This window comes from Streptomyces sp. NPDC005485 (genome assembly GCF_040606085.1).
Taxonomy (GTDB): domain Bacteria; phylum Actinomycetota; class Actinomycetes; order Streptomycetales; family Streptomycetaceae; genus Streptomyces.
Map to the genome: position 1 here is coordinate 1 of NZ_JBEXDZ010000021.1, position 55,378 is coordinate 55,378.

Genomic DNA, 55,378 nt, shown 5'->3' on the forward strand with positions numbered 1-55,378 from the left:
AGGAGCGTCGATACGGCTTGCCAGCAGCTTGCTGGCGCTCCTGCCTCGTTGTCCTCGCTGCGTGAGAGGCTGCCCGGCGACACCAGCTGCGGCCTCAGGACACCGAGACCGGCCCTGAGTACCGCAGGTCTCAGCGCACGACCGTTCGCGCGATCGTCGCTTGGCCGCCGACCCTGATTCGGTGCTCCAGGCCGTCGTGGTGAACGGTTGCTGTGATGGTCGACGGGCAGCCGAGGTGGTCGCCCATATCGACGATGAGGCGGTCCGTACCGGATCCGGCCGCGTGCGCGGCCAGGCAGGCGGTGCTGTTGGCGTTGGCGATGTCCTCGGGGACTCCGATCGATGGTGCGAACATCCGGGCTGCCGCCCGGCCGTGCCGGTCCGGGAGCGAGTAGGCGTAGCAGCCCAGCAGCCCGTGGCGGTCGCAGGCTGCGCGCAGCAGGGTGAAGTCCGGGGTGAGTTCGGCCAGCACGGCGCGGGACCGGACGGGCAGCAGAAGCCTCGGCCGCCCGTTCGACGCCACGCAGGCGTCCCCGGCGACTGCGTCCTCGGGCAGTCCGAGGCCGTGTGCGATCGCTTCCAGTTCGGGCCCTTGGGCGTCGCTCAGGCTGACCGGGCCTGGATCGAACGATGCTGTCAGGCTGTCACCGTTTCGGGTGACCCGGCCGTCGAAGCTGCGGTGGGTCGTCCGCAGGACGGCGCGGTAGTCGTCGCCGCCTTCACGTTCGGCGAGCAGCGCGAGGGCGGCGACGGTGCCGTGGCCGCAGGCGGGCAGTTCGCCTGCGGGGGTGAAGAACCGGAGGGTGTACGACGGATGGGCGCGCTCGGTTCCGGTCGCGCGGAGGAAGACGGCGTGCGACGTTCCCAACTCCGTGGGAATACGGCATCGTTCCTCGTCGGTCAACGGCGCGTCGTCCAGAACGGCGGTCGCGCTGCCACCCCTGCGCTGTCGTTGGCACGCGTCGACGATCGCTACCTCGGGCATGGCACCGGGCCGGTGGTCAGCAGCATCGTCAGGTCGAGTGCGGGAGCGCTGTGTGTCAACGCTCCGACCGAGATGAGGTCGACGCCCGTTTCGGCGATGGCGCGGACACTGTCCAGGCGGACGGTACCCGAGGCCTCCAGCAGGATCCGGGGAGAGTCGGCTCGTTCGGCCCGGATCTTCACCACCTGCTCGATGTCGGCCAACGGCATGTTGTCGAGCATGATCCAGCGGGCCCCGGCATCGAGCGCCTCAGCAGCTTCTGCCACGGACTGCACTTCGACATCGACCTCCACCGTCTGCCCGGTGCGCGCCATCCCGCGGCGGATCGCCTCCATCGCTGCGGTCACCCCGCCCGCCGCGGCGATGTGGTTCTCCTTGAGCAGGACCATCGCCGCAAGGTCGAGCCGGTGGTTGCGGCCACCACCGACGGCCACCGCGTACTTGTCGAGGGCACGCAGGCCCGGTGCCGTCTTGCGGGTGTCCAGAATGCGGGTCTCGGTCTCGGCCACGGCCTGGACGTAGCGGTCGGTCAGTGTCGCGATGCCGCACAGGCGCTGCAGGAAGTTCAGCGCCGTGCGCTCGCCGGTGATCAGGCTGCGCGCCGGACCGGACAGGCGTAACAGGACGTCGCCGTCGGTCAGCCGGGCGCCGTCGGCGACGCTCGCCTCGATCTCGACCTCGGGATCGACCTGCGCGAAGACCTCGGCGACCGCGGGGAGGCCGGCGGCAATGCCGCTCTGCCGGGTGCGGACTTCGGCCGTGGCCGCCAGGTCTTCGGGGACACTCCACGCGGTGGTGATGTCGTTCCCCGAGGCGTCCTCGGCCAAAGCGGCGGCGACGGCGGTTCGTCCCGCAGTCGAGGGAAACTGTGTCGTGGCCATCTGGTCTCCATCTCCGAGTGGGCGTTGAGCCTGGCGGTCATCACCACTGACGCGGCTGCGGCGCAGGTAGTGCTCCCTGGCGGTGATCGTGGGATTCCGCAGCGCACGGTGCGGGGCGACGCGGGTGGGTGGTTGCCACGACGGTCCCCCTTCGTTTCGTTTTCCGAAGCGATCGCCGATGGTAGCGTTTCGGAATCCGAAGCATCAACCTTGGAGGCTGGACTCCACGTCATGCCAACCCCAAAACCCGGCAAGCCAGTTCGTGGTTCGGTCACCGGTCGCCCCCTCATGGCCGCACTCGACCTGTTCGGACGGCGGTGGAGCCTGCGCATCCTTTGGGAGCTGCGCGAGGGCCCCCTTGGGTTCCGCCCCCTGCAGAAGCAGTGCGACGACATGTCCTCCAGCGTGATGCGACAGCGCCTGACCGAACTGCTGGATGCCCACGTGGTTCACCAACTACCCGACAGCCGGTACGAGCTCACTCCACTGGGGCGGGATGCCTGCCTCGCACTCGGCCCCCTCGTCCAGTGGTCGGAGCGCTGGGCGGCGATGCTCGACCCGCAAGCCGAGTGAGGTGATGGGCGTCGCCGTGCAGAGTGAGTACGCGGGCGCCGGTCAGCTCGCCCGGTCGGGTGCTGGGCACGCTCGATGACATGTGTTCACAACGGCGCTGCAACTTCCGGAAGCCTGCCGGGGTTTGGCTCGGTTCCCGCAGGATGCGCAGCGTCCAGCGCCGCCCGAGCAGATCGAGTCCAGCCATGACCCGGCGCCCTGAATCGGACCCGCGTACCGGTGAGCCCGGCCGAGGCGTTCTGGCTTCCTTGCCCACTCCTTGCGCTTCGGGTTTCGAAGCATCATAGTGATTCGAAAACCGAAGCAGGAGGTGTCCATGCCCCGCGCCCATCGACCAGCCACTGCGCCGATGGATGCCTCCCGGCGTGACACACGAGCCGCTCACGTGAGCCCTTTGCGACTTCACGCCGAGCCGGCCAGATGTAGAGCGAGGACGGCTTGGGCGGGACATGTTCACGACTTCATCCAGACAGGGGTGCCTGGTGAACTGAGCGATTGGCGCGAGTTGTAGGCAGGGCTCCATCGCCAACTGAGACATCGCCTTATCTCAACAGCACACCACAATCAGCCAGTCCCGCGAACCGCCCTCGGAAATGCCCGGTGATCCGTCGCCGGGGTCGACCCGAGCATCAATCTGAGTGTCGACTCGAAGGCTGGCACGCTTGTCCGAACACACAGGAGGTTTCCATGGCCAAGGGCTACTGGGTCAGCGTCTACCGCACCATTTCCGACCCCGAGAAGCTGGCCGCCTACAACAAGCTGGCCGGTCTGGCCGTCCGGGCCGGGGGCGGGCGGACGCTCGCCCGCGGCGGTCGGGTCGTCGCCCACGACGCCGGAATCGCCGAGCGCACCGTCCTGGTCGAGTTCGACACCTTTGAACAGGCGGTCGCGGCACGCGAGAGCGCGGCATACCAGGAGGCCCTGTCCGTCCTTTCCGACGGCGTCGAGCGCGACTTCCGCATCATCGAAGGCGTCGACTGACCGGCGCACTGACGTTCAGGCCGGCCTGGCGGCCCCGCCGGCCTCGCCGGCAGAACTCAGGACATCAGGCTGAGCAGGGAGGCCAGGGCTGCACCAGTGCGTACATTGACGGCGCGTTGGGGCACCTGTGCGCCCGCGGCGACCACGCGGGCGCCGCGCCATCATGCGGGCTGGGTGGTGATGGTGCACAGGCGCTTGGTGGCCCGGGTCAGCGCCACGTACAGGTCCCTCTCCCCGCCGGGGTGGGCCGTGATGATCTCCTCGGGGTTCAGGACGACGACCCCGTCGAACTCGAGGCCACGTGCTTCGGACGCGGGCACGATGCGTGCGTGGTCGCCGATGCCGTGAGCCGTCAACTGGCTCACCCGGGTGTCCGCGCAGATCACTCCGAGGAGTTCGTCCGGCTGCGCGGTGCTCTGGGCGCGCAGTTCCTCCACGACGGCGGTGACCAACCCGTCCCCATGTGTGGTCACGGTGCGCGGGCTCTCACCGCTGCGCAGTGACCGTGTGGGCCGCTGGTCCGGAGCGATCCGCGCGAGTAGGTCCCGGACGCTCTCCAGGATCTCCTGCGTGGTGCGGTAACTGACCGTCAGGTCGTGCAGTCTGAACCGCGTCCCGACATGCGGGCTCAGGGCTTCCTTCCAGTCGCGTGCCGTCGTGGCCGAGCCCGACTGGGCGAAGTCACCCACCAGCGTCATCGCCCTCGCCGGGCAGCGGCGGACGATCATCCGCCACTGCATAGCGGTCAGTTCCTGCGCCTCGTCGACGACGACGTGCCCGTACGTCCGCTCGGGCGGGCCGTCGACCAGGCTCGCCGCCTCGTCCAGCAACGGCACGTCCGCATCGGTCCAGGGGGCGTCCGGGGCGCGCAGGAGAAGGGACCGCTCCTGCGGGGTCAGGGTCGGCAGGCGCTCGGCCAGGGCGTCGGCATCCGTCAGCAGCGCCTTCACGAGGTCGCCGGGTACCAGCCTCGGCCACAGCGCCTCGACCGCCCGGTCGACACCGGCGTCGTCGAGGAGATCGGCCCCGATGGCGTCCAGGTCCAGCTCGTGGGCCGGACCCGGGTCGGCGGCGCCCTCGGCACGGAGCTGGGCGACGCCCGTGAACCGGTCGAGGTTCAGGCCCGTCATCTGCTCGGCATCGGCGTCGATCTGCTCCAGGAGGTCGCCCATGTCCCGTTGCATCGCGTCGGTGACGGCGTCGACCAGGAGTTCCTTGAACGCCTGGCGCGCGGGGTTGTGGCCGGACGCGGCCGCCAGGGCGGCGGCGCGTGCAGTGGCGACCTCCTTCTCGGACAGGTGGACCAGTTCCTGCCCGACCCGGACAGCGAAGTCACCGGCGGGGGCCTGGTGTTCTCGCAGCAGGCCGGCCAAGGCGTCGGCGAGGTCCAGGCCGCCCTTGAGGCGCGCTGCGTCGAACGCGTCCACCGAGTCCGGGGACACTCCGGCCAGTTCCTGACAGGTCGCCAGATCGACGTCGTTCTCCCCGAGCGAGGGAAGGACCTGGGCGATGTAGTCGAGGAAACGGGCGTTGGGGCCCACCACGAGGACGCCTTCCTCCGCGGCGCGCGGAAACGCGTACAGGACGTAGGCCGCCCGGTGCAGGGCCACCACCGTCTTGCCGGTGCCCGGCCCGCCCTGCACCACGGTCACCCCGCGGTGGGCGGAGCGGACGATCTCGTCCTGCTCGGCCTGCAGCGTCGCGACGGCCGCGTGCATCCTGCCCGTACGCCGTGCCGACAGAGCCTCGGTCAACGGGCCGTCCCCCACGACGTCTTCGTCGGTCGGGGCGGTCCCGTCGAGCAGTTCGTCGCTCACCGAGACGACCGTGCGCTCCTCGAGGCGCAGGTGCCGGCGCCGTCGCAGATCCATCGGGTGGACCGGTGTCGCCTCGTAGAAGGGCCGCGCCGCGTTCGCGCGCCAGTCCACGAGCAGCGGCAGTTCGTTCTCCTCCGTGTGCAGTCCGATCCGCCCGATGCGCAGGGCCGTGCCGTCCGTCCAGTCGATGCGCCCGAAGACCAGCCCCCTCTCGGCGCCTTCCAGCCGGCCGATCTCCTTGGTCAGACGGTCGGCGGCGATCTCTCTTTCGTACGCCTCGCCGGCGCCGTCCGCCGGGGCCTTCAGCACACTCGCCCGGTTCGCTTGCGCCTCGGAAAGTCGCTCGGTGAGCAGCTCATACAATGAGGACACGTAACCTTGCTCCGATTCAACCGCACGCACGGTGGAATCATTTATGTCTGACAACAAGGGACTCCTTCGATTCGAGCCGCACCTTACGGCCAAAGTTCCCGAAAGGTAAGTCTTGACTTACCTGTTGTGTCTATGTCCTTGCGGCTGACCGCACTTGGTGTCACGCATTCCATCGTTGCCCTTGAATTCCGGTTGATACTTTCCCGTGCACTGGAGAAGCGGTGAATCCACGGGAAAGCTTCGTGGTCGCGTCACAGGCCGGGACGGGGCTGGCCTGCATTCCAAATTCGGATACCGGCGGCCGCCGTGAGCCGGTTGTGTCACGCGGCGAGTTGGGTGATGTTCGCGCCGCCGTGTGCGGCCCGGATGCCGGACCTCAACGACTCGACATGCTGACTTGACTCTTCCGCAGGCACCCCGACGCCGAGTTCGTCCGGGGAACCGGACGCCACGGTGGGAGGCGCCTCCCCGTAGGGCCGCCAGAAGGCGTCGCTGCTGGTGCGAGGCGGATCGGCGGGGACGAACATGGAGCAGCAGTACGCCGGTTCGGAGATCTCGGAGGGAGTGGCTGCGGGAATCCTCTGTTCAGGGATGGCGCATTCCTCAAACTTGACTAGTTGGCCCGGGAATCGCCGAGGGTACAGCACCGCACCCCGTGGACGGCGGCGGGCCGGCTGTGAGCCGGCACACGTCGGAAGGGGGTGGGCTCAGCCCCCCGATGGTGCGGGGCAAGCCCCCGCAGGTACACGGGTGGTAGCGCCATGGTCGCCGAAGGTCAACGGTCCGTACGTTGCATCTGGTCGGCCAGTCCGTCAGGCGTCGGCCGGCCCGTTCCTCAAGAGACCGGAGACCCTCCATGCCCCAGACCGCCGCAGCCGTCGCGGAACTCCCTCAAGGGGCCCCCGTAGCGCAGCCCCAGGGAAGCGAGTTCACGCCCCTGCTGCGTACCGTCAAGGACCGGGGTCTTCTCGGCCGCCGCCATGGCTGGTACGCGCTCACGATCGCGGTGAACACGCTGGCCCTCGCCGGTCTCGTGACGGGCATCGTCCTCATCGGCAACTCCTGGTGGGCTTTGCTCCTGGCCCCTCTGCTCGCGGTGTTCTCGGCCCGGACGGCCTTCATAGGCCACGACGCGGGTCACTCCCAGATCACCGGAAACAGGTCCGCCGGCCGTCTGATCGGCCTGGTCCACGGCAATCTCCTGCTCGGAATGAGCTTCGCCTGGTGGAACGAGAAGCACACACGTCACCACGCGAACCCCAACCACATCGACAAAGATCCCGACGTCCTCGCCGACGTCCTGGTCTTCACCAGCGGGCAGGCCAGTGATCGGGTCGGCTTCCGGCGCTGGCTCACCCGCCACCAGGCCTGGCTCTTCTTCCCGCTCACCCTCCTCGAAGGCATCGCCCTGAAGGTCCACGGCTTCCAGGACCTGCGACGGCAGACGCCGCGGGAGCGGGCGGTGGAGGCTCTGCTCCTGGTGACCCATGTCGTCGCCTACGTCACCCTGCTGCTCACCTCCATGTCCCTGGGCAAGGCCCTCGCCTTCGCAGCCGTCCACCAGGCGCTCTTCGGTCTGCACCTGGGCCTGGCCTTCGCGCCCAACCACAAGGGCATGGAGATGCCCGACCCGAGCGGCGAACGCTGGGGTCACCTGCGCCGCCAGGTGCTCACCTCGCGCAACATCCGTGGCGCCGTCCTGACCGACTGGTTCCTCGGCGGCCTCAACTACCAGATCGAGCACCACCTGTTCCCGAGCATGCCCCGTCCGCATCTGCGGCTGGCGCAGCCCCTGGTGCGGGCCCACTGCGCGGAATTGGGTATCCCTTATGCGGAGACCGGGCTCGTCGACTCCTACCGGCAGGCCCTGGGCCACATGCACGAGGTGGGTGAGCCGCTCAGGACCCGGTAGCGGGGCACACTCTCAGGGATGACTAGGGGGCGCGCCTCAGGGACGTATCAGGGTCGCGATCCGGAACCGTGGAAGGCGCGGACCCGTTCTTCGGACAGAGAGCGGCAGCAGCCGCGAAGGAGGCGACGCATATGTCGATGAACGCGAAGATCGCCGCAGGAGGTGTGGCGGTCGGGCTCATCCTGTTGTTCTGGCTGCCCTGGTGGGCCTCCCTTCTGATCGTGCTGGGAGTCCCGGCGGCCGCGTACCTGACACTGGACCCCTCGCAGCGGCGCAGGCTGCGCCGTGTCACGCGCAAAGAGCTCGGCCGTTGACGCACTACTGACCCGTTGTGCCCGTGCCCACCGTGCACGAGTCGACCACGTCACCGCTCGCGGGCCTGCCGACGGCATGGTCCGCGGGCGGTCGGCTGCCGCGCTCCACCCAGGCGGTGAGCACGTCGAACGCCGACCGGTAGCAGGGCAGGATCGGCCGCAGCCGCTCCGGATATGTGTCGTACAGCCCGTCGACGTGCGTGCCGCCCACGACCGTGTAGGAGCGGTGCAGCCGCCCCCGGCCGCTCGCGTCGATCATCCGCGCGTACACATCGGAGTCAGCCGCCTTGGGCAGCAGCGCGTCCTGGTCGCCGTGCAGGGTGATCAGCGGCCTGCCGATCCGTCCGGTGAGGGCCACGCGGGCCACGGCCCGGTGGACGGACGCGGGGCGTGATGCGTAGTCGTACGCCGCGTCGGAGGCGCACGGAGCCAGGATCTGCTCGGTCGTGGACCCGGCGGACACACCGGGGCAGCCGGGATCGTAGGACGGGTCGAATTCGGCCCGGTAGATCTTCTGTGTGACGCCCCAGTAGGCCCTCTCGTGGTACGGCCACAGGAACTCCGAGCCCCGCGCGAAGCCCACCGCGTACATGTCCTCGTCCCCCGCCCGGCCGAGTGTTCGGGCCACCGTCGTGGGCAGCGAGGTGAGCAGGTTAGGGCCTTCCCGGGTCCACAGCGCGCCCTCCCAGTCCAGACCGCCGTCGTACAGCTCCGGATGGTTCTCCAACTGCCACCGTGTCAGATAACCCCCGTTGGAGATGCCCGTCATGTACGTCCGCCGTGGTGCGTGTCCGTAGCGCTGTGCGACCGCCCGCCCGGCGGCGCGGGTGAGTTGGGTGGTCCGGCTGTTCCACTCGGCGACCGCGTCCCCGGGCCGGATTCCGTCGCGGTAGAAGTCGGGCCCGCTGTTACCCTTGTCGGTGGCTGCGTAGGCGTATCCCTGAGCCAGCGCCTGGTCCGAGATCGCCGCGTCGGTGGCGTACTGCTTGCGCGTGCCCGGGGCGCCCGTGACGACCAGGCCACCGTTCCAGCGGTCCGGGAGCCGGATCACGAACTGCGCGTCGTGCCGCCAGCCGTGCGTCGCGTTGAAGTGCGAGCTGTCCGGGAAGTACCCGTCGATCTGCGTTCCGGGCACCCCTGACGGATGACGCGTGCCCTGCGCCGTCAACCCCGCCTGGTCGGCCATGTCCGTGTACGGCGTCCCGGCGAGCGCGGACGTGGTCAAGTCCCCCAGACAAGCGCTCTGCTGGAACGCGGCGCCGGGCACGTGCACCCGCTGCTGCCCCGCGCAGTGCCCGCCCCCGGCCGGCGTGGCCCAGGCCGGAGCCGGTCCTGGAACGGCCAACGCAACCAGGGCGAGAGCGATGAGGGGCATACCTCGGGACACACGCATGACCGGCCTCCATGACAGGGCGTGAAGCGACCAGGGGAGTGAGAGCGGTCTCATGGTCGGATGGCGCCCAGCGGTCGGCCATGTCTTGGGACCACATGGGACGGCGGCAGCGCATGGGGGTTCAAGACAGCCGGGACTGCGATGACGGACATGATGTCCAGTCAGGCCGAGCGCCGCCACGACGATCGCCGACGGTCGAAGACGAGGCGCCTCGGACGCACGGCACTGCCTGTCGCGACACAGAGCATGCGGACCACGAAATCCCTCCGCAGGCCCTCCCGGCCCGCACCACTGGCCGGGGCGCACCACTGGCCGGGGCGCACCACTGGCCGGGGCGCACCATGGGAATCGCACGTGGTGCGGTCCGTCAGCTGGGCCGTACCGCCATCTTGTCGAGAGCCTCCAGGAGGCCGGGCAGCTCCGCCCCACGGCCCACGGGCAGGACCTCGCCCGGTTCCTCGTCGAGGAGCACGAACGCGATGTCGTCCGTCCTGGCCACCATGGACCAGCCGGGACCGTCGGCGCGCAGCGTCCGGGCGTCGCCGGTGGCGAAGGACGAGCGGACGCGGCCCAGGGGCGGTGGCGTGTCCACGTACGAACGCGCCTCGGCGAGCACCCGACGGACGCCGCTGGGGGATCCGCCCCGGCCCTCGCCATCCTCCGCTTCGCTCCGGTCGCTCTCCTCGGCGGAGGCCTCATCCTGCCCCGATACGGCGAAGTCGCCGTCGTCGATCTGTTCCCGCCAGACCGCCCACTGGAGTGCGATCTCGTCGGCGCCGAGGCGCCGTTGAGCGGGCCCCCACGAGGCGGTGTCGGGCGGACACAGCGGCGGCCGCTCGGTGAGCTCGGGCGCCGGATCGTGCGGGGCGGGCACTCCCGGCGCCGCGACGGCGACCGCCAACGGCCAGCCGGGCAACGCGGCGACGACCGTGCGCTCGTCGGGCGACAGGTCGTACTCCATGCCGCAGTCCCACGACGCGATGGCGACCGCGACCAGGGAGACGTCGTCGATCACGACCGTCCACCGCGCACCGTCGCTGTCCTGGCCGATCACGAGACCGTACCCGTCGGCCAGGGGTGCCAGACCCAGCGCCGCACACGCCTCGGGGTAGTCGTCCCCCAGTACGCTGGGGAACTTCGCAGGCGTCAGCAGCACAGCTGTCAGCACATACAGCGCATCGTCGTCCACGGTGGCGACGGCGTCATCGTCCGTCCCGGCCATCCCTGCCTCCCCTTCGCTTCATCCGTCGGCGCACCCTAATGCGACCGGAAGCCGGTTGTCACCAGCCGCCCGTACACGCGGAGCTGCAGTTATCCGGCTGGACAGGGGCGAATCGGCCGCCCGAGCCCGCGCCGGTCACGCGGCGGGCAGTCCGAGCAGCGTACGGGCCACCGCGTGAGGCGACTCATCGCGCTCCCGGGCCAGGGCGATCACCGCCCGGCAGGCCAGTTCGTTCACTCCGAACGACAGTGCCTCCGGCGACACCCACGCCGCGGCCTCGTCGATCTGATCCTGGTCGTCCTCCGCGCACGCGGACACATAGGCCGCGGCCGCCTCGAACACGTTGTGCGTACGCTTCTCCGGCCGTCGCTTCACAGGCCGCTGCGCATCCTGACCCTCGGCCGTTTCCGTGCGCCACATCTTGCGGAGTCTGTCGAACATGCCGGACATCGGGCCACCTTCCCCCTGTGCGACGGTCATCGCTGATCGTTCATCTGCTGCTACTCAACGTAGAGTTGAAGCTTCCACCGCAGAAGGGGGACGGCCCGGTGAAGCGCTACGAGCGGCTCGCACAGATCCGGCGACTGGATCCGGAAAAGGACGCTTCGGAGATCTACCGGCTCAGCGCCGCGTACGAATTCCCCTGGGACTTCACCCGGGCTCTGGAACTGGCGCTCTACCGCACCTACGCCGTCCCCAGCATCGGCCGCCTGCTCGCCGAGACGACGGAACTCACCGAGCGGACACAGAAGCGCTACGACGACACGGCCCTGCTCCTGGACACCGTCGTCGAGCACGGCTTCGACGCCGGCCAGGGCCGCACCGCGATTTGCCGCATCAATCAGATGCACCGCAGCTACGACATCAGCAATGAAGACATGCGTTACGTGCTCTGCACCTTCGTGGTGATGCCAAAGCGGTGGATCGACGCCTACGGGTGGCGCAGGTTGTCACGGCACGAGACCGTCGCCTCCACCGTGCACTACCGCACCCTGGGGCGGCACATGGGCATCAAGGACATCCCGGAGGCCTACGAGGAGTTCGAGGCCTGTCTCGACGCCTACGAAGAGGCCCATTTCGGATGGGACGAAGCCGCGCGCCGCGTCTCCGACGCCACGCTGGACCTGATGGCCTCCTGGTATCCGCGCCCGCTCGCACCCTTGCTGCGCGCCTCGACCCTCGCCCTGCTCGACGAGCCGCTCCTCAGCGCTTTCCGGTACGAGCCGCCGGGTGCCGCCACGCGCGCGCTGGTCCGGCGGTCGGTACGCGCCCGCGGCCGCCTGGTGCGCCTGCTGCCACCGCGGCGGGCCCCGCACTTCGCCCGGCAGAACCGGGAGATCAAGGGCTACCCGGACGGCTATGGCATCGCCGAGCTGGGCACCCGTCCGGTGCCCGGAGTACGGGGCTGCCCCTCAACGGCCCGCGTCGAGTGAGTCGATCGTGTCGCGCAGCCAGGCCAGTTCGGCCCGGCTCGTGGCCCGAGCGATGGTGAGGACGCCGCGCCGGAACGGATCGTCCAGCTCCTCCGCGCTCAGCGGTTCGTCGCCGTCGTAGAAGAAGCTCGCGGGCTCCTCCAGGAAGGCGAGCCTGCGCCGCAACACCGCGGCCTGGGCCGCCGGATCGTCCAGGTACCGCAGGAACGCGAGCACCGTGAACCAGCGGTTCTCGTCGGTGATGTCCCGCTGCACCGGCTGCGCCAGCCGGCGGCGCAGCTCCTGCCGGCCCTCCTCGGTGAGTGTCAGGACGTGCCGCGGAGCGGCCACGGCGCCTGGCTGCGTCGCCCGCGCCAGCAGATCCGCCTTCTCCAGCCGCTTGATCGCGGGATACAGCGTGCTCTCGGCGACGGGCTTCACGTGCCCCGTCAGCGCCGTGATGCGTTTGCGCAGCTCATAGCCGTGCAGTGGGGCGTCGAACAGGAAACCGAGGATGGTCAGCTCCAGCATGCCTCCATTCTGCCGCACTCGCGTTGTACATCCCTCCAGTCATATTCCTGTTCCGTAATACATCGGCGCCGATGTATTGTCTTCGGAGACGACAAGCGACGCGGAGTCACAGGGGAGAGCGCGATGAAGCAGGCCGAGTTCGACGGCAGGGGCAGTCTGATCCGCTGGACGGAGACGGAGGGCGCGGAACCCGCGCGGGTGTACGTGCACGGACTGGGCGCGGCCTCGACGGTCTACAACGCGCACATCGCGGCCCGGCCCGAACTGGCGGGTCGGCGCACCCTGTTCGTCGACCTGCCGGGGCACGGCATCAGCGACCGACCCGCGGACTTCGGCTACACGCTGGAGGATCACGCCGACGCCCTGGCGGCCGCGCTGGACGCAGCCCGCGCCACCCGGGCGGAACTCGTCGCGCACAGCATGGGCGGCGCCGTCGCGATCGTGCTCGCCCACCGGCGCCCCGACCTCGTCTCGCGCCTGGTCCTCGTCGAGGCGAACCTCGACCCGTACCCTCCGACCACCGCGGGCAGCAGCGGCATCGCCTCGTACGAGGAGGACGACTACGTCGAAAACGGCGGCCACGCGCGCGTGCTGGAAAAGGTCGGCCCCTCCTGGGCGGCCACCATGCGGCTCGCCGACCCGCGCGCCCTGTACCGCACGGCGGCCGGGCTCAGGCGAGGCACCACACCCACGATGCGCCACATGCTCCAGAAGTCCGCGGCGGACCGCGTCTACCTCCAGGGCGCGTTGACCGGCGAACTCCCCGGCAAGGAGGGCCTGGAGGAGGCCGGTGTACGAGTGGTGACGGTGCCTGCCGCGGGCCACAACATCATGTTCGACAACCCCGACGCCTTCGTGGCAGAGGTGGCCGGCAGGGGCTGAAGCCCCAGCCCCCGCGGTGAGTCGTCAGCTCCGGCGCACGGCGAGCGCGAGGAAGCGGGCGTCCTCGTCGACGTACGACGTCATGTCCCAGCCGGAGCCGGCCAGGAGAGGCCCGAGCCGGTCCTGCGCGCGCAGGTCGTCCGGGGTGATGCGGCGGCCCTGGCGTGCGGCGAGCGCCGCCCGGCCGATCGGATGGAACAGCGCCAGAGTGCCGCCGGGTCGCACGACCCGGGCCAACTCCCGCAGGTTCTCCACGGGATCGGGCAGATGCGAGACGAGGCCGGCGCCGAACACGGCGTCGAGCGACCCGGTGCGCAACGGCAGCCCGGCGACATCGGCGAGCAGCAGTCGCCCGTCGCGATCCCGTCCCGCCCGTACGGCGGCCTCCAGCATGGCCGGGGTCAGATCGGCCCCGATGACGACCCCGGAAGGGCCTACGGCGGCACGCAGCGGCGGCAGGGCGCGTCCGGTGCCGCAGCCCGCGTCGAGGACGCGGTCGCCCTTCCGCAGGCCGAGTTCGGCGACCGCGGCCGCATAGGCCGGTCCGTCGTCGGGGAAACGGGTGTCCCAGTCGGCCGCCCGCGCGGCGAAGAACTCCTGGACGTGTGTGTGGTCGTCGCTCATGTTCCGCATGATCCCTCACCGACACGAAGGACGACGCTGCGCGCATGTTCGAGCGGGACGCGATCGTTCAGGTGCATGTCTGCGTCATATTGCAATACCTTTCGAAATGCGCCCCCTCTGCGCGCCCCTGCCCCCGCTAGCGTCCCTGAGCCATGGGACACCTGGACCACGCAGCCTTCGGCTGGCTGACCCCCGCGCTGTCGTACGTCATGGCCTGCATAGGCGCCGCCCTGGGGCTGCGCTGCACCGTCCGTGCGCTCGGCACCACGGGGCGCTCGCGCCGCAACTGGCTTCTCACCGCCGCCTCCGCGATCGGCACGGGCATCTGGACGATGCACTTCGTGGCGATGCTGGGCTTCAGTGTCACCGGCACGGAAATGCGCTACAACGTGCCGCTGACCATCCTCAGCCTCATCGTCGCCATGGTCGTCGTGGGCGCCGGCGTCTTCGCTGTCGGCTACGGCCGAGACCGGGGTCGCGCGCTGTTCCTCGGCGGACTGACCACCGGGCTCGGTGTCGCGAGCATGCACTACCTGGGAATGGCCGCGCTGCGGCTGCACGGCGCCGTGCACTACGACCCGATGCTCGTCGGACTCTCCGTCGTGATCGCCGTGGTTGCTGCCACCGCGGCCCTGTGGGCGGCGCTCAACATCAAGTCGCCCGTGGCGGTCGCCGTCGCCTCCCTCGTCATGGGAGGGGCGGTGAGCAGCATGCACTACACCGGGATGATGGCGGTGAGCGTGAGCGTCAGCCCCTCCGGCGGGGCCCTGCCCGGGGCCACGGCGATGCAGTTCATCTTCCCCCTCGCCGTGGGCCTCGGCTCCTATCTCTTCCTGACATCGGCGTTCGTCGCGCTGTCCCCGACGGCCGGAGAACGCGAGGCATCCGCATCGGCCCAGCGGCCGGTCCAGAGCGTCGCCCGCTAGCCACGGGGCCGGAGCCGCGACGGCTCGCAAGGACGCCCGAACCACCCTGAGCGAGGAGGCCATGCGTACACCCCGTAGGACCCCCACAGGCAGCGCCGAGGCGCCGCCCCAGCCACCGGCGCGGGGCCGCCGCGCCCATGCCGGCCCTCCCGCCGACGAGCGCACCGACCCCGACGACTTCCCTGCCGGACCGGCGCCCGAAACGCTCGCCCGCGCGGAACGGTGGCGGGTGCGCCCCCGCACCGTGCGCGCCAAGATCGTCTGTCTGCTGATGGTGCCGGTCGTCTCCCTGCTCGCTCTTTGGGCCTACGCCACCGTGACCACCGCTCAGGACGTCGCACGGCTGCGCCAGTTGCAGCGTGTGGACGAGACCGTACGGGCCCCGGTCGACGACGCCGTCGCCGCGCTCCAGAAGGAACGCGAGGCCGCCGTCCGCTACGCCACCGACCCCGCCGCCGAGCAGCAGAGCGACCTCAGGAAGCTGGCAGGACACACCGATCGCTCGGTGGCCAAGCTGCGCCTCGATGACGGCAGCACCGTCGCCGACGGCGCCGACCTGCCGACCGGTGTCGCCGGGCGCCTCGACGCCTTCGTCACCGGCGCCGAAAAGCTGCCGACCCTGCGCGCCGCCGTGCTGGAGCGTCGTGTCGGATGGGACGAGGCGTACGGGCAGTACACCAGGACGATCGCGACGGCGTTCTCCGTGGGGGGCGCGCTCACCGGCATCCAGGACGCCGATCTCGGCTCCGACGCACGCGTGCTGCTCGAATTCTCCCGGGCGGGGGAGACGCTCGCCCAGGAGGACGCGGTGCTGTCCGGCGCCCGGCTCGCCGGAAGCCTGGACGGGGAACGGCTGCGGCTGTTCACCGGCGCCGTCGACACGCGCCGCACTCTGACCGATGCCGCAGTAACGGATCTGCGCGGTCCCGAACGCACCGCCTGGCACGACCTCGTGGAGGGGAGCGCGTACGCCCATGTGCGCGCCGCCGAGGACAAGGTGCTCGTGTCGCGGCCCGGCGGCAAGGCGATCGACGCCGCGCCGGAAGCCGACTGGAACACCGCCCACGCGCGCGTGCAGGACGACATGCGAACGATCGCTGCGGACGCGGGCCGTGGCGTCGCGGACCGGGCCGACCCGTTCTCGCGCGGACTGCTCACACCCGCCGGTGCCGCCGTTCTCTTCGGCCTGGCCGCCGTCGCCGCGTCGTTGGTGATCTCCGTACGCATCGGACGCGGTCTCGTCGTGGAGTTGGTGAGCCTGCGCAACGGCGCTCTGGAGATCGCCCGGCGCAAACTCCCGGAAGCCATGCGCAAGCTGCGTGCGGGAGAGGAGATCGACGTCCGTGCGGAGGCTCCGCCCGGGCCGCCCGCGGAGGACGAGACCGGACAGGTCGCGGAGGCCTTGGGCACCGTGCACCGCGCCGCGCTGCGCGCCGCCGTCGAACGCGCGGAACTCGCCAGCGGAATCTCCGGCGTCTTCGTCAATCTCGCCCGGCGCAGTCAGGTCCTCGTACACCGCCAACTGAGCCTGCTCGACAGCATGGAGCGCAGGTCCGACGACCCGAACGAGCTGAGCGACCTGTTCCGGCTCGACCACCTCACCACGAGGATGCGGCGCCACGCGGAGAGCCTGATCATCCTCTCCGGAGCCGCCCCCGGCCGGGCCTGGCGCATGCCGGTCTCCCTGACGAACGTGGTCCGTGCCGCCGTGTCCGAAGTCGAGGACTACGCGCGCGTGGAGGTACGACAGCTCTCCGAGGCATCCGTGGCCGGCGCCGCCGTCGCCGACCTCACGCACCTTCTCGCCGAGATCGTCGAGAACGCGGCACAGTTCTCGCCGCCGCACACCCGAGTACGCATCGTCGGAGAACCGGTCGGCAACGGGTATGCCGTCGAAGTCGAGGACCGCGGACTCGGCATGGGGACGGAAACACTCGCCGAGGCCAACCGCCGCATCGAACAGTCCGAGGCGCTCGACCTGTTCGACAGCGACCGGCTCGGTCTCTTCGTGGTCAGCAGGCTCGCCGCACGCCACGGCATCAAGGTGCACCTGAGGACGTCGCCCTACGGCGGGACGACGGCAGTCGTCCTGCTGCCCACGGCACTCCTGCACGGCGGCGCGGTGGAACGTTCCCCCAAGCGGGCCGACACCGAACGGCCCGCGGAACGCGAGTACGCGCGCGTGGCGGCCGCCCAGGAGCAGGAATCGCTCCAGGCGCTGACCGAACGGCCCGCACTGGCGGTACCCCTGCAGTCCGCCGTCAAGGCCTCGGCCAACGGTTCATCCGACACTCCGCCACCCGGAGTCACCACCCTGCGTCTGCACAGGCAGACGGAGGAACCCGAGGAACCTGAGGAATCCGAGGAATCCGACGACCTCCCGCGGCGCGTACGGCAGGCGCATCTCGCACCTCAGCTGCGCGAACAGCTCCCCGAGAAGCACACGGACACCTCGGCTTCCCGTAACGACGACGAGCGCACCCCGGAAGTCGTACGGGACCGCATGGCGGCCTACCGCGACGGCTGGACGCGCGGCGGCGGCAGGATCCCCGGCCGCGGCGCCACCCCTGACTCCGAACCGGGCAGCGACAGCAGCGAAGGAGACCTCGCATGATCCAGGACCCGAGTATGAGGGCCGCCCAGCGGTCCGGCGAACTCGACTGGCTGCTGGACGACTTGGTACTGCGCGTCGCCGAAGTCCGGCACGCCGTGGTGTTGTCCAACGACGGACTCGCGGTGGGCGCGTCCAGCGACCTGCGGCGCGAGGACGCGGAGCACCTTGCCGCGGTCGCCTCCGGCTTCCACAGTCTCGCCAAGGGCGCCGGCCGCCACTTCGGCGCCGGGGGCGTGCGCCAGACGATGGTGGAGATGGACGACGGCTTCCTCTTCGTGGCGGCCGCGGGCGACGGCTCCTGCCTCGCCCTGCTCACCGCCGTCACGGCCGACATCGGACTGGTGGCGTACGAGATGGCACGGCTGGTCAAGCGCGTCGGAGAACACCTCTACACGCCGCCGCGCGTCGCAGCGCAGCCGCCCGCCGCCGGATGACCGAGGACGGTCGGTGCAGATGACCGAGGACAGGCCCGGCGCCCTGGAGCAGCCGGGCAGCCAGTGGTACGACAACGAGGCCGGACCTCTCGTCCGCCCCTACGCCATGACGGGCGGCCGCACCAAACCCGGTCCCACCGGGGTGCGGTTCGACCTGATAGCCCTTGTCACGCTCGACACGGGCGCGCCAGGCGTCGACGACGACACCTCGTTGGGTCCGGAACACCGGGCCCTCATCGAACTCTGCCGCATCGAGACGCAGTCCGTGGCCGAACTCGCCGCGGGAGCGGACCTGCCGGTGGGGGTCGTACGAGTGCTCCTGGGCGACCTTCTGGAACTGGGCTGTGTGACTGTCAGCCGCCCGGTGCCGCCCGCGCAACTGCCCGACGAACGGATCCTCCGCGAGGTCATCGCGGGATTGAGGGCGCTGTAGATGAACCACGTTGTCGCGGCCTGTGCCGACTTGCGCATACATTCGGGCACCGAACAGGCGAGAGTCGGTCACAACGGCCAAATAGCGGTCCAATCCCCCGCAGAGGAGTCGCAGTTGTCATGATGCAGACTCCGCACAGATGTACCGACGTCGAGCGTTGCCGGCACTCCCGAGAGAAGTGATCGATGGTCTCCGAGAACTCCGACGCCTCGGACGGCGAGATGACCGCCCTGGCGTTGAAGATACTGGTCGCCGGCGGATTCGGCGTGGGCAAGACCACCCTGGTGGGCGCGGTCAGTGAGATCAGGCCACTGCGTACCGAGGAACTGCTGAGCGAGGCGGGCCAGTCGGTCGACGACACCGACGGCGTGGACCAGAAGGTCACGACGACCGTCGCCATGGACTTCGGACGCATCACCATCAGGTCCGGACTCTCGCTCTACCTGTTCGGCACACCCGGCCAGGACCGGTTCTGGTTCCTGTGGGACGAGTTGTCGCAGGGTGCCCTCGGAGCCGTCGTCCTCGCGGACACCCGGCGCCTGGAGGACTGCTTCCCCGCGGTGGACTACTTCGAGCACCGGCACATCCCGTTCGTCGTGGCCGTCAACTGCTTCTCGGGTGCCCGCACTTACGGCGCCCAGGACGTCTCCCGCGCGCTCGACCTGGATCGGGGCACGCCCGTGGTGCTCTGTGACGCCCGTGACCGCGACTCCGGGAAGGAGGTGCTGATCCGGCTCGTCGAGTACGCCGGGCGGGTGCACACCGCCCGGCTGCTCGACTCCGTGGGTTGAGGGCCGACCGAGCCAAATGTCAGTCGGCTACGGCCGCCTGGGCCAGGACCTTCTCTATCCGTATGCGTACGAGGAGTTCGCCGGGTACGCCGTTGCGCTTCCCGAACTCCTCGGCACGGTCCTCGCCCATGTACCGCGCGCCGATCCGCGCGGCCCAGTGCCGCAAATCGGCGAGATCCTCCGAGAGTTCGGCCCGCCCCTGCAGCACAACGAAGTCGAACGGCGGCCGGTCGTCGTCCACGCACAGGGCGACGCGGCCGTCACGGGCGAGATTTCGCCCCTTCACGCTCTCCTGCGCGGTGTTGAAGACCACGTCGTCGCCGTCCAACAGGAACCAGATCGGCGTCACATGGGGACTCCCGTCCGCCCGGACGGTCGACAGCTTTCCGGTGCGGGTGCCGTGCGAGACGAACGCCCGCCATTGCTCATCGGTCATCTTATGTGCCATGCCGCTCATCCTCCTTGCTCGGACGGCAGCTGTGGGGAAGGCTGGCTGGTCGAATCCTCCGGCCAGGGAGGACGAGTGAACGGGGAGAGCGGACTATGGCACAGAACTCAGGACTTGGCTGGCTGCTGGACGACCTGACCGAACGGGTCGAGCACGTACGACACGCGCTGGTGCTGTCCAACGACGGGCTGGTGACGGGCGCCAGCACGGGACTTCGACGCGAGGACGCAGAGCATCTCGCGGCCGTCTCGTCCGGTCTGCACAGTCTGGCCAAGGGCTCGGGCCGTCACTTCGGCGCGGGCCAGGTACGCCAGACCATGATCGAGTTCGATGACGCGGTCCTCTTCGTCACCGCGGCCGGCGCGGGAAGCTGTCTGTGCGTCCTCAGCGCCGCGGAGGCCGACATCGGCCAGGTCGCCTACGAGATGACCCTGTTGGTCAACCGCGTCGGCGAGCACTTGGCCGTGGACGCCCGGCAACCCGACCGGACCTCCACCATAGACATCTGACCTGCACAAACGCCGCCCCCTTCGAAGTTATCCACAGGCTCGGCGCGAGGTTGGCGATTCCGGCTACGGTTTTTCCCGAAGCAAGCGCAAGCAGGCGCGAGCAACTCGCTCCACGGGGGAGAACCACCATGTCCGGCAACACCATCACGCAATCAAGCACGTCCACCGCCGTCCCGGTCGCATCCGGGGCGCAGCGACCGAGCCTCGCCCTCAGCAGCGCCGCGCGTGAACTCGAGCTGCGGCGGGGCGAGTTCGACCTCGCCGTCCAGCTCGGACGCATCCGGACCGTTCCCGACGACGGGGGAGGAGGACGCCGCGTCACTCGCCCGGAGATCGACCGGGTGCGCTCGGAGGCCGGCTTTCCGACGGCTCTGCGCGAGCGCGTCAAGGTCGTCGGTACGACGGAGGGCGCGACCCTCATGGACGTGACGGCCACCAGGTTCACACGCCTGGCGCGCCTGGGTCTGATCGTGCCGGTGAAGTTCTATCTGAACCGCTACCGGGCGGTGGTCTGGCTGTATCTGGCCGAGGAACTGCAGCAGTTCGCGGCCGACGAGCAGCATGCCGGGCTCCTGAGCGGACGCACACCCGAGGATCTCCGCGACCAGCTGGCAGCGGGCCTGGACCTGCGTCCGCGCAACTGGCGAGGGCGGCACAGGGGATTCCTGCTGCGGCAGACGGAGGATCCCTGGGCTCGTGCCGCCGTTCTGGCATCGCTGCTCGATCCGGTCCAGGTGGCGGAGATCGTCAAGGACCCGTACGAGCGCGCCCATCTGAACCGATTCCGGCCCCCGCTCGCCTCCCACGGGGCGCCGGACTCCGCCGCCGCACACCTCGCCTCGCGGATCATGACGGCGGACGACCCCGACGAGATCGGCTGGCTCAGGGCGGATCTGGGGCACGCCGTCGAGGAGGCCCGGGAGATCCGGCCCGCTCCCCGACCCACGCCCAAGCCCTCACCGCGGGCCGCCGCGCACCGACCGCCTCGGCCCGAGGAAGCACCGTCCCCCGGCGAGCGATCACAACGCTCGCGAGGTCTGCTCGGGTGGCTGCGCCGCAGAAACCACTGACCGGTCAAGGCCCCGAGCGCGCGAACAGCCCTTCCACGGACGGCCGGACACTGAGCTACAGAGCTCTGAAGAGGCCCTCCTGGACGACCGAGACGAGGAGGCGTCCTTGCAGGTCGTAGATCCGCCCACGGGCAAGCCCGCGTCCGCCCGTCGCGATCGGTGACTCCTGGTCGTACAGGAACCACTCATCCGCGCGAAACGGCCGGTGGAACCACATGGCGTGATCGAGCGAGGCCATGTCGAAGCCGCGCGGGCCCCACAGCGGCTCGACGGGGATCCGCACCGCGTCCAGGAGGGTCATGTCGCTGGCGTAGGTGAGGGCGCAGGTGTGCACGAGCGGATCGTCGCCCAGCGGGCCGACGGCGCGCATCCACACCGCACTGCGCGGCTCGGCGTCCTTGACCTCCTCCGGAGTCCAGCGCAGCCGGTCCACATAGCGGATGTCGAAGGGCTGACGCCGCGCCATGCGCTCCAACGTCTCGGGGAGCGCGCCCAGATGCTTCTTGATCTCCTGCGTCACCGTCGGCAGCGACTCCGGATCCGGGACCTCGCGAGCGGGCGGCAGCTGATGCTCGAAGCTCCCTTCCTCAGGCTTGTGAAAGGAGGCGGTCAGATTGAAGATCGTGCGACCCTGCTGCACGGCGGTGACACGCCGGGTGGTGAACGACCGCCCGTCCCGCACCCGTTCGACCTGGTACACGATGGGCACGCCCGGCCGTCCCGGGCGCAGGAAGTACGCGTGCAGCGAGTGCACAGGACGGTCGCCCTCCGTGGTGCGCCCGGCGGCGACCAGGGCCTGGCCCGCCACCTGGCCACCGAAGACGCGCTGCAAGGACTCCTGCGAGCTGCGGCCACGGAAGATGTTGACCTCGATCTGCTCCAGGTCGAGTAGATCGACGAGTCTCTCGACTGGGTTCGTCATGGATGGGATTCTCCTGTGCTCACAGCTGACCGACGTCGGTGACCCGGATGACCGCACGGCCCTCCGTGTCGGAGGCGGAGAGGTCGACCTCCGCGCTGATGCCCCAGTCGTGATCACCATTCGGGTCTGCGAAGGTCTGCCGGACGCGCCAAAGGCTGTGCTGCGGCTCCTCGGTGATCAGCAGCAGCTTGGGGCCGCGCGCGTCGGGACCCGTGCCGAGGTCCTCGTACTCGTCCCAGTACTTGTCCATCGCCTCACCCCAGGCGTCCGCGTCCCACCCGGACTCGGCGTCCATCTCGCCCAGCTCGTTGACGTGGTCGAGAGCGGCCAGCTCGACGCGGCGGAACATGGCGTTGCGGACCAGGACGCGGAAGGCGCGGGCGTTGGAGGTGACCGGCTTGACCTGGTCGGCCTTCTCCTGGGCCTCCTCGGCCGTCATCACTTCGGGGTTGGCGAGCTGCTCCCACTCGTCCAGGAGGCTGGAGTCGACCTGGCGCACCATCTCGCCCAGCCAGGCGATGAGGTCCTCCAGGTCCTCGGACTTGAGGTGGTCCGGGACGGTGTGGTCGAGGGTCTTGTAGGCACCGGCGAGGTAGCGCAGCACGATGCCCTCGGTGCGCGCGAGTTCGTAGTAGGAGACGAACTCCGTGAACGACATGGCACGTTCGTACATGTCACGGATGACGGACTTCGGGGAGAGCGGGTGATCGCCCACCCACGGGTGGCTCTTGCGGTAGGTGTTGTACGCGTGGAAGAGCAGCTCTTCCAACGGCTTGGGGTACGACACGTCCTGGAGGCGCTCCATGCGCTCCTCGTACTCGACGCCGTCCGCCTTCATCGCCGCCACTGCCTCGCCGCGCGCCTTGTTCTGCTGGGCCGCCAGGATCTGGCGCGGATCGTCCAGCGTGGACTCGACGACGGACACCATGTCCAGCGCGTACGAGGGGGATTCGGGGTCGAGCAGATCGAAGGAGGCGAGCGCGAAGGTGGACAGCGGCTGATTGAGCGCGAAGTCCTGCTGCAGGTCGACGGTGAGGCGCACGATGCGTCCGCTCGCGTCCGGCTCGTCGAGCTTCTCGACGATGCCGCCGTCGAGGAGCGAGCGGTAGATCGCGATCGCCCGCCGGATGTGCCGCAGTTGCTGCTTGCGCGGCTCGTGATTGTCCTCCAGCAGATGCCGCATCGCGTCGAACGCGTTGCCGGGCCGGGCGATCACGGAGAGCAGCATCGTGTGCGTCACCCGGAAACGCGACGTGAGAGGTTCCGGGTCGGAGGCGATGAGCTTCTCGAAGGTGTTGTCCGTCCAGCCGACGAAACCCTCGGGAGCCTTCTTGCGCACCACCTTGCGACGTTTCTTCGCGTCGTCGCCCGCTTTGGCGAGCGCCTTCTCGTTCTCGATGACGTGCTCGGGTGCCTGCGCCACCACAAAGCCCGCCGTGTCGAAGCCGGCGCGCCCGGCCCGGCCCGCGATCTGGTGGAACTCCCGCGCACGCAGTGTCCGCACCCGGGTGCCGTCGTACTTCGTCAGCGCCGTGAACAGCACGGTGCGGATGGGTACGTTGACGCCGACACCGAGGGTGTCCGTACCGCAGATGACCTTCAGCAGGCCGGCCTGGGCCAACTTCTCCACCAGGCGGCGGTACTTGGGCAGCATGCCCGCGTGGTGCACCCCGATGCCGTGCCGCACGTAACGGGACAGATTGCGGCCGAACTTGGTGGTGAAGCGGAAGTTGCCGATCAGCTCGGCGATCTGGTCCTTCTCCTCCCGCGTGCACATGTTGATGCTCATCAGCGCCTGCGCCCGCTCCACGGCCTGCGCCTGGGTGAAGTGCACGATATACACCGGAGCCTGCCTGGTGGCCAGGAGCTCGGTGAGCGTCTCCGTCAGCGGGGTCAGCACGTATTCGTAGGACAGGGGCACAGGACGGGTCGCCGAGCGGACCACCGCGGTCGGGCGGCCGGTGCGCCTGGTGAGATCCTTCTCGAACATCGCGACGTCGCCGAGCGTCGCCGACATCAGGATGAACTGCGCCTGCGGCAGTTCCAGGATCGGGATCTGCCAGGCCCAGCCGCGGTCGCCCTCCGCGTAGAAGTGGAACTCGTCCATCACGACCTGGCCGACGTCGGCCTGCTTGCCGTCGCGGAGCGCGATGGAGGCCAGTACTTCAGCCGTGCAGCAGATGACGGGCGCGTCGGCGTTCACGGAGGCGTCGCCGGTGAGCATGCCGACGTTCTCGGTGCCGAAGATCTTGCACAGCTCGAAGAACTTCTCGGAGACGAGCGCCTTGATCGGAGCCGTGTAGAAGGTGACCTCGTCGCGCGCGAGTGCCGCGAAGTGCGCAGCCGCGGCGATCATGCTCTTGCCCGAGCCGGTGGGCGTGGACACGATCACGTTTGCGCCCGAAACCACCTCGATCAACGCCTCCTCCTGGTGTGGATAGAGGGTGAGACCGCGTTCCCCGGCCCACGACTCGAAGGCTTCGTAGAGGGCGTCGGGGTCTGCGGTCTGCGGCAGCTGATCGATAAGGGTCACGCACCCATCTTGCCTGCCATCGCACTCGATGGGGGAATCGGATGCTCGCCCGAAGATCACGAACGCTACGCTGTGGCGCCGACGAAGCGTCAGCGTGCGCGGGCAACTGGACAGCGGGACAAGAGGAATAGGGCGGGGTACGGCGATGATGGGACCAGCACACTCACTGTCGGGGGCCGCGGCCTGGCTCGGCGTCGGCGCGGCGGCTGCGGCCGCCGGCCACACGATGCCCTGGCCGGTACTCCTGGTCGGCGCGCTGATCTGCGCGGGTGCGGCGCTCGCCCCCGATCTGGACCACAAGGCGGCCACCATCTCGCGGGCCTTCGGGCCCCTCTCACGGGGCCTGTGCGAGATCGTCGACAAGCTGTCGTACGCCGTCTACAAATCGACGCGCAAGCAGGGCGACCCGCGCCGCTCCGGAGGGCACCGCACACTGACGCACACCTGGCTGTGGGCTGTGCTGCTCGGTGCGGGCTGCTCGGCGGCCGCGATCACGGGCGGCCGCTGGGCTGTCCTGGCCATTCTCTTCGTACACATGGTGCTCGCTATCGAGGGTCTGCTGTGGCGAGCCGCCCGTGGCTCCAGCAGCGACGTCCTGGTCTGGCTGCTGGCCGCGACGAGCGCCTGGATTCTCGCCGGGGTGCTGGACAAGCCGGGCAACGGCGCAGACTGGCTGTTCACGGCGCCCGGTCAGGAGTACCTGTGGCTCGGGCTGCCGATTGTCCTGGGCGCGCTGGTGCACGACATCGGGGACGCGCTGACAGTGTCCGGCTGCCCGATCCTGTGGCCGATCCCGGTCGGCCGCAAGCGCTGGTATCCGATCGGCCCGCCCAAGGGCATGCGGTTCCGGGCAGGCAGCTGGGTCGAGCTCAAGGTGCTGATGCCGGTGTTCATGCTGCTCGGCGGAGTGGGCTGCGCGGCGGCGCTCAACTTCATCTGAGGGCCCGGCGCGGCAGCGCATCGACGGCCGGTGCGTGGTGCGGCGGCTTGGTCTCCCGCCGTGGCTTGAGGTCAGGCGCTGTCGTCGGAGGCCTTGTCGCCGGCTCCTTCGCCCTGGCTCCCGTACCGCCGCTCGAACTGGGCGATCCGCCCCTCCGAGTCCACCGTTCGTGCCTTACCCGTGTAGAAGGGGTGGCTCTCCGAGGAGATCTCCACGTCCACGACCGGGTAGGTCTCGCCGTCGTCCCAGTCGATGGTCTGCTCGCTGGTCGCGGTGGAGCGGGTGAGGAAGGCGTAGCCGGCGGCGCGGTCACGGAAGACGACCGGGCGGTAGTCGGGAAGCTGGGGCATGAATGCTCCTCGGGTGGGAGTGGCCGGGCGGGGTCGGCGGCGTCAGCCGGACAGGGAGTCCTCGTCGACGATGTGCATCGCGGCCTCCTCGGCCGACGCGGCGGCGCCATCGATGCCCACGTCGGTGGCGATCAGCCCGCTCTCCTCGTCCTCATGGGCTCCCTCGTTGGGTGCCACGAGCCGACCGGAGCGGGAGGCGCCCACTTCGTTGTCCAGGGGTTCGCCGTCGGTGCCCTCGCAGTCGCCGATGCCGTCTCCGTCGGAGGCCGCGATGTCGGGCAGCTCTTCCGCCAGGCGTTCGTCCAGGGTCTCTCCCCGGTGCCCCTCGGCCGCGGTCACGCCGGAGCGCTCCACCGCCCATGGGCGGTCGGGTGGCGACCAGCCTCGGTCCAGGGGGTCGTCGACACCATCGGCGACCAGGGTGTCCTCGCCGTCGAGCAGCCCCGAGTCGTCCTGCACTTCGGAGCCGTCGGGCTGATAGACGTCGTCTCCCCATCCGTCGGCGCTGTCCACGGGTACCTCCTGGTGGTGGGGCGGGCCGAGTCCCGCCGTGCTCCACGGCGGACGCGGGTACCGCTCGGCGCAGGCGGCGACCTCGCGAACCGGATGGCTGCCAGGTGCTCCCCGAGCCGGTGCCCATACCCAGCCTTCCACCCCCTTTCGGCACCGCGCAACGCCAGAGCACCCATGGGACGCGCCGACCACGTGGAGGGCGGTACCGGATCGGCGCCGAGTCCGGTGTGGGGTCATGCGCGGGGTTCAGTCCGCCAGGTCGGCGCTCGACCACACCTGACCGGCGTCGTTCACCAGCTCCACCCGGTCGATCGTGGCCGCCGCCCCGTAGGTGATCCAGGTGGCCCGTCCCGAGGAGGGGGTCCACCACTGGCCCGCGTCGTGGCGGGTGCCGTCCTTGAGGACCAGGCGGCAGTGGTAGTGGGTGTCGGGAGGACCGTCGGTGATCTGCATGACCACGACCCGATGGTTGTCCACGTAACTCGGCTCGACGGTTCCCACCGTGGATCCGCCGCGGCTGACGAGCAGGGCACCGTGATCACTCGCGGTGACCGACGACGGCGGGTTCTGGTCGGCGATCGTGGTGGCGACCGCGCCGAGACCCACGCCCATGGCCGCGGCCGCGGCGACCAGCAGGGGGATGCGATACGAGCGGCGCGGGGCGGGTCTGCGGACTTCGATGCGCTCGAGGACCTTGGCGTCGAAACCGGCCGGGGCGGCGACGGTCGGTGCCGCCGGCAGTACCGCATCGACGGCCCCCGAGATCTCGTCGTACACCGTCCGGCAGGCCGGGCAGGTGGTGAGGTGGACGAGGAGCGCCGACTGCTCGTCGGGAAGGGTGCCGAGGGCGAGGGCGATCAGTTCGTCCTCATCGGGGTGCTGGTCCGTCACGGCTGTCCTCCTTCAACGAGGCGCGCAGCCTTCGCAGGCCGGTGCGGATGCGGGTCTTGGCGGTGCCGAGAGGGATCTGCTCGTGCCGTCCCACCTCGGCCGCGGTGCAGCCGCCCAGGACGGCGAGGGCGACGGCGCGTGCCTGCTCGATGGGCAGGTCACGCAGGCGGGCGACGGCGCGGCTGCTTTCGATGGCGGTCAGTGCCTGTTGTTCGGGGCCCTCCTCCTGGAGTGTCACGTCGATCAGCCGCTCCAGTGTCTCCGCGAGGACGGGGGTGGCACGGCGGGCCCGGACCGCGTCGATGGCGGCGTTGCGGGTGATGGTCAGCAGCCAGGTCAGCACCGAGGCGCGCCGTGCGTCGTAGTTGCCCGCGGCACGCCAGGCGCGGACGAAGACCTCCTGGCTCACGTCCTCCGCGAGGGCCGCCTCGCGTGTCACCGAGAGCGCGAGACCGTACACCGCGTCCTGGAAGCGGCGGACGAACGCGACCGATGCCGCCTCGTCGCCCAGCGCGAAGCCGGCGACGAGTGAGGCGTCGTCGGTCCGGTCCGCGCGTGAGAACAGCTCCACATCTCATTGGTACGTCCGAAACGGCCGGAGGGATTGCGCAGAGCGGCAGACAGGGGCTCCGCAATCCGTTCGTCCTCCTCGTTCGTACAACCAACCCGGGCAGAGAAGGGACGGAAGATCATGAGCAGAAGCGGGATCGCAGTGGCCGCCTTCGCAAGCGCGGCCGTACTGGGACTGGCGGGGTGCGGGGGTGGCGGCGGCGGTGGCAGCGGAAATGGCACAGGCGGTGGTGGCGCGGCCGCGGGATCGGCGGCCAGGGACGCGTCCGTGGTCAAGATCGCCGACTCGTCGCTGGGGGACATCCTCGTCGACGGGAGCGGGCACACGCTGTATCTGTTCACCGACGACGGCAAGAACACCAACTCGATGAACTGCGACGCGAGTTGTTTGAAGCTGTGGCCGCCGGTGGAAGGCAAGCCGTCGGCCGGCTCCGGCGCCGACGCGAAACTGATCGGCACCACGAAGGGCGACAAGCCGCAGGCGACCTATGCCGGACATCCGCTGTACTACTACGCCAACGACAAGGCCGTCGGCGACACGAAGGGCCAGGGCATCGACAAGATCTGGTACGTCCTCGACCCCGGTGGCAAGGCGATCACCAAGTCGGCCGACACCGGCAGCGGCGGTGGTAGTGGCTACTGAGCGTGTCTGGGGGCCTGAGTGTGCCCCGGGGGCCGCCGTGTCGCGGCGGCCCCCGGAAGGTCACCCGTGCCAGGACCGCCACAGCGCCGCGTACGCGCCGTCGGCGGCGACCAGCTGGTCATGGCTGCCGAGCTCGCTGATGCGGCCGGCCTCGACGACGGCGATGACGTCGGCGTCATGGGCGGTGTGCAGCCGGTGGGCGATGGCGACGACGGTGCGGCCGTCCAGGACCCGGGCCAGCGAGCGTTCCAGGTGCCGGGCAGCGCGCGGGTCGAGCAGCGAGGTCGCCTCGTCCAGGACCAGCGTGTGCGGGTCGGCGAGCACCAGCCGGGCCAGCGCGATCTGCTGGGCCTGGGCCGGGGTGAGCGAGTGCCCGCCCGAGCCGACCTCGGTGTCCAGACCGTCGTCCAGCGCCCGCGCCCAGCCGTCCGCGTCGACGGCGCCCAGTGCCGCCCACAGCTCGGCGTCGACCGCACCGGTCCTCGCGAGCAGCAGGTTGTCGCGCAGCGAGCCCACGAAGACGTGATGCTCCTGGTTGACCAGGGCCACATGGGAGCGCACCTCCTCCGCGGGCATCCGGGACAGCTCGGCGCCGCCGAGGGTGATCCGGCCGTCGCGGGGCGCGTAGATCCCGGCGAGAAGACGGCCCAGCGTGGACTTGCCCGCGCCCGACGGGCCGACCAGGGCGAGCCGGGTGCCGGGCGAGACCCGCAGGGAGACCTCGCGCAGCACGTCGACGCCTTCCCGGTAGCCGAAGTGCACCTCGTCGGCGTGCACGTCGCGTCCGTCCGGGACGACCGCCGCGTCACCGGCGGCCGGCTCGATGTCGCGGACACCGACGAGCCGTGCCAGCGACACCTGGGCGACCTGCAGCTCGTCGTACCAGCGCAGGATGAGGCCCACCGGGTCGACGAGCATCTGCGCGATCAGTGCACCCGTCGTCAGCTGCCCGACGCCGATCCAGCCCTGCAGGACGAACACCCCACCGATCATCAGGACCGAGCAGAGGACGGTCACATGCGTGAGGTTGATGACGGGGAAGAGCACCGAACGCAGCCAGAGGGTGTACCGCTCCCAGGCGGTCCATTCCCGGACACGGCGATTCGACAGCTCGATGCGGCGTCCGCCCAGGCGGTGCGCCTCGACGGTACGCCCGGCGTCCACGGTCTCGGCGAGGACGGCGGCCACGGCGGCGTACCCCGCGGCCTCCGAGCGGTAGGCGGACGGCGCCCGCTTGAAGTACCAGCGGCAGCCGACCACCAGCAGGGGCACGGCGACCAGCACGGCGGGGGCGAGCGGCGGCGCCGTCACGGCGAGCCCGCCGAGCAGCAGCGCCGCCCACACCACGCCGATGGCCAGCTGCGGCACGGCCTCGCGCATCGCGTTGGCCAGCCGGTCGATGTCCGTGGTGATGCGCGAGAGCAGGTCACCCGTTCCGGCCCGCTCCAGAACGCCCGGCGGCAGCCCCACCGACCGTACGAGGAAGTCCTCGCGCAGGTCGGCCAGCATCCGTTCGCCGAGCATCGCGCCACGCAGCCGCACCTGCCGTACGAACACGGCCTGCACGACCAGCGCGATGGCGAACAGCGCGACGGTGCGCTCCAGATGGAGTGCGCGGGCGTCGTCGGAGACCCGCTCCACGATCGCGCCCAGCAGATAGGGCCCGGCCATGGAGGCCACGACGGCGACCGTGTTGACGGTGACGAGCAACAGGAAGGCTCTGCGGTGCCGTTGGAACAGTTCCGTCACGTAGGCGCGGACGGTCGCGGGGGCGCCGACGGGCAGGGTGTGCGCCGTCGTCGGGGCCGCCGGGTCGTACGCCGGTGGCGCCACGCCGATCATGCGGTCTCCTCGATTTCTTCCAGTGCGTCAAAGGTGGTCATGGCGCCGCCGCGCGCGGCCTCGTCGTCGGTCTCCCGGGTGACGACGGCCCGGTACCGGGGGTCGCTGTGGACCAGCTCGCGGTGCACGCCGACCGCCGCGACCTCGCCCTCGTGGACCAGCACGACCCGGTCCGCGTGGTCCAGCAGCAGCGGTGACGAGGTGAAGACCACCGTCGTCCGCCCGGAGCGCAGGGCGCGTACGCCGTCGGCCACCCGGGACTCGGTGTGTGAGTCGACGGCGGATGTCGGTTCGTCCAGGACGAGCACTTCCGGGTCCGTGATCAGCGACCGGGCCAGCGCGAGACGCTGGCGTTGGCCGCCCGAGAGGGACCGCCCGCGCTCGGTGATCCTGACGTCCATCGGGTCCTCGGCGTCCAGCGACCCCTGGGCGAGCGCGTCCAGGACGTCAGCGCACTGTGCGGCGGCCAGGGCGTCGGCGGCGCTCACCGCACCCGAGGAGGGCACGTCGAGCAGTTCGCGCAGCGAGCCCGACAGCAGCACGGGGTCCTTGTCCTGGACGAGGACGGCAGTACGGGCGGAGTCGAGCGGCAGCTCGTCCAGCGGGACCCCGCCGAGCAGTGACGAGGTGCCTTCCTCCGAAGGGTGGCCGCCCAGTCGCTCCGCGAGCAGGCCCGCCGCGTCCGGGTCCCCGCACACCACGGCGGTGAACCGTCCGGCGGGCGCCAGCAGTCCGGTCGCCGGGTCGTACAGATCGCCGGTGGGTACGACGGCCTCGCGCGTCCCGTCGGTGTCCGTCACCCGCTCCAGGGACAGCACGCGCGCGGCGCGCTTGGCTGACGGGCGGGAGAAGGAGTAGGACATGGCGATTTCTTCGAAATGCCGCAGGGGATACGCGAGAAGCATGACCGCGCTGTACACGGTGACCAGTTCGCCCACGGTGATCCGGCCGTCGCGGGCCAGCTGCACGCCGTGCCAGACGACGGCGATCATCAGCAGACCGGGCAGCAGCACCTGGATCGCCGCGATCAGCGCCCACATCCGAGCGCTGCGCACGGCAGCGTGCCGCACCTCCTGCGAGGCCCTGCGGTAGCGGTCGAGGAACAGTTCCTCGCCACCGATGCCGCGCAGCACCCGCAGGCCGGCGACGGTGTCCGAGGCCAGTTCGGTGGCGCGCCCGGCCTTCTCGCGCTGGATGTCGGCGCGCCGGGTGGCGGGCGGCAGCAGCGGCAGTACGGAGAGTGCCAGCACGGGGACGCCCACGGCGACGATCACGCCGAGCGCGGGCTGGTAGATCACCAGACCGACGCAGACGAGCACCACGGTGAGCGCGGCCGCCGCGAAGCGCGAAACGGCCTCCACGAACCAGCCGATCTTCTCGACGTCACCGGTGGAGACGGCGACGACCTCACCGGCGGCGACGCGTCGGGTGAGCGCGGAGCCCAGGTGGGCGGTCCTGCGGGCCAGCAGTTGCTGGACCCGCGCGGCGGCCGTGATCCAGTTGGTGACCGCGGTGCGGTGCAGCATGGTGTCGCCGAGCGCGATCCCGACGCCGCACAGCACCATCAGTCCGCCTGCCAGGGCGAGCCGGGTGCCCGAGCGGTCGACGACCGCCTGGACGGCGAGGCCCACGCCGAACGGCAGCGCGCAGACGGCGACGAAGTGCAGCATGCCCCAGGCGAGTGCCTTCATCTGCCCGCCGAGCTGGTTGCGGCCGAGCCACCACAGGAATCGGGGACCCGAGCGGGCGTCCGGTACGCCCGGGTCGGGATACGGAAGGTCTTGAATCTGCATGACGTCCCATTGGCTCGTGTCAGGGGTGATGGATCGGGGCGGGGGGAGTGGGGCCGGGAGAGCAGCGACCGGTCCACCGGCCGACCACGACAGTCGGCAACAAACCGTGAAAGGTTCGCGTCGCAGCGTGGCTGGAGGCAAACGATTTATGGCTCGACAGCGCGAGTTCGGCTCGAAGAGTGCGCATTTTGGTCCTGAACCATCCACATTTGGTGGGGAAGTCAGAAGACGGGCGCAATCATCCGGTACGCGGTGCGACCATGGACTCCATGCGGATGGGTGCGATCGGTGGTGCGGTGCGCGCGGGCTTCCTGGCGGCGGCCTGCGGTGTTCTTGTGGTGTCTGTCTCCGGCTGCGGCGGTTCGGGCGGTGAGAGGGGCGTCAAGGGGGACGGTGGATCCGGCGACAGGGTCGGCCGAGCTCCGGCGCGCACGGTCGGCTTGAAGCGCATCCCCGACGTCGGAGAGCGGTTGCGGGAGCTGATTCCGTCGCAATCCCGCCAGGTCGTCGCGGTCTACGGCGAAGGCCCGGACTCCGCGGCCTCCACGGTCGTGCTGTACAGCAAGTCCGGATCGACCTGGGACCTGACCCGCAGCTGGGAAGGCCACAACGGGAAGAAGGGCTGGACCGCCGACCACCACGAGGGTGACAAGCGCAGCCCCGTAGGTGTGTTCACGCTGACCGACGCGGGCGGCGCCCTGGCCGATCCCGGGGCCGAGCTGCCGTACACCCGATCCGACTCCTTCCAGGCCCCGCGCTACTGGGCGAAGTCGCACTGGCACGACTTCGACTACGTCATCGCGATCGACTACAACCGGGTCAAGGGCACCGCGCCGAACGACCCGACCCGACCCGAGGGCCAGACCAAGGGCGGCGGCATCTGGCTGCACATGGACCACGGCAGCGGTACGTCGGCGTGTGTGAGCCTGTCCAAGTCGGGCATGGAGTATCTGTTGCGCACGCTCGACCCGGATCAGCACCCTGTCGTGGTGATGGGGGACAAGGCGGCCCTTAAGGCGTAGTCGTCCCGGCCGAACGGTGACCACCACAAAATGGGGCCTTCGCGTGCCCGGATTCCCCGTGCCCGGATTCCCCGTGCCCGGATGAGGGCCGCGTCAGCGAGGACCCATTGCGGGATGGGGCAACTCCCCCGTAGAACACCGCACATGAGAAGACGGATCATCATGTCCATGCTCGCCGCGGTGACCCTGACGGTGAGCACCTTCCTCGGTGCGGGGTCCGCCACGGCCGCCCAACTCACAGACCCACCCGGCGAGTTCGGCACCGACTGGCACAACCCGCTGACTGCCGCCCCGCCCGTCGGCAGGCCCACCGGCAGGTCTTGTGAAGTGACGCTCGCCCAGGCGCAGTTCCGCGACTTCACGCCCTACAAGGGGACATACGCGCCGCCGGACGGTTGCGGTGACCGGTGGAGCAAGGTCGTGCTGCGGCTCGACGGCAAGGTCAAGGGGCGGCAGTTCGACCGGCTCGGCTACCTGCACGTCGGGGGTGTCGAGATCCTTCGTACGTCGACCCCGGAGCCCTCGCCCGACGGCATCGAGTGGTCCGTCGAGAAGGACGTGACACGCTACGGCGACACCTTCCGGCATCGCCGCGACGTCGAGATGCTCATCGGCAACGTCGTCGACGACACGTACACCGGAGTGATCGACGTCAAGGCGACGCTGACGTTCTACCCGGCCGCGAACAGCACCAGCGCGCCCGGGAAGCCCGGCAGGACCCCCGATCGCGTCCTCACCCTCCAAGGCGGCACACTCACCACCCCCCGCAACAGTGAGCGCATCGTCGCCGAGGTGTACGCGACCGGATCGGGCGGCGGCTGCGAGGAGTACTGGTACCTGACGGTGCCCGACACCGCGCCGTACTCCTGCAAGGCCGACCATGGTCCTTACCGTGAGGTGCAGATCAAGGTAGACGGCCAACTCGCCGGAATCGCCGAGCCGTTCCCGACCGTATGGACCGGCGGCTGGTCCAACCCCTTCCTCTGGTACGTGATTCCGGGCCCCCGCGCCTTCGACATCAAGCCCATCGAGTACGACCTGACCCCGTTCGCCGGGCTGCTCGACGACGGCCGCCCGCACCAGGTCGACGTCTCCGTCGTCGGCGTTCCCGAAGGGCAGACCGGCTGGAGCACCCCGGTCAATGTGCTGGTCTGGCAGGATGCCCATCGCGAGCACGTCACGGGCGCGCTCACCGAGGTCAAGGCCGGCGACCTCACCAACTCCTCGACGTACACGCCCGGTTCGCAGCAGCGCCTGGACACGGACGGCGCTCACCGGTTGACCGTCGCCGGATACGTGGACACCTCGCACGGCCGGGTGAGGACCACCGTGAGCCGCACGCTCGCGAACACGTCCGTGCACCGCTGGACCGACGGCGAGAACACCGATGGTCTCAAGGCCACCTGGACCGACGACGAGACCGTCACCGTCGACGGGCGCGGAGCGCCCCGGACGGCGCGCACCCACCGCACGTACACCATGGACGGCACCACAACTCTGGGTGCGGACGACCGACTTCGGACCGTCCTCACGCTCGGCGACCGGGCGGCGGTCGTCGAGACGAACGGCGGCCGGCGCACCGCGTGGTCCCGGCTCGACGACACCTACACAGGCGACGCGACGTATACGGCGAACGTACCGCGCGACCAGCGCCACGCGATCGCGACGACGAGCGAGCACTACCGGCTGTACGGCTCCGACGGCTGCTACGACCGGGGCCTGGTCACCGTGCAGGGAGTGCTCACCCAGGACCGTAGCGACTGCTGAAGTCCCGTGAAGCGGAACTCGTCGCCTGTTGAATGATTTACACGGGTGTCACACGGAGGTCTCCAGCGGAATCATCCCCTCCTCAATAGTGGGCGGCGCGGAAGGAACTTTCCGCATTCCAGAAGTCCCCCTGGAGGAGTGCCCGTGCCGCCGTCAATACCGTCCCTGCGACGCGTCGCACACATCTTGCGTACCTCGTTGTTCGTGCAGGTCGCCTGCGCGCTCGTGCTCGGAATCGTCGTCGGGAAGCTGTGGCCCGACGTGGCCACGGATCTCCAGCCGCTCGGCGACGGTTTCACACGACTCATCAAGACGATCATCTCGCCGCTCGTGTTCTGCGTGGTCGTCGTCGGCATCGCGAAAGCCGGTGATCTGAAGGCCTTCGGCCGGATCGGGCTCAAGGCCCTGATCTGGTTCGAGATCGCGTCCACAGTGGCCCTGATCATCGGTCTGATCGCCGCCAATGTCGTCCAGCCCGGCTCGGGGATGCATGTCGACCCGTCCACGCTCGACACCTCGGCGGTCGACGCGAAGACGGGCGGCGGCTCGCTGCCCTCCACGACCGAGTTCATCGTGAACGCGCTTCCCACCAGTTTCATCGGTGCCTTCGCCGAGAACTCGCTGCTCCAGGTGCTGATCCTGGCCTGTCTGGTCGGCGCCGCGCTGCTGCACCTCGGACACACCAAGGTGCCGCAGGTCCTGCCCGCCGTCGAGCAGGCCCAGGAGATCATCTTCGCGGTCGTCGGCTTCGTCATGCGACTCGCCCCGGTCGCCGTGTTCGGTGCGATGGCCGTGCTGATCGGCCAGTACGGACTCGGCGTGATCGAGACGTACGCCAAGCTGATCATCCTGTGCTACGCCGCTGCCGCGCTGTTCGTCGCGCTGCTCGCCGTCGCCCTGCGCATCGTCACCGGGCTGAGCCTCTGGAAGTTCCTGCGTTACATCCGTGAGGAGATGCTCCTCGCGCTCGGCACCGCCTCCACCGAGTCCGTCATGCCGCGTGTGATGCAGAAGCTGCGCAAGGCCGGTGCCCGCGACGACGCCGTCGGCCTGGTCCTGCCGACGGGGTACTCCTTCAACCTCGACGGCGCCTCGCTCTATCTGTCCATCGGCACGCTGTTCATCGCCCAGGCCGTGGGTGTGGACCTCAGCCTGAGCCAGCAGATCACCGTGATCCTGGTCCTGATGCTCACCAGCAAGGGCATGGCGGGCATCCCCGGTTCGGCCTTCCTCGCCCTGTCCGCCACCGCCTCCTCGCTGGGCGCCATCCCCGCAGGCGCCGTCGCCCTGCTGCTCGGCGTGGACCGCATCATGGACTCGATGCGCGTCGTCACCAACCTCCTCGGCAACTGCGTCGCCGTCTTCGCCGTCTCCCGCTGGGAAGGCGCGCTGGACATCGAACGCGCGAAGAAGGTGCTGAACGGCGAGACCGTGCCTGCTCCGGAAGGCGCGGTGCTCGACGCCGCGGACGAGACCGCGAAGACCACGGTCCCTGCCCAGTCGGTCAAGGAGCCCGCGTCCGAGGTCAGTTGACCGCTTCGTCGACCGGGTGATCCGGACGGGTCGCGCGCTCCAGCTCCAGCAGTACGGAGCCGTAGCCGCGGCCCGTCGCGTGGTCCATGCCCACCTCGCACATGCGGCTCGCGGAGAGGTGCGCGTCGAAGGTCCGGGAGGCCACGAACGCCGCCTCCTTGCGCGTGGCCGACTCGGTGAGCTCCTTGTGCAGCATGCCGCGGTCGCCCGCGAAGGCGCAGCATCCGGCGTCGTCCGGCACGACCACCTCGTCGGCGCAGGCCTCGGCGAGCGTGCGCAGCTGCGCCTCGTCGCCCAAGTGGCGCATGGAGCACGTGGGATGGAGCACCGCGGAGTCCACGGTGCGGTGCACGGTGAGGCGGGGGAGCAGCTCGTCGGCGGCCCACACCAGGGAGTCGACGATCGTCAGCTCCCGGTGCAGCTCCCGGTTGTCGGCGGTGAGATACGGCACGACCTCGTGCGCGAGGCCGAGCGTGCAGGAGGAGGCGTCCACGACGAGCGGCAGTGTGCCGCCCGCCGTCCAGCCCCAGGCGGCCTCGACGATGCGATTGGCCATGACCGCGTTGCCCGCGTCGTACCCCTTGGAGTGCCAGATGGTCGCGCAGCACGTGCCCGTCACATCGTTCGGAATCCAAACCGGCCTTCCCGCGCGCGTGGCGAGTGCGACAACGGCGCGGGGGAGCGACACATCACCCGGGCCGGCGAAGATCCGGTTGACGCAGGCCGGGTAGTACACGGCGGCAGCGCCCACGCGCGCGGTGCGCGGCAGCGTGCGCGGCGCCGCTCCGGGGATGCCGCTCAGCCACTCGGGTACGAGGTCCGGCCGGACCACCTTGCGCGCCGCGCGCGTCAGGGCCGTCACCCACCGGTCGTCGAGGCGGCTGGCCACGGCCACGGCGAGCCGGGCCGACGCCTCGACACTCCGGAAGCGGCGCGCGGCCAGCGCCGCCGCCCTCTCCTCCCGCGGTGAATGCCGAGCGTGCCGGAAGTCCTTCATCAGCGCGCCCGTGTCGATGCCCACAGGGCACGCGAGGCGGCACGTCGAGTCGCCCGCGCAGGTGTCCACCGCGTCGTACCCATACGCGTCCAACAGGCCCTGCTCCACCGGGGATCCGTCCGGCTGGCGCATCATCTCCCGTCGCAGCACGATCCGTTGGCGAGGTGTGGTCGTCAGGTCCTGGCTGGGGCAGGTCGGTTCACAGAAGCCGCACTCGATGCACGGGTCGGCGATCGGCTCGACGCGGGGGATCGTCTTCAGGCCACGCAGATGTGCCTGCGGGTCGCGGTCGAGCACGATCCGCGGCGCGAGCACCCCGTCGGGGTCGATCAGCTGCTTGGTACGCCACATCAACTCCGTTGCCCGGGAACCCCATTCGAGCTCCAGAAACGGCGCGATGTTCCGCCCGGTGGCGTGCTCCGCCTTCAGCGAGCCGTCGAATCGCTCGACGGTGAGACGGCAGAAGTCGTCCATGAAGGCCGCGTAGCGACCGACATCGGCCGGCTTCGCCGCGTCGAAGGCGAGCAGGAAGTGCAGGTTGCCGTGCGCGGCATGCCCGGCGACCGCCGCGTCGAAGCCGTGTCGTGTCTGCAGACCGAGCAGCGCCTCGCAGGCCTCGGCGAGCCGCGCGGGCGGCGCCGCGAAGTCCTCGGTGATCAGCGTGGTCCCGGCGGGACGCGCACCGCCGACCGCCGCGACGAAGGCCTTGCGCGCCTTCCAGTAGCCCGCGATCGTCCTCTGGTCCCGGGTGAACGTGTTGGTCACCGAGGCGGCGGGCGTGAGGAGTTCGAGTCCTTCGAGCACACGGTCGGCCGCCTCCTCGTACGCCTCCTGCCGTGTCGCGTCGGCGGCGCGGAACTCGACCAGGAGCGCCGCCGTCGACCCTGGCAGCCCGGCCCAGTCCGCGGGTACGCCCGCCACGCTGACGGAGGCGCGCAGTGTGTTGCCGTCCATCAACTCCACGGCATGTGCGCCCGCCGCGTTGAAGAGCGGCACGGCGGCCGCGGCCGCGGGCAGGGACGGGAAGAAGAGCAGTCCCGCGGTGACGCACCGGTCCAGCGGCAGCGTGTCGAAGACGACCTCGGCGATGAAGCCGAAGGTGCCTTCGGAGCCGACCATCAGGCCGCGCAGGATCTCCACGGGCGTCGAGCCGTCCAGGAACGCGTCCAGGCGGTAGCCGTTGGTGTTCTTGATCGCGTACTTGGCGCGGATCCGGGCGACCAGCTCCGCGTCCGCCTCGATCTCCGCCTTGAGCCCCAGCAGCCCGGCGCACAGGGCGGGTTCGGCGTCCGCGAGCCGCTCGTCCGCGTTCGTCTCCGCCGTGTCGACGACTGTGCCGGTGGGCAGCACGAAGGTGAGCGAGGCGAGGGTGCGGTAGGAGTTGCGGGTGGTGCCCGCTGTCATGCCGGAGGCGTTGTTGGCGACCACCCCGCCGACCGTGCAGGCGATCGCGCTGGCCGGGTCGGGGCCGAGCACGCGCCCGTGACGGGCGAGTGCGGCGTTGGCGCGCGCGACGGTCGTGCCGGGCCCGATGCGTGCCCGCTCGCCGGCGTCGAGGACCTCGACCCCGGTCCAGTGCCGACGGACGTCGACGAGAATGTCCTCACCCTGCGCCTGGCCGTTGAGCGAGGTTCCGGCGGCGCGGAAGACGACCTCGCGGCCCTTGCCGTGCGCGTACGACAGGATGGCCGACACGTCGTCGAGGTCCTCGGGAACCACCACGACCTGCGGGACGAACCGGTAGGGGCTGGCGTCGGAGGCGTACCGGACGAGGTCCGAGATCTTGGTGAGCACCTTGTCGGCGCCGAGCAGCGCGGTCAGTTCGCTCCGCAGCGGCTCGGGGGTGCCCCCGGCGCGGTCCTCGGGCACCCGGTCGGGCGCGGGCCGGTCGGGGCGGGTGGCAGGGCGCAGCGCGTCCGGGTCCGGCTCCAGCAGGGGCATTGCGCACTCCTCACGCCAGGTGACTCAGCAGCGGCGCTCCACTTCGGGTGTGCCGTCGATCAGGGTGTCCAGCAAACCGCCGAGCACTTCGCGCTGCTCGTCCGTCAACGGTGCCAGGATCTCCTCCGCCGCGGACCGGCGCGCGCCGCGCAGCTCCCGCAGCGCCTTGCGGCCCTCGTCCGTGACCTCGATCCGGATGACCCGGCGGTTGGTGGGATCGGGGACGCGGCGGACCTTGCCGCTCGCCTCCAGACCGTCGACCAGGGTGGTCACCGCGCGGGGCACCACCTCCAGGCGCTCGGCGAGATCCGCCATGCGGGGTGGCGAGCCGTAGTGCGCGAGGGTGCGCAGCAGCCGGGACTGGGCAGGGGTGATGCCGAGTTCGCGGTGTTCCAGATGGCGCTTCTGGATGCGGTGCACGCGGCGGGTCAGCCGCAGCAACTGCTCGGCCAGCAGACCGTCGGCGTCGGGGGTGGTCATACCGGGAACAATATCAGGACCTTATTCATTGTGAGTATAGGTAACAATGAGCTAAGCTCCGTCAGTCCTCTTCATCTCACCTCCGTAGGAGCCCATTGCACCCCGACCAACCCACCTGGACCCCGTCACCTGCCGACACCGAACAGCCGCGGCAGGTGCGCCGCATCCTGAAGCTCTTCCGTCCCTATCGCGGACGGCTCACGATCGTCGGTCTGCTCGTCGGCGCCGCCTCCCTCGTCTCCGTCGCGACGCCGTTCCTCCTCAAGGAGATCCTGGACGTCGCGATCCCCGAGGGCCGCACCGGGCTGCTGAGCCTGCTCGCGCTCGGCATGATCCTCAGTGCCGTCCTCACCAGCGTCTTCGGCGTGCTGCAGACCCTGATCTCCACCACCGTGGGCCAGCGCGTCATGCACGACCTGCGGACTGCCGTCTACGGCCGGCTGCAGCGCATGTCGCTCGCCTTTTTCACGCGGACCCGCACCGGCGAGGTGCAGTCCCGCATAGCCAACGACATCGGCGGCATGCAGGCGACCGTCACCTCCACCGCCACCTCGCTGGTCTCCAACCTCACCAGCGTGGTCGCGACGATCGTCGCGATGATCGCCCTCGACTGGCGCCTCACCGCCGTCTCGCTGCTCCTGCTGCCGGTCTTCGTGTGGATCAGCCGCCGCGTCGGCAACGAACGCAAGAAGATCACCACCCAGCGCCAGAAGCAGATGGCCGCCATGGCCGCCACGGTCACCGAGTCGCTCTCCGTCAGCGGCATCCTGCTCGGCCGCACCATGGGTCGCGCCGACTCGCTCACCCGCTCCTTCTCGGAGGAGTCCGAGCGCCTGGTGGACCTCGAGGTGCGGTCGAACATGGCGGGGCGCTGGCGCATGTCCGTCATCGGCGTCGTCATGGCCGCCATGCCCGCCGTCATCTACTGGACCGCGGGTCTGGCCCTTCAGGTCGGCGGACCGGACATCTCGCTCGGCACGCTCGTCGCGTTCGTCTCGCTCCAGCAGGGCCTGTTCCGGCCCACCGTCGGCCTGCTCTCCACCGGTGTCCAGATCCAGACCTCGCTCGCGCTCTTCCAGCGCATTTTCGAGTACCTGGACCTCCCCATCGACATCACCGAGCCCGAGCACCCGGTCCACCTCGACCAGGTCAAGGGCGAGATCCGCTTCGAGGACGTCGAGTTCCACTACGACGACAAGAGCGGATCCATCCTGGAGGGCATCGACATCGCCGTGCCCGCCGGCGGCAGCCTCGCCGTGGTCGGCCCCACCGGCTCCGGCAAGTCCACCCTCAGCTATCTCGTGCCACGGCTGTACGACGTCACGGGCGGCCGCGTCACGCTCGACGGGGTGGACGTGCGCGACCTCGACTTCGACACGCTCGCGCGGGCGGTCGGCGTCGTCTCGCAGGAGACGTACCTCTTCCACGCCTCGGTCGCGGAGAACCTGCGCTTCGCCAAACCGGACGCCACCGACGAGGAACTGCGCGCGGCGGCCCGGGCGGCCCAGATCCACGACCACATCGCGTCCCTGCCCGACGGGTACGACACGGTCGTCGGCGAGCGCGGCCACCGGTTCTCCGGCGGCGAGAAGCAGCGCCTGGCCATCGCGCGCACCATCCTGCGCGACCCGCCCGTGCTCATCCTCGACGAGGCGACCAGCGCCCTGGACACCCGCACCGAGCATGCCGTGCAGGAGGCCATCGACGCGCTGTCCGCCAACCGCACCACCCTCACGATCGCGCATCGGCTGTCCACCATTCGGGGCGCCGACCAGATCGTGGTCCTCGACTCCGGGCGCGCGGTCGAACGCGGCACGCACGAGGAGCTGTTGGAGCAGGAGGGGCGGTATGCGGCCCTGGTCCACCGGGACGCCCAACTGGAGCCAACAAGATGACGATATGCCGGGTTTGTAAGCATTAGCGGGTTACCGTGCCCGCATGCAGATGAACACTCCGCCACGGAGCACGATTCGACTGACGCGCCGGGGCCGGATCGCCCTCATCGCGACCGGAGCCGTCGTGGCGGCCACCGCCGTGGCGGTGCCGCTGTTGAACGTGGAGAGCGGGGACGCGAAGCCCACGTCCCTCGTGATCCCGGAGGGCTGGCGTTCCGGTCAGGTGTACGACGCCGTCGACAAGGCGCTCACCAGGCCCCCGGGCACCACCAAGAAGGCCCTCGGCAAGGCCCACCTGAAGCTTCCGAACGACGCGGAGGGCAATCCGGAGGGCTATCTCTTCCCGGCGACGTATCCGCTCGGTGAGAAGGCGACTCCCGAGTCCCTGCTGTCGTTCATGGTCGACACCGCGAACAAGAAGTTCAACGGGGCGCCGATCGCCGCCGGAGCGCAGCGCAACGCGATGAACGTCTACCAGGCGGTCACCGTCGCGAGCATCGTGCAGGCGGAGGCCGCCACCAAGCAGGACATGGGCAAGGTCGCCCGGGTCATCTTCAACCGTCTGGGACGCGGGATGCCGCTGCAGATGGACTCCACCATCAACTACGCGCTGAACCGTTCGACCCTGAAGACCACCCAGAACGACACCCGGCTCGACAGCCCGTACAACTCGTACCAGCGCATGGGCCTGCCGCCCACGCCGATCGCCAACCCCGGCGAGGAGGCGATGCGTGCCGCGATCAACCCGACCCCGGGGGACTGGCTCTACTTCGTGACCGTCAAGCCGGGCGACACGCGCTTCACGGCGAGCTACGAGGAGCAGCAGAAGAACGTCGCCGAGTTCAACGCGCGCCGCAAGAGCGCTTCACCCGCGAAGTGACCTGGCGGGACGTCAGGCGGCGACCGGCTCCCCGGCCAGCAGTCGTCTGATGTCCCGTACGGCCGCACGTCCGGCACGGTTCGCGCCGATCGTGCTGGCCGACGGCCCGTATCCGACCAGATGGACGCGAGGATCGGCGACCGCCCGGGTCCCGTCCACGCGGATGCCGCCGCCCGGCTCGCGCATCCGCAACGGCGCCAGATGGTCGATCGCGGCGCGGAAGCCGGTCGCCCACAGGATGACGTCGGCGTCCACGTGCCGCCCGTCGTCCCACGCGACACCGTCAGGGGTGATCCGGTCGAACATCGGCTGCCGGTCCAGGACGCCGTCCGCGATCGCCTGCCGGACGGCGTCGTTCAGCGGGAGCCCGGTCACCGACACGACGCTCTTCGGCGGCAGTCCCTGGCGGACTCGCTCCTCGACGAGCGCGACGGCCGCCCGGCCGACGTCCTCGCTGAAAGGGCCCTCGCGGAAGACGGGCGGACGGCGTGTCACCCAGGTGGTCGCAGCCGCGTACGGGGCGATCTCCATCAGGTGCTGGGTGCCGGACGCGCCACCGCCCACGACGACCACGCGCAGACCGGCGAACTCCTCGGGACCGGGGTACTGCGCCGTGTGCAACTGCCGTCCCCGAAAGGTCTCCTGCCCCGGATAGCGCGGCCAGAACGGCCGGTCCCAGGTGCCCGTCGCGTTGATCAGGGCCCGCGTGGACCAGTCGCCCTCGGACGTCTCGACGAGCAGGCGGCCGCCCTCGCCCTCCCGCACGGCCCGCACGTCGACCGGCCGCCGCACCTGCAGGTCGAAGCGGTGCTCGTACGTGTCGAAGTACTCGGCGATGACCTCGGAGGACGGGCGCGCCGGGTCGGCGTCCGTCAGCTCCATGCCCGGCAGGGCGTGCATGCCATGCACCTTGCGGTACGTCAGTGACGGCCAGCGGAACTGCCACGCGCCGCCGGCCTGCGGCGCGCGGTCCAGCACGACGAAGTCACGCTCCGGCTCGAAGCCGGTGCGCCGCAGGTGATAGGCGCTGGACAGCCCGGCCTGACCCGCGCCCACCACGACGACATCGACGTCCCGCGCCTGCGCCCCAGTTTCGTTCACGCTTCTACCAACCTGGCCGGGGTCCGGGATCTTCCCGCGTCAGCGACCGATCGCCGACAGGTCGACGTGACCGCGTGCGGTGAGTTTCTCGCAGACTGGAACTCCCATCTCGCAAGGCGGGCGGGTGGCCCGTTGCGGAACTGGTGCATGGGTGAGGATGGAGACATGTCGGATGCCTTCACCACCCGTGTCCTGGACGTCGCCACGGGCTCGACGGAGCGAGTCGTCGATCTCACCCGTGACTGCGAGGCCTTCCTCGGTGAGACCGCGGCCGGCCGCGACGGTCTCCTGAACATCTACGTGCCCCACGCAACCGCCGGCATCGCCATCATCGAAACCGGCTCCGGCAGCGACGACGACCTCCTCGCCGCCCTCCACGCCCTGCTCCCCGCCGACGACCGCTGGCAACACCGCCACGGCAGTCCCGGCCACGGACGCGACCACGTCCTGCCGGCCATCGTCCCGCCCCACGCGACGCTCCCGGTGCTCGGCGGAAGGCTGGGGCTGGGGACGTGGCAGTCGGTGTGCCTCGTGGATACGAATCGGGACAATCCGAGTCGCAAGGTGCGGCTGAGCTTCCTGGGGTGAGCGAGACCGTGCCGCGCCTGTCGCGGTGGCGACCGTGACGGCCGTGGCGGTCTGTCAGGTGCGGATCGGTGTCGGTTCCGGCTCGGAGCGGGACGCCGCCGCCTGGCGGGGGAGCAGCAGCGGGGTCGCCAGCAGGAACACGCCGGCCAGACCGATGGCCGTACGCAGGCCGAGCAGGCCGCCCAGCACACCCCACAGGGCCGTCAGCAGCGCGGTCGAGGCCTTGGTCGTCACCGCCCAGGCCGACAGCGTGCGGGCGACCCGGTCGGCCGGGGTGCGCTGGAGGCGACAGGTGGCGGAGACGGGGTTGAAGACCCCGCAGCAGAAGATGAGCCCGAGCTCGACGCCCATCACCAGCAGCAGCCCGCCGGTGCCCGGTCCCAGGAAGGCCAGCCCGACGGGCCAGACCGCGCGCAGCGTACCGACCGTGACGAGGACCCGGTGCTGCCCGAACCGGCTGACGAGCGGTCGGGCCAACCGTGAGCCGAGGAGCCCGCCGATCGAGGGCGCGGCGAAGGCGAGGCCGTACTGCCACGGTGTGAACCCGAGCCGGCCGAGCATCAGGACGGCCAGCAGTGGCTGGGCGGCCATCACCAGGCCGTTGAAGAGGGCGGTGTTGAGGAACAGGGGACGCAGCGTCGCGTCGGCGAGGATGTACCGCCAGCCGTCGAGCAGATCCCCGGCCCGCATGCGCGCGGCCTCCCGGTGCTCCGGTCGCGGCTCGTGTCCGCCCATCGCGCGGATGCCCAGGGCCGAGAGCAGGTAGCTGACCGCGTCGGCCACCACTGTCGCCACCGGCCCGAGGAGCCCGATCGCCGCGCCCCCCAGCGGCGGTCCGATGATCGTGGTCGTCCAGGCCGTTGACTCGAACCGGGCGTTGGCGACGAGCAGGTCCTCGGCCGGCAACAGCGTCTTCAGGTATGCGCCGGAGGCGGCGCGGAAGGTGATGTCGGCTGCCGCGACGACGATCGAGACGAGCAGGAGCTGAAGGAAGGTGAGCACGCCGAGCGCGAACGCGGCGGGGACCGTCAGCAGCGCCGCGAAGCGCACCAGGTCCATCGCGATCAGCACCGGCCGCTTGCGGCGGAACTCCACCCACGGGCCGAGCGGCACCGCCACGGCCGCGCCGACCGCGGCCCCCACGGAGGCGAGCGCGGCGACCTCGGCCGGCCCGGCGTGCAGCACCTGGATGGCGATCAGCGGAAAGGCGCCGAAGGCGAGCCACGTGCCGAGTGCGCTGGTCCCGTACGCTCCCCAGAGCCACCCGAACCGCCGCCCCAGCCGGTGGCCGCGCAGAAGCCCCGGCCGATGTCCGAGCAGACGTCCCAGCCGGTGCCCGCTCCTCATGCCTGCCGCCCCTCGCCACTCGCCTGCACAACCGATCCGCGATCGGAAGTATCAAAGCGAGCACCGCACCCGGGGATCAAACAACCGCAGGGCCATCTGGCCACAACCAACAGTTGTACCCCTAGGGTGTCGACATGGATCTCGACACCGTCCGGACCTTCGTCGCCGCCGCCGACGCGGGGCAGTTCCAGGAGGCCGCCACCGAGCTGGCGGTCACCCAGCAGGCCGTCTCCAAACGCATCGCCGCACTGGAGCGCGACCTCGGTGTGCGACTGTTCACCCGCACACCACGCGGTGCCGAACTCACCATCGACGGGCAGGCGTTCCTGCCCCACGCGCGCGAGCTGCTGCGCATCGCCGAGCGCGCGGTCGCGTCCGTGCGCACCGGCCACCGGCCGCTGCGCGTCGACGTGATCGCCTCGCGCGGCGCCGCGTCGGGCCTGATGCGGGCCTTCCACGGCACGCACCCCGAGATCGAGCTCGACGTGGTGTGGCTGTTCGACATCGAAAGGGCCGTCGCGGCCATCCGGTCCGGTGCGATCGACGCGTCCTTCCGCGCCGTCGGCGTACCCGGTCGGCCCCTTCCCGAGGGCATCGAGTCGGTCCGGGTGCTCGACGAGCCGCTCGAACTGCTCACCGGCCCCGACCACGCGCTGGCGGGCGCCCGTTCGGTGACCCTCGCTCAGCTCGCCGGCCAACGGATCTGGATGCCCGGCATCGTCCCCGGCACCGAATGGGCCGCCTACTACGACGACCTCGTCGCCGAGTTCGGCCTCACCATCGAGGCGACCGGCCCCAACTTCGGCTCCGACGCGCTCCTCGACACCATCGCCGACACCCCGGCCCTGGCCACCTTCATGGGCGGCCGGACCCGCCTCGTATGGCCCGACGGCCACGGCCTGCGCCGCATCCCGGTGACCGACCCGACACCCGTCTACCCGCACTCGCTCCTCTGGCACCGCGACAATCCCCACCCGGCGCTGGCCACCCTCCGCGCCCACCTCGCCGCCACGACGCCCGGCCACGACGCCGCGGGCACCTGGACGCCGGGGTGGGTGATTCCGCGCTGAAGACCGCCGCGTCCGCGATCACCGTGGCCTGCCGGCACCCTCCTCGCACACCTGCCCGAAATCCCCAACTCGAGGGCCACACCGCTGCGATGGGCGTCCCGTTTGATGGCCGGCTCCCGGATCCGAAGGTCTATCGTGGACGGCATGTCCGCCCCCGAACTGATCCGCATCGTCTCCCGTGACTCGCCCATGGCGCTCGTCCAAGTGGAGCGTGTACGCACCGAACTGGCCGCGCTCCACCCCGGAATCCGCACCGAGGTCGTGCCGGTGAAGACGACCGGTGACAAGTGGATGGGCGACCTCGCCCAGGTGGAGGGGAAGGGCGCGTTCACCAAGGAGGTCGACCAGGCACTCCTCGCCGGTGAGGCCGACCTGGCGGTGCACTGCGTCAAGGACGTGCCCGCCGACCGGCCGCTCCCCGTCGGCACCGTCTTCGCCGCCTTCCTCAAGCGCGACGACATCCGCGACGCCCTCATCCACCCCGGCGGCCTCACCCTTGAGCAGCTTCCGCCCGGCACGAGGATCGGCACCTCGTCCGTGCGGCGCGTCGCCCAGCTCGCCGCCGCTCACCCGCACCTGCGGTGCGTGCCGATGCGCGGCAACGCCAACCGCCGCCTGGACAAGCTCGCCGCGGGCGACGCCGACGCGCTGCTGCTGGCCGTCGCCGGCCTGCAACGCATCGACCGCACCGACGTGATCACCGAGATCCTGTCGCCGGACACCATGGTCCCGCCGATCGGCGCCGGGATCCTCGCGCTCCAGTGCCGCGGCGGCGACACCGCCCTGATCGACACCGTCAGCACTCTCGGCGACCCCGACGCCCACCGCGAAGCCACCGCGGAACGCATGTTCCTCCATGTCCTCCAGGGCCACTGCAACTCCCCGATCGCCGGCTACGCCAAAGCCGAACGAAACGGCGACCTGTCTCTGCGCGCCTGCGTGTTCACCCCCGACGGCAAGACCGTCCTCAACGCCCACGAGTGGGCCGGCCCCCTCGACCCGACCACCCTCGGCACATCGGTCGCCGTCGCCCTGCTGCGCCAGGGCGCACGCGATCTGATCGACTCCATCACGCACTGAGCGGAAGCCTGCGCACGGATCTTCCCCTGAACCGAGGCCGCGCCCTGCGACGACGGCGTCGACGAGCCGGAGAACCCGCGCCGCTCCTGAGGCGGACCGCCTGAACTCTCCTGTGACTGGCGCCACACAAGCCCGCCGGAACTCGGTCCGTCCCCGCTCCGACTACTCCTTCGGTACGGCGCGACTCCGAACGACGTCGTACGACGTGACCTGGAGACGCGGTTGATGGACGAGTCCCGGCAATCCTCCTCAGGCGGCGTGGGCGCAGTACTGCGGAAAGCGGCACCCCCGCCCGCGCTCTGCGGTTTCCTCCTGCTGCTGGCCTTGATCTTCACGGTGTCCTACGCCGTGGGCGTCGGCGCAGGCCCTGTCGCACCCGGAATGCACGGCACCAGCACCAGCGGCGACGGTTCCGGAGGCCCGGACGACACGGGAGACATGGACGACATGCACGGGGGACACGGCTGATGGGCGCCCAACGCCTGACCGTCCCGCCACGGGAACGGCTCGCGTGAGTCATCCGGCGGGCATCGGCCCGGACGAACTCGTGGCCACCGTCGACAAGGCCGGATACACCGCCGCCCTGCCCGAACCGCCGAGGAAGGAGGAGTCCGCCACCCACGAAGGCGACGAGTCCGAAGGCACCCGGCAGGAACGCCACCGCCTGGTTGTCACCGCCCTGCTCGCCCTCCCTGTGCTCGTTCTGTCGATGGCCCCCGAACTGCAGTTCCGGAACTGGCAGTGGCTGTGCTTCGCGCTCGCCGCACCCGTCGCCGTGTGGGGTGCCTGGCCCTTTCACACGCGGGCGGTCCGGGGGCTACGGCACTCGGCGGCCACCATGGACACCTTGGTGTCACTGGGCGTGGTGGCGTCCTTCGCATGGTCGTCGTACGCGCTGTTCCTCGGCGGTGCCGGCGACCCCCCGTTCACCCTCGTGCCCACCGCCTCCGACGGCGTCGCGCACATCTACCTCGAAGCGGCCGTCGGCGTACCGCTGTTCGTGCTCGCCGGGCGGTTCCTGGAGGCGCGGGCGCGGCACGGAACCGGTGAGGCGCTGCGCTCGCCGGCCCGGCTCGCGGCCAAGGGGGTGTCCGTACGGGAGGGCGGCGGCCTCGAACGGCTCATCTCCATCGAGGAGTTGAGGGCCGGGCAGGTGTTCGTCGTGCGGCCGGCGAGCGGGTGGCCACCGACGGGCAGGTGACGGAGGGCAGTTCGGCCGTGGACCTCTCGCTGGTCACCGGTGAGAGCGAGCCGGTGGAGGTCGGGCCCGGTTCGGCCGTGGTCGGTGGGGCCGTCAACGCCGGCGGACTGCTGCTCGTACGGGCCACGGCGGTCGGCGCGGACACCCAGCTCGCCCGGATCGCCCGGCTGGTGACCGAGGCGCAGGCGGGCAAGGCGCGGGCGCAGCGGCTGGCCGACTCGGCCGCCGGTGTCTTCGTACCGGTCGTGCCGGCGCTGGCCGTCACCGCGCTCGGGTTCTGGCTGGGCGCGGGAGCCGATCCGCAGGCGGCGATCACCGCGTGTGTCGCGGTGCTCGTCGTGGCCGGTCCGTGCGCGCTCGGGCTCGCGACGCCGACCGCGCTGCTGGCCGCCACCGGCCGGGGCGCCCAGCTCGGCGTCCTCGTCACCGGGCCGCAGGCGCTGGAGGGCCTTCAGCATCTCGACGCCGTCGTCCTCGACAAGACCGGCACCCTGACCACCGGCCACATGACCGTCGCCAAGGTCACCGCCCTGCCGGAAGGGCTGGGGAGCGATGCGGTGCTGCGGTTGGCCGGGGCCGTGGAACAGGGCTCGGAACATCCGCTCGGCCGGGCCGTCTGCGCCCACGCACGGCGGGGGTCGGGCGAGCGGCGGCTGCCGGAGGTGAGCGAGTTCAGCGCGCTGCCGGGCCGTGGTGTGCGGGGGCGCGTCGAGGGACGGATCGTCGAAGTCCTGTCGCCCGACGACGACTTGCCCGGCGTGCTCGCGGAGGCTCTGGCGGGGGCCGAGTCCGCCGCCCGTACGCCCGTGATGGTCCGGGTGGACGGCACGGTCGAAGCACTGATCGAGATCGGGGACGTCGTACGGCCCGGCAGCTACCGCGCGGTGGACCGGCTGCGGCGGCTCGGCGTACGGCCCGTGCTGGCCACCGGCGACCGGGAGGCACCGGCCCGTGCCGTCGCCGAGGCGCTCGGCATCGAGGAGGTGCACGCCCGCTGCACACCCGAGGGCAAGGCCGAGCTCGTACGGGAGTTGAAGGAGCAGGGCTACCGGGTCGCGGTCGTCGGCGACGGTGTGAACGACGCCGCCGCGCCGGCGGGTGCCGACCTCGGAATCGCCATGGGCAGCGGCACGGACGTGGCCATCGGCGCCGCCGACGTGACCCTCGTGCGAGGTGACATCGAGACCCTCGCGGACGCGGTTGTGCCGGCCCGGCGCACCCTGGGCACGATCCGCGCGAACCTCGTCTGGGCCTTCGGCTACAACGTCGTCACCGTCCCGCTCGCCATGGTCGGCCTGCTCAACCCGATGCTGGCCGCGGCGGCCATGTCGGCCGGCTCGGTGCTGGTCGTCGCCAACAGCCTGCGGCTGCGCGCCTGGCAGCCCTCGCCCTCGACCTCACCCGCCTCCCGGAGAACTGCCCGATGACCGAACAGCGCCCGTGGCGCCCGACCCGCCGCCGGCTCACCGACACCCTTCCGGCCTTGCTCGCACCCCTCGCCGTGTGCGGTCTCGCGCTCGGCGGACTGAGCACATGGACCGCCTACGGCAACGCCGGCAGTCCGGCCCGGATCGAGGTCACCGGCGGCAAGGTGTTCGCGCCCTCGGGCGCCACCCCGGTCACGGCGGCCTTCTTCCGGATCACCAACAGTGGGGGCGCGGCGGACCGCCTGCTGAAAGTGACCTCCGCCGAGGCCGGCACCGGCGAGCCCACCCTGAGCCGTCATGCCATGACCAGCTCCTACAGGGCCTCCGACCAGACGGTGGACTCCGTCGCAGTCCCGGCCGGCGAGGGCCTCACCATGTCGCCGGACGGCCTCGACGTGATAGTGCCGGCGAAGAAGGGCTGGCAGCCCGGTGACCTCGTCTCGTTCACACTGCACTTCGAGCGCAGCGGAGCTGTGAAGACCCTGGCGGTGGTGGTTCATCCGGGCAGGACGGCACATGACGGCCCGTCTGCAGTGGTCGGTCGGACTGTCCGTCGGGTTCCTGCAGACCCTTGTGTCCTGTATCACTCTCTTCTGAGTGAGTGGCGGGCCCGGGTTTCTTGCGTACCCACCCGTGACGAGCGGAGCCCGGATGCGAGGATGAGGCCGTCATGACTGTCGGGTGGGGTGCGCGCACGGTACGAGCCGCGGTGTTCGCGGCCGTCTGCGTGCTGCTCGCTGCCCTTGGACACGTACTCATGTCGGGCTCCACCGTGCCTTGGTGGACGCTGTCCGCCGGGTTCGCCGCCACGAGCGGAGTCGGCTGGACTCTGGCGGGCCGTGAGCGCGGACTCCCGCTTGTGGTGTCTGTCGTGGTCGTCGCGCAAGCAGCGCTCCACTCGGCCTTCTCGTGGGGCCAGTCGGCGGCGTCGGGATCCGGCACGGGCTCCGTGGCGCGGGACATGAGCGGCATGTCCATGGGTTCGATGTCCATGGACGCGATGGACATGGGCTCCATGGGCGGAGGCCACGCGGCGCACGCCGAGCATCTCGGCCACATGGCCCACGGCGCCGGCGGCTTGTCGTCGCCGGGCATGCTCGCCGCCCACACGCTCGCCGCTCTGCTGACCGGTCTGTGGCTGGCCTACGGCGAGCGTGCCGCGTTCCGTCTCCTGCGGGCCGTCGCCGGGTGGCTGGCCGCTCCGCTGCGACTGCCCCTCGTATCCCTGCCCGTTCCACCGCGTCGGCCCGGTCTGCGGCCGACGCGCGAGCGTGCCGAGCAGCGGATCCCGCGGCTGACGCTCACACACACGATCATCTCTCGGGGGCCTCCGGCCGGGACCGCTGTCATCTGAGACAGCCGGCTCCCCGAGGCCGTCCTGTCGGTTCCGCGTCTGTCGGTTCCGCGGGTCTGGCGGCCTCGGGCACGGGGCGTGCACGTCGTACGCCCTCATCCCACTCCCGTCCCGGGACTTCCCGCAGCGGGGAGCACACGCCCGGCGTGCCCAACAGGCGCTCGCAGGCGTGCCTCATCGCGGGATCGGTCCGGACCACCCGAGAAGGACATCAGGTGATCACTCCTGTCCTCCCCCTCCCGTCCAGGAAACGCGACGCGGGGCGCATGGCGTCCGATCAGCCCGTCGCGTGGGCGACGCCCGACGATCCGGCCACCGTCTGGGCTCTCGCCGCCCGCACCGGCGACCCTGACGCCGTCGACCGCTTCGTGCGTGCCCTGCACCCGGACGTCGTCCGCTACATCACGTACCTCTCCGCCGACCGCCAACTGGCCGACGACCTCGCACAGGACACCTTCCTGCGGGCGCTCGGCAGCCTGCACCGGTTCGAGGGGCGCTCGTCGGCACGCACCTGGCTGCTGTCCATCGCACGCCGCACGGTCGTCGACAGCCTGCGGTACGCCGCCGCCCGGCCGCGGACGGCCGACGTGGACGACTGGACGACCTGGGCCGAGCGTGCCCAGCCCAGCGGTCTGCCCGGATTCGACGACGGCGTGGCCCTGCTCGACCTGCTCGACGCGCTGCCCGCCGAGCGCCGCGAGGCGTTCGTCCTCACCCAGTTGACCGGGCTGCCTTACGACGAGGCCGCCGTGGCCGGCGGCTGCCCGGTCGGGACGATCCGCTCCCGGGTGGCACGGGCCCGCGCGACTCTCGTCGAGCTTCTTGACGACGCCGAGGGATCCGGGGCCCCCGCTGCCGTCGCCGCGTGACGGGAGGGGCGCCGGTCCCCCCGGGGTTCGCGGGACACCGACGCCCCTCCCGGCGTCCTCATGACCTGGCCACCGGAGCTCACCTCACGGGCACCGCCTCGACCACGGTCGCCCGGACGGCGACCTTCCCGCTCTGTTTGAACCACAGAAGGTACGGCACCTGCTGCCCTGCTTTGAGGACGGGTGGATCCAGGATCCCGACCATGAGTCCGCCCGGTGTCATGCGTACCGTGCCGCCCGCCGGAACCTCCACGGCCTTTACGGAGTCCGTGAGTTCACTGCCGTTCCGGCTCACCGTCCGGCGAAGGATACTGATGCCCAGTTCCGGCGAGTCCGCGTACAGCAGGGTGTCCGTCGACGGGCCGGTGTTGCGGATCTCGAAGTACGCGCGGGTGGCGCCGGAGCCGGCGGGTGCCGCGATGACGCGCGCGTCGACGACCCTGACCCTGGGCGGTGGATCGCCTGCCGCGCCGGTCGCGGCGTAGCCCGCCAGCACGGCCAGCGCACCGACGGAGGCGCCCAACGGCGGTACGACGGCCCACAAGACGTCGGCGAGCCGGGTGTTCCGAGTTCGGCGCGGCACGCGCGTCTGGCTATTCCGCTCCATGTGTCAGTGGTCGGGGCGCGGTCCTGTCTGGTTCCCCGTGCCTGCCGAGCCGACCGGTTCCGACACGGTGACGGCGGGAAGGACTCGTGCGGAGCTCGGTCCGCGACGGGGTGCCGGAGCTGCCGCGTTCCTCCGGCATCGCGGCGACCACGCTCGCCTTCTTCCACTCCTGGGAAACGACCCCCGATGCCACAGGCCCCGACCCACGCCTGGGACGCGTGCGCGCCGACAACGTCGTGACCGGACTGCGGGGCAGCGGCATCACCTACCCGCCCGCCGACCGGGACCTCGTCTTCCGCCACCTCGACCACTGCGTCACCACCGGCGCCCTGCCCGCCCCGGACGGGCAGAGAGGTCATCTGCCCACTCCCACAAAGTAGTTGGGATCATGCGGGAACTCATCGGCTTCGACTCCCGACTACTGCAACAGAGCCCGTCGCCCCACGGGCACCCCGCTGCAAGGAGCACGTATGTCGAAGAGACGGCCCGTCGCCATCGCCCTGGCCGGCGTCCTGTGTCTGGTCACGGTGGGCTGCGCCGATTCCTCGACCGACAGGGACAGAGACGCCGACGGCAAGCCGGCGGCGGCAGCCGCGAAGTCCGGCTACCCGGTGACCCTCGAGAACTGCGGGGACTCGGAGAAGATCACCGAGGAGCCCAGCCGGGTCGTCGTGATGAACGGGGCCTCGGTCGCCGAGGTCTCGACGCTCCTTGCCCTCGGCGTCCAGGACAAGATCGTGGCCAGTCAGCAGAGTTACGGCATGTCCGAGGTCGCGGGCCGCGCCGCCGCCATCAAGGCACTGCCCAACGGCGACGTCAAACTCAACGATGCCTACGACATCCCGCGCGAGGCGATGATCGGGCTGCGCCCGGACCTGGTGCTGTCGACGACGTCGTACGGCTTCGACGCGAAGAACGGTTTCGCGACCCGCGAGCAGTTGAAGCAGGCCGGCGCGAACAGCTATGTGTCCCCGCAGGGCTGCGACCAGGACACCACCAGGATGACGATCGCCGACAGCTACACCCTGCTGCGCGACATGGGCAAGATCTTCAACAAGCGCGGCGAGGCCGAGAAGATCGTCGCCGCCTCGGAAAAGCACATCGCCGAGGTCGCCGCCAAGGTGAAGGGCGAGAAGCGGCCCAAGGTCATGGTCCTGTTCTCCAACATGGCCATGGGCGGGAACGACTTCAGCTCGGTCGTCGCCGAGGGCATCTACAACGACATCCTCGCCAAGGCCGGCGGCTCCAACGCCTTCGAGAACGCCTCCAAGACCTCCTTCGCCGATCTGAGCAAGGAGAAGGTGGCCGCCACCGACGTCGACGCCCTCGTCGTCATCGGCTACAACGACCCGAACCCGGCGGCCTACGCCAGGAAACTGCTGAAGGAGTTCCCCCAGTGGCCGGCCGCGAAGAACAACAAGTACGTGGCACTGTCGGACTCGATGTACCTCGGCCCCAGCAACGACGTGGCGGTCGAGAAGATCGCCGAAATGCTGCACCCCGACAAGGCCTGAACGGCCAACACGGCCCCAACGGTCGTGGCCTGAACGGCCTGCGCCTGTCGCTCGCCGCAGGCGTGCTGCTGGTCGTGCTCGTCGCGGTCATGGTGGTGGCGGTGAGCATCGGCGCGGTCAACATCCCCGTCGGTGACGTGTGGGGGATCCTCCTTCACCACCTCACCGGCCAGGGCGCCACCACGGACCCCGCACTGGACCAGATCGTGTGGACCTTCCGGGCCCCCCGGGTCGCTCTGGCGGCCCTGGTCGGCGCGGGCCTGGCGGTCGCCGGGGCGGTGCTGCAGACCCTGGTCACCAATCCGCTCGCCGACCCCGTCGTCCTCGGCTTCTCCTACGGTGCCTCGCTGGGCGCGGTCCTGGTCATCACCCTCGGCGGTGCGGCCCTGGGAGGCCTGGGCGCGCTCGGCGTGTCCGGCGCGGCCTTCGTCGGCGCCCTGGCCGCTGGGGCCCTGGTCTTCGTCCTGGGGCAGCGACAGGGCCGGCTCGCCCCCACCAGGGTGGTGCTGGCCGGGGTCGCGGTCGGCTACGTGCTGCTCTCGATGAGCAGCTTCGTCCAGCTCCTGGCGACGCCGACCGAGCTG

Annotated in this window: 52 protein-coding genes and 3 pseudogenes (1 of these 55 cut by a window edge); 31 read left to right on the plus strand and 24 right to left on the minus strand. The window is 70.4% G+C overall.

Annotated features, from left to right (window positions below):
* Positions 1-130: 130 nt before the first annotated feature.
* On the minus strand, positions 131-985 hold the full coding sequence (locus tag ABZS97_RS10050; RefSeq protein WP_356135679.1) for a PhzF family phenazine biosynthesis isomerase: 855 nt from the start codon (positions 983-985) through the stop codon (positions 131-133).
* Positions 973-1,866: a carboxylating nicotinate-nucleotide diphosphorylase gene (gene nadC, locus ABZS97_RS10055; protein WP_356135681.1), complete on the minus strand. Its 894-nt coding sequence runs from the start codon at positions 1,864-1,866 to the stop codon at positions 973-975. Before nadC ends, ABZS97_RS10050 begins: the two co-directional genes overlap by 13 nt.
* Positions 1,867-2,154: 288 nt before the next feature.
* Between nadC and ABZS97_RS10060 the strand changes: the two genes are divergently transcribed.
* Positions 2,155-2,439: a helix-turn-helix domain-containing protein gene (locus ABZS97_RS10060; RefSeq protein WP_356135683.1), complete on the plus strand. Its 285-nt coding sequence runs from the start codon at positions 2,155-2,157 to the stop codon at positions 2,437-2,439.
* On the opposite strand, the pseudogene ABZS97_RS10065 reads toward ABZS97_RS10060, so the two are convergent.
* Positions 2,423-2,626: pseudogene (locus ABZS97_RS10065) on the minus strand (transcriptional regulator); the annotation flags it as partial. The gene ABZS97_RS10060 and the pseudogene ABZS97_RS10065 overlap by 17 nt on opposite strands.
* Positions 2,627-3,126: 500 nt before the next feature.
* Between ABZS97_RS10065 and ABZS97_RS10070 the strand changes: the two are divergent.
* Positions 3,127-3,420, plus strand: coding sequence for a DUF1330 domain-containing protein (locus ABZS97_RS10070; RefSeq protein ID WP_356135686.1), 294 nt, complete (start codon positions 3,127-3,129; stop codon positions 3,418-3,420).
* Between the two features lie 161 nt (positions 3,421-3,581).
* Here the strand turns inward: ABZS97_RS10070 and ABZS97_RS10075 are convergent, their stop codons facing one another.
* The gene (locus ABZS97_RS10075) at positions 3,582-5,609 is read right to left on the minus strand and encodes an ATP-dependent DNA helicase (protein WP_356135688.1); all 2,028 of its coding nucleotides are present in this window, start codon (positions 5,607-5,609) and stop codon (positions 3,582-3,584) included.
* Positions 5,610-5,929: 320 nt separating this feature from the next.
* Positions 5,930-6,136, minus strand: coding sequence for a hypothetical protein (locus ABZS97_RS10080; RefSeq protein ID WP_356135690.1), 207 nt, complete (start codon positions 6,134-6,136; stop codon positions 5,930-5,932).
* Positions 6,137-6,465: 329 nt separating this feature from the next.
* On the opposite strand from ABZS97_RS10080, the gene ABZS97_RS10085 reads away from it, so the two are divergent.
* Both ABZS97_RS10085 and ABZS97_RS10090 read left to right on the plus strand, forming a co-directional pair.
* Positions 6,466-7,521, plus strand: a complete 1,056-nt coding sequence (locus ABZS97_RS10085) for an acyl-CoA desaturase (protein ID WP_356135692.1) — start codon at positions 6,466-6,468, stop codon at positions 7,519-7,521.
* A 131-nt stretch (positions 7,522-7,652) separates the two neighbouring features.
* On the plus strand, positions 7,653-7,835 hold the full coding sequence (locus ABZS97_RS10090; protein WP_356135694.1) for a hypothetical protein: 183 nt from the start codon (positions 7,653-7,655) through the stop codon (positions 7,833-7,835).
* A 4-nt stretch (positions 7,836-7,839) separates the two neighbouring features.
* On the opposite strand, the gene ABZS97_RS10095 is transcribed toward ABZS97_RS10090, so the two are convergent.
* The 3 genes from ABZS97_RS10095 to ABZS97_RS10105 form a co-directional block, all read right to left on the minus strand.
* Positions 7,840-9,228, minus strand: a complete 1,389-nt coding sequence (locus ABZS97_RS10095; RefSeq protein ID WP_356135696.1) for a tannase/feruloyl esterase family alpha/beta hydrolase — start codon at positions 9,226-9,228, stop codon at positions 7,840-7,842.
* A gap of 367 nt (positions 9,229-9,595) precedes the next feature.
* Positions 9,596-10,450 (minus strand): hypothetical protein, encoded by an 855-nt coding sequence (locus ABZS97_RS10100; protein WP_356135698.1) that lies wholly within the window; start codon positions 10,448-10,450, stop codon positions 9,596-9,598.
* Between the two features lie 135 nt (positions 10,451-10,585).
* On the minus strand, positions 10,586-10,891 hold the full coding sequence (locus ABZS97_RS10105) for a hypothetical protein (protein WP_356135700.1): 306 nt from the start codon (positions 10,889-10,891) through the stop codon (positions 10,586-10,588).
* 107 nt (positions 10,892-10,998) lie between these two features.
* On the opposite strand from ABZS97_RS10105, the gene ABZS97_RS10110 reads away from it, so the two are divergent.
* Positions 10,999-11,883: an oxygenase MpaB family protein gene (locus tag ABZS97_RS10110; protein WP_356135702.1), complete on the plus strand. Its 885-nt coding sequence runs from the start codon at positions 10,999-11,001 to the stop codon at positions 11,881-11,883.
* Here ABZS97_RS10110 and ABZS97_RS10115 read toward each other — a convergent pair.
* Positions 11,863-12,393 carry a PadR family transcriptional regulator gene (locus ABZS97_RS10115; protein ID WP_356135704.1) on the minus strand — a complete coding sequence of 177 codons (531 nt, stop codon included), beginning with the start codon at positions 12,391-12,393 and terminating at the stop codon, positions 11,863-11,865. The two genes, ABZS97_RS10110 and ABZS97_RS10115, sit on opposite strands and share 21 nt — an antisense overlap.
* 123 nt (positions 12,394-12,516) lie before the next feature.
* Between ABZS97_RS10115 and ABZS97_RS10120 the strand changes: the two genes are divergently transcribed.
* Complete coding sequence (locus ABZS97_RS10120) at positions 12,517-13,275, plus strand: alpha/beta hydrolase (RefSeq protein WP_356135706.1); 759 nt, start codon at positions 12,517-12,519, stop codon at positions 13,273-13,275.
* 24 nt (positions 13,276-13,299) lie between these two features.
* Here ABZS97_RS10120 and ABZS97_RS10125 read toward each other — a convergent pair whose 3' ends face one another.
* Entirely contained in the window at positions 13,300-13,899 is a 600-nt protein-coding gene (locus tag ABZS97_RS10125) for a methyltransferase domain-containing protein (protein WP_356135708.1), read from the minus strand.
* A gap of 152 nt (positions 13,900-14,051) precedes the next feature.
* Here ABZS97_RS10125 and ABZS97_RS10130 point away from each other — a divergent pair, with 152 nt between their 5' ends.
* The 5 genes from ABZS97_RS10130 to ABZS97_RS10150 all read left to right on the plus strand — a co-directional run bounded on the left by ABZS97_RS10130 (position 14,052) and on the right by ABZS97_RS10150 (position 19,097).
* Positions 14,052-14,825 carry an MHYT domain-containing protein gene (locus ABZS97_RS10130; RefSeq protein WP_356135710.1) on the plus strand — a complete coding sequence of 258 codons (774 nt, stop codon included), beginning with the start codon at positions 14,052-14,054 and terminating at the stop codon, positions 14,823-14,825.
* Positions 14,826-14,886: 61 nt separating this feature from the next.
* Positions 14,887-17,439, plus strand: a complete 2,553-nt coding sequence (locus ABZS97_RS10135) for a nitrate- and nitrite sensing domain-containing protein (RefSeq protein WP_356135712.1) — start codon at positions 14,887-14,889, stop codon at positions 17,437-17,439.
* Positions 17,436-17,873: a roadblock/LC7 domain-containing protein gene (locus tag ABZS97_RS10140; protein WP_356135713.1), complete on the plus strand. Its 438-nt coding sequence runs from the start codon at positions 17,436-17,438 to the stop codon at positions 17,871-17,873. The genes ABZS97_RS10135 and ABZS97_RS10140 overlap by 4 nt, the downstream gene beginning before the upstream one ends.
* Positions 17,874-17,892: 19 nt before the next feature.
* On the plus strand, positions 17,893-18,306 hold the full coding sequence (locus tag ABZS97_RS10145; RefSeq protein ID WP_356135714.1) for a DUF742 domain-containing protein: 414 nt from the start codon (positions 17,893-17,895) through the stop codon (positions 18,304-18,306).
* A gap of 185 nt (positions 18,307-18,491) precedes the next feature.
* Positions 18,492-19,097, plus strand: coding sequence for an ATP/GTP-binding protein (locus ABZS97_RS10150; protein ID WP_356135716.1), 606 nt, complete (start codon positions 18,492-18,494; stop codon positions 19,095-19,097).
* A gap of 19 nt (positions 19,098-19,116) precedes the next feature.
* On the opposite strand, the gene ABZS97_RS10155 is transcribed toward ABZS97_RS10150, so the two are convergent.
* Positions 19,117-19,545: a PPOX class F420-dependent oxidoreductase gene (locus tag ABZS97_RS10155; RefSeq protein ID WP_356135718.1), complete on the minus strand. Its 429-nt coding sequence runs from the start codon at positions 19,543-19,545 to the stop codon at positions 19,117-19,119.
* A 95-nt stretch (positions 19,546-19,640) separates the two neighbouring features.
* On the opposite strand from ABZS97_RS10155, the gene ABZS97_RS10160 reads away from it, so the two are divergent.
* Together ABZS97_RS10160 and ABZS97_RS10165 are read left to right on the plus strand one after the other, a co-directional pair.
* Positions 19,641-20,054 (plus strand): roadblock/LC7 domain-containing protein, encoded by a 414-nt coding sequence (locus ABZS97_RS10160; protein ID WP_356135720.1) that lies wholly within the window; start codon positions 19,641-19,643, stop codon positions 20,052-20,054.
* 128 nt (positions 20,055-20,182) lie between these two features.
* Positions 20,183-21,124, plus strand: coding sequence for a DUF6397 family protein (locus ABZS97_RS10165; RefSeq protein ID WP_356135722.1), 942 nt, complete (start codon positions 20,183-20,185; stop codon positions 21,122-21,124).
* Positions 21,125-21,179: 55 nt separating this feature from the next.
* On the opposite strand, the gene ABZS97_RS10170 is transcribed toward ABZS97_RS10165, so the two are convergent.
* On the minus strand, positions 21,180-22,046 hold the full coding sequence (locus ABZS97_RS10170; RefSeq protein ID WP_356135724.1) for an acyl-CoA thioesterase II: 867 nt from the start codon (positions 22,044-22,046) through the stop codon (positions 21,180-21,182).
* Between the two features lie 19 nt (positions 22,047-22,065).
* Positions 22,066-24,579, minus strand: a complete 2,514-nt coding sequence (locus ABZS97_RS10175) for a DUF3516 domain-containing protein (RefSeq protein WP_356135726.1) — start codon at positions 24,577-24,579, stop codon at positions 22,066-22,068.
* Between the two features lie 145 nt (positions 24,580-24,724).
* Here ABZS97_RS10175 and ABZS97_RS10180 point away from each other — a divergent pair, with 145 nt between their 5' ends.
* Positions 24,725-25,519 carry a metal-dependent hydrolase gene (locus ABZS97_RS10180; RefSeq protein WP_356135728.1) on the plus strand — a complete coding sequence of 265 codons (795 nt, stop codon included), beginning with the start codon at positions 24,725-24,727 and terminating at the stop codon, positions 25,517-25,519.
* Positions 25,520-25,590: 71 nt separating this feature from the next.
* Here the strand turns inward: ABZS97_RS10180 and ABZS97_RS10185 are convergent, their stop codons facing one another.
* From ABZS97_RS10185 to ABZS97_RS10200, 4 genes are all read right to left on the minus strand, one after another.
* Positions 25,591-25,869, minus strand: coding sequence for a type B 50S ribosomal protein L31 (locus ABZS97_RS10185; RefSeq protein ID WP_356135730.1), 279 nt, complete (start codon positions 25,867-25,869; stop codon positions 25,591-25,593).
* 42 nt (positions 25,870-25,911) lie between these two features.
* Positions 25,912-26,382: a DUF5709 domain-containing protein gene (locus ABZS97_RS10190; RefSeq protein WP_356135732.1), complete on the minus strand. Its 471-nt coding sequence runs from the start codon at positions 26,380-26,382 to the stop codon at positions 25,912-25,914.
* 246 nt (positions 26,383-26,628) lie between these two features.
* Positions 26,629-27,273: a hypothetical protein gene (locus ABZS97_RS10195; RefSeq protein WP_356135734.1), complete on the minus strand. Its 645-nt coding sequence runs from the start codon at positions 27,271-27,273 to the stop codon at positions 26,629-26,631.
* A complete protein-coding gene (locus ABZS97_RS10200) occupies positions 27,251-27,844 on the minus strand; it encodes a sigma-70 family RNA polymerase sigma factor (RefSeq protein WP_356135736.1) in 594 nt (197 codons plus the stop codon). Before ABZS97_RS10200 ends, ABZS97_RS10195 begins: the two co-directional genes overlap by 23 nt.
* A 120-nt stretch (positions 27,845-27,964) precedes the next feature.
* Between ABZS97_RS10200 and ABZS97_RS10205 the strand changes: the two genes are divergently transcribed.
* Positions 27,965-28,486, plus strand: a complete 522-nt coding sequence (locus ABZS97_RS10205) for a hypothetical protein (protein WP_356135738.1) — start codon at positions 27,965-27,967, stop codon at positions 28,484-28,486.
* Between the two features lie 60 nt (positions 28,487-28,546).
* Here ABZS97_RS10205 and ABZS97_RS10210 read toward each other — a convergent pair whose 3' ends face one another.
* Positions 28,547-30,328, minus strand: a complete 1,782-nt coding sequence (locus tag ABZS97_RS10210) for an ABC transporter ATP-binding protein (RefSeq protein WP_356135740.1) — start codon at positions 30,326-30,328, stop codon at positions 28,547-28,549.
* Entirely contained in the window at positions 30,325-32,121 is a 1,797-nt protein-coding gene (locus ABZS97_RS10215; protein WP_356135742.1) for an ABC transporter ATP-binding protein, read from the minus strand. The genes ABZS97_RS10210 and ABZS97_RS10215 overlap by 4 nt, the downstream gene beginning before the upstream one ends.
* 269 nt (positions 32,122-32,390) lie before the next feature.
* On the opposite strand from ABZS97_RS10215, the gene ABZS97_RS10220 reads away from it, so the two are divergent.
* The 3 genes from ABZS97_RS10220 (at position 32,391) to ABZS97_RS10230 (ending at position 36,443) form a co-directional block, all read left to right on the plus strand.
* The gene (locus ABZS97_RS10220; RefSeq protein ID WP_356135811.1) at positions 32,391-33,143 is read left to right on the plus strand and encodes a hypothetical protein; all 753 of its coding nucleotides are present in this window, start codon (positions 32,391-32,393) and stop codon (positions 33,141-33,143) included.
* Positions 33,144-33,287: 144 nt separating this feature from the next.
* Positions 33,288-34,910, plus strand: a complete 1,623-nt coding sequence (locus ABZS97_RS10225; RefSeq protein WP_356135744.1) for a peptide-N4-asparagine amidase — start codon at positions 33,288-33,290, stop codon at positions 34,908-34,910.
* A 144-nt stretch (positions 34,911-35,054) separates the two neighbouring features.
* Positions 35,055-36,443 (plus strand): cation:dicarboxylase symporter family transporter, encoded by a 1,389-nt coding sequence (locus ABZS97_RS10230; RefSeq protein WP_356135746.1) that lies wholly within the window; start codon positions 35,055-35,057, stop codon positions 36,441-36,443.
* On the opposite strand, the gene ABZS97_RS10235 is transcribed toward ABZS97_RS10230, so the two are convergent.
* Positions 36,436-39,381 carry an FAD-binding and (Fe-S)-binding domain-containing protein gene (locus ABZS97_RS10235; RefSeq protein WP_356135748.1) on the minus strand — a complete coding sequence of 982 codons (2,946 nt, stop codon included), beginning with the start codon at positions 39,379-39,381 and terminating at the stop codon, positions 36,436-36,438. The genes ABZS97_RS10230 and ABZS97_RS10235 overlap by 8 nt on opposite strands.
* 24 nt (positions 39,382-39,405) lie before the next feature.
* Positions 39,406-39,861 (minus strand): MarR family transcriptional regulator, encoded by a 456-nt coding sequence (locus tag ABZS97_RS10240; RefSeq protein WP_356135750.1) that lies wholly within the window; start codon positions 39,859-39,861, stop codon positions 39,406-39,408.
* A 95-nt stretch (positions 39,862-39,956) separates the two neighbouring features.
* Between ABZS97_RS10240 and ABZS97_RS10245 the strand changes: the two genes are divergently transcribed.
* Both ABZS97_RS10245 and mltG read left to right on the plus strand, forming a co-directional pair.
* Positions 39,957-41,756 (plus strand): ABC transporter ATP-binding protein, encoded by a 1,800-nt coding sequence (locus ABZS97_RS10245; protein WP_356135752.1) that lies wholly within the window; start codon positions 39,957-39,959, stop codon positions 41,754-41,756.
* 43 nt (positions 41,757-41,799) lie between these two features.
* Positions 41,800-42,636, plus strand: coding sequence for an endolytic transglycosylase MltG (gene mltG, locus ABZS97_RS10250; protein ID WP_356135754.1), 837 nt, complete (start codon positions 41,800-41,802; stop codon positions 42,634-42,636).
* A 12-nt stretch (positions 42,637-42,648) separates the two neighbouring features.
* On the opposite strand, the gene ABZS97_RS10255 is transcribed toward mltG, so the two are convergent.
* Positions 42,649-43,737 carry an NAD(P)-binding domain-containing protein gene (locus tag ABZS97_RS10255; RefSeq protein WP_356135757.1) on the minus strand — a complete coding sequence of 363 codons (1,089 nt, stop codon included), beginning with the start codon at positions 43,735-43,737 and terminating at the stop codon, positions 42,649-42,651.
* A 165-nt stretch (positions 43,738-43,902) separates the two neighbouring features.
* Here ABZS97_RS10255 and ABZS97_RS10260 point away from each other — a divergent pair, with 165 nt between their 5' ends.
* Positions 43,903-44,325 carry a secondary thiamine-phosphate synthase enzyme YjbQ gene (locus ABZS97_RS10260; RefSeq protein ID WP_356135759.1) on the plus strand — a complete coding sequence of 141 codons (423 nt, stop codon included), beginning with the start codon at positions 43,903-43,905 and terminating at the stop codon, positions 44,323-44,325.
* A 54-nt stretch (positions 44,326-44,379) separates the two neighbouring features.
* Here ABZS97_RS10260 and ABZS97_RS10265 read toward each other — a convergent pair whose 3' ends face one another.
* A complete protein-coding gene (locus ABZS97_RS10265) occupies positions 44,380-45,672 on the minus strand; it encodes an MFS transporter (RefSeq protein WP_356135761.1) in 1,293 nt (430 codons plus the stop codon).
* 134 nt (positions 45,673-45,806) lie between these two features.
* Here ABZS97_RS10265 and ABZS97_RS10270 point away from each other — a divergent pair, with 134 nt between their 5' ends.
* The 7 genes and pseudogenes from ABZS97_RS10270 (at position 45,807) to ABZS97_RS10300 (ending at position 52,673) form a co-directional block, all read left to right on the plus strand.
* The gene (locus tag ABZS97_RS10270) at positions 45,807-46,742 is read left to right on the plus strand and encodes a LysR family transcriptional regulator (RefSeq protein ID WP_356135763.1); all 936 of its coding nucleotides are present in this window, start codon (positions 45,807-45,809) and stop codon (positions 46,740-46,742) included.
* Positions 46,743-46,886: 144 nt separating this feature from the next.
* Positions 46,887-47,822, plus strand: coding sequence for a hydroxymethylbilane synthase (hemC, locus tag ABZS97_RS10275; protein WP_356135765.1), 936 nt, complete (start codon positions 46,887-46,889; stop codon positions 47,820-47,822).
* A 225-nt stretch (positions 47,823-48,047) separates the two neighbouring features.
* On the plus strand, positions 48,048-48,290 hold the full coding sequence (locus tag ABZS97_RS10280) for a hypothetical protein (protein ID WP_356135767.1): 243 nt from the start codon (positions 48,048-48,050) through the stop codon (positions 48,288-48,290).
* Positions 48,190-50,450: pseudogene (locus tag ABZS97_RS10285) on the plus strand (copper-translocating P-type ATPase). The gene ABZS97_RS10280 and the pseudogene ABZS97_RS10285 overlap by 101 nt, the downstream one beginning before the upstream one ends.
* Positions 50,447-50,956 (plus strand): annotated as a pseudogene (locus ABZS97_RS10290) (copper chaperone PCu(A)C); the annotation flags it as partial. The pseudogenes ABZS97_RS10285 and ABZS97_RS10290, both read left to right, overlap by 4 nt.
* 164 nt (positions 50,957-51,120) lie before the next feature.
* Entirely contained in the window at positions 51,121-51,804 is a 684-nt protein-coding gene (locus tag ABZS97_RS10295) for a hypothetical protein (RefSeq protein WP_356135769.1), read from the plus strand.
* Between the two features lie 266 nt (positions 51,805-52,070).
* Entirely contained in the window at positions 52,071-52,673 is a 603-nt protein-coding gene (locus ABZS97_RS10300) for a sigma-70 family RNA polymerase sigma factor (protein ID WP_356135771.1), read from the plus strand.
* 79 nt (positions 52,674-52,752) lie between these two features.
* On the opposite strand, the gene ABZS97_RS10305 is transcribed toward ABZS97_RS10300, so the two are convergent.
* On the minus strand, positions 52,753-53,256 hold the full coding sequence (locus ABZS97_RS10305) for a copper chaperone PCu(A)C (protein WP_356135773.1): 504 nt from the start codon (positions 53,254-53,256) through the stop codon (positions 52,753-52,755).
* Between the two features lie 110 nt (positions 53,257-53,366).
* On the opposite strand from ABZS97_RS10305, the gene ABZS97_RS10310 reads away from it, so the two are divergent.
* The 3 genes from ABZS97_RS10310 to ABZS97_RS10320 form a co-directional block, all read left to right on the plus strand.
* A complete protein-coding gene (locus ABZS97_RS10310; protein WP_356135775.1) occupies positions 53,367-53,660 on the plus strand; it encodes a hypothetical protein in 294 nt (97 codons plus the stop codon).
* Between the two features lie 90 nt (positions 53,661-53,750).
* Positions 53,751-54,794: an ABC transporter substrate-binding protein gene (locus ABZS97_RS10315; protein WP_356135777.1), complete on the plus strand. Its 1,044-nt coding sequence runs from the start codon at positions 53,751-53,753 to the stop codon at positions 54,792-54,794.
* A gap of 89 nt (positions 54,795-54,883) precedes the next feature.
* On the plus strand, positions 54,884-55,378 hold the 5' portion of the coding sequence (locus ABZS97_RS10320) for an iron ABC transporter permease (RefSeq protein ID WP_356135813.1). The gene runs 480 nt beyond the window's last position; only the first 495 of its 975 coding nucleotides appear in the window; the start codon lies at positions 54,884-54,886; its stop codon lies beyond the right edge, outside the window.

Excerpts from the sequence above, each read along its gene's own strand:
- ABZS97_RS10205 (WP_356135738.1), top strand. The coding sequence starts at position 27,965 with ATGAGCAGAAGCGGGATCGCAGTGGCCGCCTTCGCAAGCGCGGCCGTA.
- ABZS97_RS10100 (WP_356135698.1), bottom strand. The coding sequence starts at position 10,450 with ATGGCCGGGACGGACGATGACGCCGTCGCCACCGTGGACGACGATGCG.
- hemC (WP_356135765.1), top strand. The coding sequence starts at position 46,887 with ATGTCCGCCCCCGAACTGATCCGCATCGTCTCCCGTGACTCGCCCATG.
- ABZS97_RS10270 (WP_356135763.1), top strand. The coding sequence starts at position 45,807 with ATGGATCTCGACACCGTCCGGACCTTCGTCGCCGCCGCCGACGCGGGG.
- ABZS97_RS10280 (WP_356135767.1), top strand. The coding sequence starts at position 48,048 with ATGGACGAGTCCCGGCAATCCTCCTCAGGCGGCGTGGGCGCAGTACTG.
- ABZS97_RS10315 (WP_356135777.1), top strand. The coding sequence starts at position 53,751 with ATGTCGAAGAGACGGCCCGTCGCCATCGCCCTGGCCGGCGTCCTGTGT.
- ABZS97_RS10185 (WP_356135730.1), bottom strand. The coding sequence starts at position 25,869 with ATGCCCCAGCTTCCCGACTACCGCCCGGTCGTCTTCCGTGACCGCGCC.
- mltG (WP_356135754.1), top strand. The coding sequence starts at position 41,800 with ATGCAGATGAACACTCCGCCACGGAGCACGATTCGACTGACGCGCCGG.
- ABZS97_RS10125 (WP_356135708.1), bottom strand. The coding sequence starts at position 13,899 with ATGAGCGACGACCACACACACGTCCAGGAGTTCTTCGCCGCGCGGGCG.
- ABZS97_RS10225 (WP_356135744.1), top strand. The coding sequence starts at position 33,288 with ATGAGAAGACGGATCATCATGTCCATGCTCGCCGCGGTGACCCTGACG.
- ABZS97_RS10145 (WP_356135714.1), top strand. The coding sequence starts at position 17,893 with ATGACCGAGGACAGGCCCGGCGCCCTGGAGCAGCCGGGCAGCCAGTGG.
- ABZS97_RS10070 (WP_356135686.1), top strand. The coding sequence starts at position 3,127 with ATGGCCAAGGGCTACTGGGTCAGCGTCTACCGCACCATTTCCGACCCC.
- ABZS97_RS10130 (WP_356135710.1), top strand. The coding sequence starts at position 14,052 with ATGGGACACCTGGACCACGCAGCCTTCGGCTGGCTGACCCCCGCGCTG.
- ABZS97_RS10050 (WP_356135679.1), bottom strand. The coding sequence starts at position 985 with ATGCCCGAGGTAGCGATCGTCGACGCGTGCCAACGACAGCGCAGGGGT.
- ABZS97_RS10215 (WP_356135742.1), bottom strand. The coding sequence starts at position 32,121 with ATGCAGATTCAAGACCTTCCGTATCCCGACCCGGGCGTACCGGACGCC.
- ABZS97_RS10095 (WP_356135696.1), bottom strand. The coding sequence starts at position 9,228 with ATGCGTGTGTCCCGAGGTATGCCCCTCATCGCTCTCGCCCTGGTTGCG.
- ABZS97_RS10165 (WP_356135722.1), top strand. The coding sequence starts at position 20,183 with ATGTCCGGCAACACCATCACGCAATCAAGCACGTCCACCGCCGTCCCG.
- nadC (WP_356135681.1), bottom strand. The coding sequence starts at position 1,866 with ATGGCCACGACACAGTTTCCCTCGACTGCGGGACGAACCGCCGTCGCC.
- ABZS97_RS10085 (WP_356135692.1), top strand. The coding sequence starts at position 6,466 with ATGCCCCAGACCGCCGCAGCCGTCGCGGAACTCCCTCAAGGGGCCCCC.
- ABZS97_RS10235 (WP_356135748.1), bottom strand. The coding sequence starts at position 39,381 with ATGCCCCTGCTGGAGCCGGACCCGGACGCGCTGCGCCCTGCCACCCGC.
- ABZS97_RS10170 (WP_356135724.1), bottom strand. The coding sequence starts at position 22,046 with ATGACGAACCCAGTCGAGAGACTCGTCGATCTACTCGACCTGGAGCAG.
- ABZS97_RS10260 (WP_356135759.1), top strand. The coding sequence starts at position 43,903 with ATGTCGGATGCCTTCACCACCCGTGTCCTGGACGTCGCCACGGGCTCG.
- ABZS97_RS10155 (WP_356135718.1), bottom strand. The coding sequence starts at position 19,545 with ATGGCACATAAGATGACCGATGAGCAATGGCGGGCGTTCGTCTCGCAC.
- ABZS97_RS10160 (WP_356135720.1), top strand. The coding sequence starts at position 19,641 with ATGGCACAGAACTCAGGACTTGGCTGGCTGCTGGACGACCTGACCGAA.
- ABZS97_RS10240 (WP_356135750.1), bottom strand. The coding sequence starts at position 39,861 with ATGACCACCCCCGACGCCGACGGTCTGCTGGCCGAGCAGTTGCTGCGG.
- ABZS97_RS10180 (WP_356135728.1), top strand. The coding sequence starts at position 24,725 with ATGATGGGACCAGCACACTCACTGTCGGGGGCCGCGGCCTGGCTCGGC.
- ABZS97_RS10115 (WP_356135704.1), bottom strand. The coding sequence starts at position 12,393 with ATGCTGGAGCTGACCATCCTCGGTTTCCTGTTCGACGCCCCACTGCAC.
- ABZS97_RS10105 (WP_356135700.1), bottom strand. The coding sequence starts at position 10,891 with ATGTTCGACAGACTCCGCAAGATGTGGCGCACGGAAACGGCCGAGGGT.
- ABZS97_RS10210 (WP_356135740.1), bottom strand. The coding sequence starts at position 30,328 with ATGATCGGCGTGGCGCCACCGGCGTACGACCCGGCGGCCCCGACGACG.
- ABZS97_RS10080 (WP_356135690.1), bottom strand. The coding sequence starts at position 6,136 with ATGTTCGTCCCCGCCGATCCGCCTCGCACCAGCAGCGACGCCTTCTGG.
- ABZS97_RS10295 (WP_356135769.1), top strand. The coding sequence starts at position 51,121 with ATGACTGTCGGGTGGGGTGCGCGCACGGTACGAGCCGCGGTGTTCGCG.
- ABZS97_RS10135 (WP_356135712.1), top strand. The coding sequence starts at position 14,887 with ATGCGTACACCCCGTAGGACCCCCACAGGCAGCGCCGAGGCGCCGCCC.
- ABZS97_RS10300 (WP_356135771.1), top strand. The coding sequence starts at position 52,071 with ATGGCGTCCGATCAGCCCGTCGCGTGGGCGACGCCCGACGATCCGGCC.
- ABZS97_RS10140 (WP_356135713.1), top strand. The coding sequence starts at position 17,436 with ATGATCCAGGACCCGAGTATGAGGGCCGCCCAGCGGTCCGGCGAACTC.
- ABZS97_RS10060 (WP_356135683.1), top strand. The coding sequence starts at position 2,155 with ATGGCCGCACTCGACCTGTTCGGACGGCGGTGGAGCCTGCGCATCCTT.
- ABZS97_RS10265 (WP_356135761.1), bottom strand. The coding sequence starts at position 45,672 with ATGAGGAGCGGGCACCGGCTGGGACGTCTGCTCGGACATCGGCCGGGG.
- ABZS97_RS10220 (WP_356135811.1), top strand. The coding sequence starts at position 32,391 with ATGCGGATGGGTGCGATCGGTGGTGCGGTGCGCGCGGGCTTCCTGGCG.
- ABZS97_RS10090 (WP_356135694.1), top strand. The coding sequence starts at position 7,653 with ATGTCGATGAACGCGAAGATCGCCGCAGGAGGTGTGGCGGTCGGGCTC.
- ABZS97_RS10120 (WP_356135706.1), top strand. The coding sequence starts at position 12,517 with ATGAAGCAGGCCGAGTTCGACGGCAGGGGCAGTCTGATCCGCTGGACG.
- ABZS97_RS10150 (WP_356135716.1), top strand. The coding sequence starts at position 18,492 with ATGGTCTCCGAGAACTCCGACGCCTCGGACGGCGAGATGACCGCCCTG.